Annotated in this window: 51 protein-coding genes (1 of these 51 only partly in view); 22 read left to right on the forward strand and 29 right to left on the reverse strand. The window is 73.0% G+C overall.

The genetic code is table 11. From position 1 onward, the window contains the following. Together alc and allB are read right to left on the reverse strand one after the other, a co-directional pair. Positions 1-825, reverse strand: the 5' portion of a protein-coding gene (gene alc, locus RV983_RS09085; RefSeq protein ID WP_475985278.1) for an allantoicase. The gene continues 285 nt to the left of window position 1, outside the view; the window shows 825 of its 1,110 coding nt (coding positions 1-825); the start codon lies at positions 823-825; its stop codon lies off the left edge, out of view. Next, on the reverse strand, positions 822-2,183 hold the full coding sequence (allB, locus tag RV983_RS09090; protein WP_475985279.1) for an allantoinase AllB: 1,362 nt from the start codon (positions 2,181-2,183) through the stop codon (positions 822-824). Before allB ends, alc begins: the two co-directional genes overlap by 4 nt. 283 nt (positions 2,184-2,466) lie before the next feature. Here allB and RV983_RS09095 point away from each other — a divergent pair, with 283 nt between their 5' ends. Next, positions 2,467-3,237, forward strand: a complete 771-nt coding sequence (locus RV983_RS09095; protein WP_475985280.1) for an IclR family transcriptional regulator — start codon at positions 2,467-2,469, stop codon at positions 3,235-3,237. 109 nt (positions 3,238-3,346) lie between these two features. After that, positions 3,347-4,228, forward strand: coding sequence for an LLM class F420-dependent oxidoreductase (locus tag RV983_RS09100; protein WP_475985281.1), 882 nt, complete (start codon positions 3,347-3,349; stop codon positions 4,226-4,228). Positions 4,229-4,234: 6 nt separating this feature from the next. Here RV983_RS09100 and RV983_RS09105 read toward each other — a convergent pair whose 3' ends face one another. Next, positions 4,235-4,546, reverse strand: a complete 312-nt coding sequence (locus tag RV983_RS09105) for a DUF5955 family protein (RefSeq protein ID WP_475990260.1) — start codon at positions 4,544-4,546, stop codon at positions 4,235-4,237. 174 nt (positions 4,547-4,720) lie between these two features. After that, entirely contained in the window at positions 4,721-5,380 is a 660-nt protein-coding gene (locus RV983_RS09110; RefSeq protein ID WP_475985282.1) for a histidine phosphatase family protein, read from the reverse strand. Positions 5,381-5,424: 44 nt separating this feature from the next. Between RV983_RS09110 and RV983_RS09115 the strand changes: the two genes are divergently transcribed. The 3 genes from RV983_RS09115 to RV983_RS09125 all read left to right on the forward strand — a co-directional run bounded on the left by RV983_RS09115 (position 5,425) and on the right by RV983_RS09125 (position 8,719). Beyond that, complete coding sequence (locus RV983_RS09115) at positions 5,425-6,078, forward strand: nucleotidyltransferase family protein (protein ID WP_475985283.1); 654 nt, start codon at positions 5,425-5,427, stop codon at positions 6,076-6,078. Positions 6,079-6,266: 188 nt separating this feature from the next. Further along, a complete protein-coding gene (aceB, locus tag RV983_RS09120; RefSeq protein ID WP_475985284.1) occupies positions 6,267-7,895 on the forward strand; it encodes a malate synthase A in 1,629 nt (542 codons plus the stop codon). Between the two features lie 218 nt (positions 7,896-8,113). After that, positions 8,114-8,719, forward strand: a complete 606-nt coding sequence (locus RV983_RS09125; protein ID WP_475985285.1) for a class I SAM-dependent methyltransferase — start codon at positions 8,114-8,116, stop codon at positions 8,717-8,719. 11 nt (positions 8,720-8,730) lie between these two features. Here the strand turns inward: RV983_RS09125 and RV983_RS09130 are convergent, their stop codons facing one another. Continuing rightward, entirely contained in the window at positions 8,731-9,051 is a 321-nt protein-coding gene (locus RV983_RS09130) for a nuclear transport factor 2 family protein (RefSeq protein WP_475985286.1), read from the reverse strand. A gap of 174 nt (positions 9,052-9,225) precedes the next feature. Here RV983_RS09130 and RV983_RS09135 point away from each other — a divergent pair, with 174 nt between their 5' ends. Beyond that, complete coding sequence (locus RV983_RS09135; RefSeq protein WP_475985287.1) at positions 9,226-10,326, forward strand: PP2C family protein-serine/threonine phosphatase; 1,101 nt, start codon at positions 9,226-9,228, stop codon at positions 10,324-10,326. On the opposite strand, the gene RV983_RS09140 is transcribed toward RV983_RS09135, so the two are convergent. The 9 genes from RV983_RS09140 to RV983_RS09180 all read right to left on the reverse strand — a co-directional run bounded on the left by RV983_RS09140 (position 10,304) and on the right by RV983_RS09180 (position 18,189). Continuing rightward, positions 10,304-11,422 (reverse strand): substrate-binding domain-containing protein, encoded by a 1,119-nt coding sequence (locus tag RV983_RS09140; protein WP_475985288.1) that lies wholly within the window; start codon positions 11,420-11,422, stop codon positions 10,304-10,306. The genes RV983_RS09135 and RV983_RS09140 overlap by 23 nt on opposite strands. A 92-nt stretch (positions 11,423-11,514) precedes the next feature. Beyond that, a complete protein-coding gene (locus RV983_RS09145; protein ID WP_475985289.1) occupies positions 11,515-12,672 on the reverse strand; it encodes an ARPP-2 domain-containing protein in 1,158 nt (385 codons plus the stop codon). Then, positions 12,669-14,117, reverse strand: coding sequence for a hypothetical protein (locus RV983_RS09150; protein WP_475985290.1), 1,449 nt, complete (start codon positions 14,115-14,117; stop codon positions 12,669-12,671). Before RV983_RS09150 ends, RV983_RS09145 begins: the two co-directional genes overlap by 4 nt. A gap of 194 nt (positions 14,118-14,311) precedes the next feature. Next, the gene (locus tag RV983_RS09155; protein WP_475985291.1) at positions 14,312-15,697 is read right to left on the reverse strand and encodes an 8-oxoguanine deaminase; all 1,386 of its coding nucleotides are present in this window, start codon (positions 15,695-15,697) and stop codon (positions 14,312-14,314) included. Between the two features lie 10 nt (positions 15,698-15,707). Beyond that, entirely contained in the window at positions 15,708-16,595 is an 888-nt protein-coding gene (pucL, locus tag RV983_RS09160) for a factor-independent urate hydroxylase (RefSeq protein WP_475985292.1), read from the reverse strand. 7 nt (positions 16,596-16,602) lie between these two features. After that, complete coding sequence (gene uraH / locus RV983_RS09165) at positions 16,603-16,950, reverse strand: hydroxyisourate hydrolase (protein ID WP_475985293.1); 348 nt, start codon at positions 16,948-16,950, stop codon at positions 16,603-16,605. Beyond that, positions 16,947-17,459 (reverse strand): 2-oxo-4-hydroxy-4-carboxy-5-ureidoimidazoline decarboxylase, encoded by a 513-nt coding sequence (gene uraD, locus RV983_RS09170; RefSeq protein WP_475985294.1) that lies wholly within the window; start codon positions 17,457-17,459, stop codon positions 16,947-16,949. The genes uraH and uraD overlap by 4 nt, the downstream gene beginning before the upstream one ends. A 101-nt stretch (positions 17,460-17,560) precedes the next feature. After that, positions 17,561-17,941, reverse strand: a complete 381-nt coding sequence (locus RV983_RS09175; RefSeq protein WP_475985295.1) for a helix-turn-helix domain-containing protein — start codon at positions 17,939-17,941, stop codon at positions 17,561-17,563. After that, positions 17,938-18,189, reverse strand: a complete 252-nt coding sequence (locus tag RV983_RS09180) for a hypothetical protein (RefSeq protein ID WP_475985296.1) — start codon at positions 18,187-18,189, stop codon at positions 17,938-17,940. The genes RV983_RS09175 and RV983_RS09180 overlap by 4 nt, the downstream gene beginning before the upstream one ends. Before the next feature lie 181 nt (positions 18,190-18,370). On the opposite strand from RV983_RS09180, the gene RV983_RS09185 reads away from it, so the two are divergent. From RV983_RS09185 to RV983_RS09200, 4 genes are all read left to right on the forward strand, one after another. Continuing rightward, positions 18,371-19,219 carry a TIM barrel protein gene (locus RV983_RS09185; protein ID WP_475990261.1) on the forward strand — a complete coding sequence of 283 codons (849 nt, stop codon included), beginning with the start codon at positions 18,371-18,373 and terminating at the stop codon, positions 19,217-19,219. Continuing rightward, entirely contained in the window at positions 19,216-20,157 is a 942-nt protein-coding gene (locus RV983_RS09190) for a 2-hydroxy-3-oxopropionate reductase (protein ID WP_475985297.1), read from the forward strand. The genes RV983_RS09185 and RV983_RS09190 overlap by 4 nt, the downstream gene beginning before the upstream one ends. Positions 20,158-20,423: 266 nt before the next feature. Next, positions 20,424-21,152: a hypothetical protein gene (locus RV983_RS09195; RefSeq protein ID WP_475985298.1), complete on the forward strand. Its 729-nt coding sequence runs from the start codon at positions 20,424-20,426 to the stop codon at positions 21,150-21,152. Positions 21,153-21,297: 145 nt separating this feature from the next. After that, entirely contained in the window at positions 21,298-21,843 is a 546-nt protein-coding gene (locus RV983_RS09200) for an EF-hand domain-containing protein (RefSeq protein WP_475985299.1), read from the forward strand. Positions 21,844-21,923: 80 nt separating this feature from the next. On the opposite strand, the gene gcl is transcribed toward RV983_RS09200, so the two are convergent. Continuing rightward, positions 21,924-23,711 carry a glyoxylate carboligase gene (gene gcl / locus RV983_RS09205; RefSeq protein ID WP_475985300.1) on the reverse strand — a complete coding sequence of 596 codons (1,788 nt, stop codon included), beginning with the start codon at positions 23,709-23,711 and terminating at the stop codon, positions 21,924-21,926. Positions 23,712-23,966: 255 nt separating this feature from the next. Here gcl and RV983_RS09210 point away from each other — a divergent pair, with 255 nt between their 5' ends. The 3 genes from RV983_RS09210 to RV983_RS09220 are packed head-to-tail and all read left to right on the forward strand — an operon-like array spanning position 23,967 to position 25,810. After that, positions 23,967-24,743, forward strand: coding sequence for an LppU/SCO3897 family protein (locus tag RV983_RS09210; protein WP_475985301.1), 777 nt, complete (start codon positions 23,967-23,969; stop codon positions 24,741-24,743). Positions 24,744-24,762: 19 nt separating this feature from the next. Beyond that, a complete protein-coding gene (locus RV983_RS09215) occupies positions 24,763-25,209 on the forward strand; it encodes a hypothetical protein (RefSeq protein ID WP_475985302.1) in 447 nt (148 codons plus the stop codon). A 40-nt stretch (positions 25,210-25,249) separates the two neighbouring features. Then, positions 25,250-25,810, forward strand: coding sequence for an AAA family ATPase (locus tag RV983_RS09220; protein ID WP_475985303.1), 561 nt, complete (start codon positions 25,250-25,252; stop codon positions 25,808-25,810). Here RV983_RS09220 and RV983_RS09225 read toward each other — a convergent pair. After that, positions 25,797-27,440 (reverse strand): AMP-binding protein, encoded by a 1,644-nt coding sequence (locus RV983_RS09225; RefSeq protein WP_475985304.1) that lies wholly within the window; start codon positions 27,438-27,440, stop codon positions 25,797-25,799. The two genes, RV983_RS09220 and RV983_RS09225, sit on opposite strands and share 14 nt — an antisense overlap. Then, positions 27,437-29,113, reverse strand: a complete 1,677-nt coding sequence (locus RV983_RS09230) for an AMP-binding protein (RefSeq protein ID WP_475985305.1) — start codon at positions 29,111-29,113, stop codon at positions 27,437-27,439. The genes RV983_RS09225 and RV983_RS09230 overlap by 4 nt, the downstream gene beginning before the upstream one ends. Before the next feature lie 93 nt (positions 29,114-29,206). Here RV983_RS09230 and RV983_RS09235 point away from each other — a divergent pair, with 93 nt between their 5' ends. The 3 genes from RV983_RS09235 to RV983_RS09245 all read left to right on the forward strand — a co-directional run bounded on the left by RV983_RS09235 (position 29,207) and on the right by RV983_RS09245 (position 33,746). After that, positions 29,207-30,064 carry a helix-turn-helix transcriptional regulator gene (locus RV983_RS09235; RefSeq protein ID WP_475985306.1) on the forward strand — a complete coding sequence of 286 codons (858 nt, stop codon included), beginning with the start codon at positions 29,207-29,209 and terminating at the stop codon, positions 30,062-30,064. A gap of 386 nt (positions 30,065-30,450) precedes the next feature. Next, complete coding sequence (locus tag RV983_RS09240; protein ID WP_475985307.1) at positions 30,451-33,303, forward strand: ATP-binding protein; 2,853 nt, start codon at positions 30,451-30,453, stop codon at positions 33,301-33,303. Between the two features lie 311 nt (positions 33,304-33,614). Beyond that, on the forward strand, positions 33,615-33,746 hold the full coding sequence (locus tag RV983_RS09245) for a hypothetical protein (RefSeq protein ID WP_475985308.1): 132 nt from the start codon (positions 33,615-33,617) through the stop codon (positions 33,744-33,746). A gap of 91 nt (positions 33,747-33,837) precedes the next feature. Here RV983_RS09245 and RV983_RS09250 read toward each other — a convergent pair whose 3' ends face one another. Continuing rightward, positions 33,838-34,344, reverse strand: coding sequence for a MarR family winged helix-turn-helix transcriptional regulator (locus RV983_RS09250; protein ID WP_475985309.1), 507 nt, complete (start codon positions 34,342-34,344; stop codon positions 33,838-33,840). A gap of 115 nt (positions 34,345-34,459) precedes the next feature. Between RV983_RS09250 and RV983_RS09255 the strand changes: the two genes are divergently transcribed. Next, on the forward strand, positions 34,460-35,020 hold the full coding sequence (locus RV983_RS09255) for an NADPH-dependent FMN reductase (RefSeq protein ID WP_475985310.1): 561 nt from the start codon (positions 34,460-34,462) through the stop codon (positions 35,018-35,020). Between the two features lie 183 nt (positions 35,021-35,203). Here RV983_RS09255 and RV983_RS09260 read toward each other — a convergent pair whose 3' ends face one another. Continuing rightward, on the reverse strand, positions 35,204-36,586 hold the full coding sequence (locus RV983_RS09260) for an NADP-dependent succinic semialdehyde dehydrogenase (protein ID WP_475985311.1): 1,383 nt from the start codon (positions 36,584-36,586) through the stop codon (positions 35,204-35,206). A gap of 226 nt (positions 36,587-36,812) precedes the next feature. Here RV983_RS09260 and RV983_RS09265 point away from each other — a divergent pair, with 226 nt between their 5' ends. Then, a complete protein-coding gene (locus RV983_RS09265) occupies positions 36,813-39,545 on the forward strand; it encodes a SpoIIE family protein phosphatase (RefSeq protein ID WP_475985312.1) in 2,733 nt (910 codons plus the stop codon). Here RV983_RS09265 and RV983_RS09270 read toward each other — a convergent pair. From RV983_RS09270 to RV983_RS09285, 4 genes are read right to left on the reverse strand one after another with little or no spacing between them, the layout of a single operon-like run. Next, a complete protein-coding gene (locus tag RV983_RS09270; RefSeq protein ID WP_475985313.1) occupies positions 39,526-40,695 on the reverse strand; it encodes an XdhC family protein in 1,170 nt (389 codons plus the stop codon). The two genes, RV983_RS09265 and RV983_RS09270, sit on opposite strands and share 20 nt — an antisense overlap. 24 nt (positions 40,696-40,719) lie before the next feature. Then, positions 40,720-43,110: a xanthine dehydrogenase subunit D gene (pucD, locus tag RV983_RS09275; protein ID WP_475985314.1), complete on the reverse strand. Its 2,391-nt coding sequence runs from the start codon at positions 43,108-43,110 to the stop codon at positions 40,720-40,722. Next, positions 43,107-43,667 carry a (2Fe-2S)-binding protein gene (locus RV983_RS09280; RefSeq protein ID WP_475985315.1) on the reverse strand — a complete coding sequence of 187 codons (561 nt, stop codon included), beginning with the start codon at positions 43,665-43,667 and terminating at the stop codon, positions 43,107-43,109. The genes pucD and RV983_RS09280 overlap by 4 nt, the downstream gene beginning before the upstream one ends. Further along, positions 43,658-44,566 carry an FAD binding domain-containing protein gene (locus tag RV983_RS09285; RefSeq protein WP_475985316.1) on the reverse strand — a complete coding sequence of 303 codons (909 nt, stop codon included), beginning with the start codon at positions 44,564-44,566 and terminating at the stop codon, positions 43,658-43,660. Before RV983_RS09285 ends, RV983_RS09280 begins: the two co-directional genes overlap by 10 nt. Before the next feature lie 264 nt (positions 44,567-44,830). Between RV983_RS09285 and RV983_RS09290 the strand changes: the two genes are divergently transcribed. Further along, positions 44,831-46,477, forward strand: a complete 1,647-nt coding sequence (locus RV983_RS09290; protein ID WP_475985317.1) for a PucR family transcriptional regulator — start codon at positions 44,831-44,833, stop codon at positions 46,475-46,477. A gap of 21 nt (positions 46,478-46,498) precedes the next feature. On the opposite strand, the gene RV983_RS09295 is transcribed toward RV983_RS09290, so the two are convergent. After that, positions 46,499-47,044: a TetR/AcrR family transcriptional regulator gene (locus RV983_RS09295; RefSeq protein WP_475985318.1), complete on the reverse strand. Its 546-nt coding sequence runs from the start codon at positions 47,042-47,044 to the stop codon at positions 46,499-46,501. A gap of 266 nt (positions 47,045-47,310) precedes the next feature. Between RV983_RS09295 and RV983_RS09300 the strand changes: the two genes are divergently transcribed. Both RV983_RS09300 and RV983_RS09305 read left to right on the forward strand, forming a co-directional pair. Beyond that, on the forward strand, positions 47,311-48,762 hold the full coding sequence (locus tag RV983_RS09300; protein ID WP_475985319.1) for an aldehyde dehydrogenase: 1,452 nt from the start codon (positions 47,311-47,313) through the stop codon (positions 48,760-48,762). A gap of 267 nt (positions 48,763-49,029) precedes the next feature. Then, positions 49,030-49,800 carry a hypothetical protein gene (locus RV983_RS09305; RefSeq protein WP_475990262.1) on the forward strand — a complete coding sequence of 257 codons (771 nt, stop codon included), beginning with the start codon at positions 49,030-49,032 and terminating at the stop codon, positions 49,798-49,800. A 31-nt stretch (positions 49,801-49,831) separates the two neighbouring features. Here the strand turns inward: RV983_RS09305 and RV983_RS09310 are convergent, their stop codons facing one another. From RV983_RS09310 to RV983_RS09330, 5 genes are all read right to left on the reverse strand, one after another. Next, a complete protein-coding gene (locus tag RV983_RS09310) occupies positions 49,832-50,584 on the reverse strand; it encodes an anti-sigma factor (RefSeq protein WP_475985320.1) in 753 nt (250 codons plus the stop codon). Further along, positions 50,581-51,168: a sigma-70 family RNA polymerase sigma factor gene (locus tag RV983_RS09315; protein ID WP_475985321.1), complete on the reverse strand. Its 588-nt coding sequence runs from the start codon at positions 51,166-51,168 to the stop codon at positions 50,581-50,583. Before RV983_RS09315 ends, RV983_RS09310 begins: the two co-directional genes overlap by 4 nt. A gap of 139 nt (positions 51,169-51,307) precedes the next feature. Continuing rightward, the gene (locus RV983_RS09320; RefSeq protein ID WP_475985322.1) at positions 51,308-51,964 is read right to left on the reverse strand and encodes a fasciclin domain-containing protein; all 657 of its coding nucleotides are present in this window, start codon (positions 51,962-51,964) and stop codon (positions 51,308-51,310) included. Positions 51,965-52,498: 534 nt separating this feature from the next. Then, positions 52,499-53,428, reverse strand: a complete 930-nt coding sequence (locus RV983_RS09325) for a polysaccharide deacetylase family protein (RefSeq protein WP_475985323.1) — start codon at positions 53,426-53,428, stop codon at positions 52,499-52,501. A gap of 292 nt (positions 53,429-53,720) precedes the next feature. Then, positions 53,721-54,539 carry a GntR family transcriptional regulator gene (locus RV983_RS09330; protein ID WP_475985324.1) on the reverse strand — a complete coding sequence of 273 codons (819 nt, stop codon included), beginning with the start codon at positions 54,537-54,539 and terminating at the stop codon, positions 53,721-53,723. Positions 54,540-54,961: 422 nt separating this feature from the next. Between RV983_RS09330 and RV983_RS09335 the strand changes: the two genes are divergently transcribed. Then, positions 54,962-55,999 (forward strand): DUF2637 domain-containing protein, encoded by a 1,038-nt coding sequence (locus RV983_RS09335; RefSeq protein WP_475985325.1) that lies wholly within the window; start codon positions 54,962-54,964, stop codon positions 55,997-55,999. Positions 56,000-56,018: the final 19 nt, after the last annotated feature.

The following is a 56,018-nucleotide window of genomic DNA, read 5'->3' on the forward strand; positions in this document are numbered from 1 at the left end:
GCCCTGTTCCGCGAGCCGGTAGCGGGCCCAGTCGTGGCCCGTGTCACGGCGGCGCCTGGTCTCCCAGCCGTCGCCCATGCGACGGGACCTCCCCGGCAGGATCGGGTTGACCGGCGAGGAGTAGAAGCGGTCGGAGACGTCCTCGGCGGAGCCGCCGTTCTCCAGGGCGACCAGGTCGAACGTGCCCAGCGCCGCCAGCCACCCCGGGTCGGCGACGAACTCGCCGTGGACGCGCAGCCGCGCGATGCCCCCGTCGGGGAACTGCCGGAGCCTCAGATGGGTGAAACGGCGTTCCACGGACACCTCGAAGCCGTTGGCGGCGTGACCGCCGACGGCCGTGCGCGGCACGAGTCCGGTCCACTGCACGCCGTCCGCGAGCAGGTCCTCCGGGGCGGCGGACAGCGACGCTGAGGTGGCCTCGACCGCGATGTGCCGGGGGTGGTTGCCGCGGAAGTGCGCCGTGTCGACGACCAGGCCGCGGACGACGCCGGGGGCGGCGAGGCGGATCAGCGCCCAGTCGTGGTCGGCGTCGTCGGGGTGGGGGCTGCCGGCGCCGGTGCCGCGCCGGCGGCGGGTCTCCCAGCCGTCCATGACCTGCCCCTTGTGGCCGAAGTGCCCGGGCCGGAACTCGGGGCGCTCGGGGACGAGCAGGTTCTCCCGTTCGGCGAAGAACTCGTCGTTGGCGGCGATCACGCCGGCTCCCAGGCGCCGGTCCGCGAGGTCGGCCAGCTCCGTGAACGGCAGGTCGGCGCCGCGGTAGTCGGCCCAGGGGTCACCTCCGGGGTACGGCTGGGCGTCGCCGGTGTACCGGGGCACGGCGGTCACGCGTCCTGCCTTTCGATGAGGCGGCCGGAGGGCCCGGCCGGGATGCCGTGGTCGGCGACGCGTTCGCCGCGCAGCCAGGTGCCGCGGACGACCCCCTGGAGGGTGCGGCCCGCGTAGGCGGTGACCTGGTTGCGGTGATGGAGCGCGGCGGGGTCCACGGTGAAGCTCTCGTCGGGCGCCAGGACGGCGAAGTCGGCGTCGTACCCGGGCGCGATCGCGCCCTTCGTACTCAGACCCGCAAGGCGCGCCGGGCCCTGTGCCATCCAGCGCACCACGTCGCCGAGCGAGGCGCCACGCCGGCGGGCCTCGGTCCAGATCGCGGGCAGGCCGAGCTGGAGGGAGGAGATGCCGCCCCAGGCCGCGCCGAAGTCGCCGGTGCCGAAGTGCTTGAGGTCGGCCGTGGACGGCGAGTGGTCGGAGACGACGCAGTCGATGACGCCGTCGAGCAGGCCCTGCCAGAGGGCGTCCCGGTTGGCGGCCTCGCGGATCGGCGGGCAGCACTTGAACTGCGTGGCGCCGTCGGGCACCTCCTCGGCGGTCAGCGTCAGATAGTGCGGGCAGCTCTCGGCCGTCAGGCGGACGCCCTCGTCGCGGGCCGCGGCGATCATGGGCAGCGCCTCCGCGGAGGACAGATGGAGCACGTGCACCCGGCAGTCGAGGCGGCGGGCGAGTGCGATCAGTCCCTCGATCGCGGTGTTCTCGGCGGCGCGCGGCCGGGAGGCGAGGAAGTCCGCGTACTTCCGGCCCGAGGGCGGCGGCGCGCCGTCGATGAGCGCGGGGTCCTCGGCGTGCACGATCAGCAGCCCGTCGAAGCGGGCGATCTCGCCCATCGCCTCGGCCAGTTGCCCGGGATCCAGCTGCGGGAACTCCTCGACGCCGGAGGGCAGCAGGAAGCACTTGAAGCCGAAGACGCCGGCCTCGTGGAGCGGGCGCAGATCCTTGACGTTGCCGGGGACGGCACCGCCCCAGAAGCCGACGTCGGTGTGGACCCTGCCGCGCGCGGTGTCGCGCTTGAGGTCCAGATGCGCGGTCGTGGTGGTCGGCGGGACGCTGTTGAGCGGCATGTCGATCAGCGTGGTCACGCCTCCCGCGGCGGCTGCCCGCGTCGCGGTCCCGAAGCCCTCCCACTGGGTGCGGCCGGGGTCGTTGATGTGGACGTGGGTGTCGACCAGGCCGGGCAGCAGCGCGTCCTGCCCCAGGTCGACCAGGCGGGCGCCGGCCGGGGGCGGGCTCCCGTACGGCAGGACGGCGGCGATCCGGCCGCCGGCGACGGCCACGTCGGCGGGGACTTCGCCGGCGGGGGTGACGACCCGCGTCGAGCGCAGCACCAGCCCGGTCGCGGCAGCGGCCTCGGACACCACCCGTTCCCCTTCCACCGGCGTCGCCAGGAATTCAACGTTCTGTTGAACAGATCCTCCGCCGAGCCGTACGACCCGTCAAGACCCGGCCGGGCGCGCGGGGCACGCGGTGGACGGGACGCGCGCCGGAGGCTTCCGGAGTAGGGTTGGTGGATTCCGCCAAACGGAATCCGGCTTCCGCCACAGCCGTTCGTGGCTCCGCACAAGGGCGCGGTCGACGACGATCGGCACCCTGCGGCCGCCGGTAGGCTGCACCGCAAGATCGTCCGCCTGGGGAGGAACCGTGGCGTCAGACCGCGCCGGGGGCGTCCAGTCCCTCGAACGCGCCTTCGACCTGCTCGAGCGGATGGCCGACGCGGGGGGCGAGGTCGGCCTCAGCGAGCTGTCCACGAGCAGCGGACTGCCGCTGCCGACCATCCACCGCCTCATGCGGACCCTCGTCGACTGCGGCTACGTACGCCAGCAGCCCAACCGGCGCTACGCCCTCGGCCCCCGGCTGATCCGCCTCGGCGAGACCGCCTCCCGGCTGCTGGGCACCTGGGCCCGCCCCTACCTCGCAGAACTCGTGGACGCGACAGGCGAGACCGCCAACATGGCCCTCCTCGACGGCGACGAGGTCGTCTACGTCGCCCAGGTCCCCTCGCGCCACTCCATGCGGATGTTCACCGAGGTCGGACGCCGGGTCCTGCCCCACTCCACCGGCGTCGGCAAGGCGCTGCTCGCCCACGTCCCGCCCGAGGAGGTGCGCGCCCTGCTGGCCCGCACCGGCATGCCGGCCGCGACGGAGCGGACCATCACCGACCCGGACGCGTTCCTCGCCGAACTCGCGCACATCCGCGCACAGGGCTACGCCGTGGACGACAACGAGCAGGAGATGGGGGTCCGCTGCCTCGCCGTCACCGTTCCCGGCTCCCCCTCCGCCGCCGCCATCTCGATCTCCGGCCCGGCGGGCCGCGTCACCGACGCCGCCACCGAGAAGATCGTCCCCGTCCTCCAGGCCGCGGCCCGCCACCTGTCCGCGGCCCTCGCCGGCGCGGCCGGCACCGGGGCCTGACCCCTCGACGGAGCGGTCCCGCGGTCCCGCGCGGGGGCTTGACCTGGAGGGCACTCCAAGGCCTAGCGTCGTACGGGTCCGCGACAACGACCCGAGGCGGGGAGTGACCGTGCAACTGGGCCTGCATCTCACGAAGTTCGACCATCCGGAAGGGCCCGCGGCACTGGGCCCCGCGCTGGCGGAGGCCGGTGCCGCCGCGGAGGCGGCCGGGGTGGGATGGCTGTCGGTGATGGACCACTATTTCCAGATGGAGCACAACGGCGGCGCCGAGGCGGCGATGCTGGAGAGCTACACGACACTGGGCTTTCTCGCTGCCCGCACCTCCTCCGTGCGCCTCGGGGTGCTGGTCACGGGGACGACGTACCGCCACCCCGGACTCCTGGCCAAGATCGCCACGACGCTCGACGTGCTGTCCGGTGGCCGGGCCACCCTGGGGCTGGGCGCCGCGTGGTACGAGCGCGAGCACCTGGGCCTGGGCGTGCCGTTCCCGCCGCTCGCGGAGCGCTTCGAGCGGCTGGAGGAGACGCTGCGCGTCTGCCTGCAGATGTGGGACCAGGAGGACAACGGGCCGTTCGAGGGCAGGCACTACCGGCTCGCGGAGACCCGCTGCACCCCGGCACCCGTCAGCGCACCGCACCCCGAGGTCATGATCGGCGGCGGCGGGGAGCGCAAGACCCTGAGGCTGGTGGCCCGTTACGCCGACGCGTGCAATCTGTTCGGCTCCTCGCACACCGAGGTCGCGCACAAGCTGGACGTGCTGCGCCGGCACTGCGACGAGGCGGGCCGGGACTACGACTCCATCCGCAAGACGATGCTGTACGTGGGGAGCGCGCTGCGCGACGGCGATCTGGACACCTTCGGCAAGGAGATGGACGGGTATGCCGCGCTCGGCGTCGAGAGCGTGATCGTGATGCCTCCGGAGGCCGCTTCCGCCGGGTGGATCGAGAACCGCTGCGCCGCCGCGGTACGCCGGCTGGCCGAACTCGGCTGATCGGCATCAATCGGCGGCGGGCGGCGCCCCGAAGAGCTCGATCGCGCGCCGGACCTCCGCGAGCGCGGCGGACAGGGCGCTGACGGACCCCAGGGCGCCCGTGAGGACCAGGAGGCCGCGGCGCAGCCGCGGGACGTCGGGAACACCGGCGGCGGCCGCGGACGCCAGCGCGGCGAGCTCGTCCTCCGCGATGTGACGGTCCGGTAAGTTCGAGCGGTACCCGGCGAGCGCGCGGCGGCAGTGGGAGACCGCCGCGCGCAGCGCGGCCACCCTCGGGTCCTCGGCGCCGTCCCCGTCCAGCGCCGCACGGGCCGCCATGTCCTTGACCACTGATATGTCCCCCATTGTTCGACCCCCGTGAACTCACCCGCGCGGGACCGGCCCCACCCGGGCCGCATCGGGGAGGACATTAAACGCGACGGAGCGCTTCCCTCGCTATACGGAGAGCGAAATCTGCCGTAAGTTCCTCTCGCGCGAAGCGACTTGCCGACGTCAACGAACGACGGGCGGCGTTCGGTTCCAGTCGACCGGCCGCCATCCCGAGGCGTCGCGCCTCCAGCGCGCGAACGAGCCGTTGGCGACGTACGCCCCCTCCGGCAGCGGCGGTCCCAGCAGATGACGGATCATCAGGACGACGGCGTCGTGGGTGACCAGCAGCAGCGGCGCGCCGCCCCCGTCGTCGAGCCCGCCGAGCCCGTCGAGTACCGACCGCACGCGCCGGGCGACGTCGTCCATCGACTCGCCTCCGCCGGGCGGCCGGTACGTGTGCTCGCCCTCGCGTTCGCGGCGGGCCGCCTCCTGCGGGAAGCGCTCCCGGACCGCCTGCGGCGTGAGCAGTTCCAGGGCGCCGGTGCCGCGGTCGCGCAGCCGGGGCTCGTACGACGCGGACGGCAGCGGGCGGCCGGCGGCGGTGTGCACGTCCGCGAGGACGTCGAGGGTCTGCCGGGCGCGCCGGTAGGGGGAGCAGAGCACCGTGCCGGGGGTGTCCCCGCCGAGCGTCAGCAGCGCGCCGGCGAGCCGTGCCGCCTGGCCGCGGCCGCGGTCGGTGAGGCCCACGTCGGCGTCCCGGACGCCCTCGGGCGAGACACCGCGCGCGAAGGCCGCGTTCGCGGTGCTCTCGCCGTGCCGCACGGCAATGAGCCAGCTCGCCATGGCCGGTCCTTTCCCTCGCCCGCCATCCACGGTATCCAGGGAACGTGGAACGGGACGGTTCGAGCGGAACGGGCACCGCCGTCGCCGGGCTGCTGCTGGCCGCCGGGGGCGGCCGCCGGCTCGGCGGGCGGCCGAAGGCGCTGCTGGAGTACGGCGGCCGCCCGCTGGTGGAGCACGCCGCGCGGGCGCTGCGCGAGGGCGGCTGCGGGCCAGTGCACATCGTGCTGGGCGCGGCGGCCGGCGAGGTCCGGGCAAGGGCGGTGCTCGACGGCTGCACGGTGGTCGAGAACGCGGACTGGGAGCAGGGCATGGGAACCTCGCTGCGGGCCGGCCTGGAGTCGCTGGCCGGCACGGGGACGCGGGCGGCGGTGGTCGCGCTCGTGGACCAGCCCGGCGTGGGCCCGGAGGCCGTGGCGCGGGTGGCGGCGGCATACGCCTCGCCGGCGACGCTGGCCGCCGCCGCGTACGACGGGAGGCGCGGGCATCCGATCCTGCTGGGCGCGGTCCACTGGCCCGCGATCGCGGCGAGTGCGGTCGGCGACCAGGGGGCACGCTCGTACCTGAGGCGGCACGAGGCGGCGATCGTGCTTGTGGAGTGCGGGGACATCGCGCTCCCGGAGGACATCGACACCCCGGACGACCTGTGGCGGCTCGGCAGCGGGCCGCGGCCGCCCGCGCCCGGTGCCACAAAATGTTGAAGTTCCGCAATGCAAAAACTATGCTCCACGCAGCAGAAGCGCCCGTCGGCCAGGGCGCCCCACGGCCGCCCCCGGCACCCCGTGCCACGCCGCGCCCCGGCGGCCGCCCGGTCCCCCGGGCCGCCCGCACCTCCGCCGTGCCGCGTCCACCCGCGGCGAGAGCAGCCGCAGCCAGAGGAGTCAGCTTCATGTCCGCAGCAGGAGCAGGGCCTTCCCCGTACGCCGTCGTCGCCGACACCGCGCCCGCCGTCGAGCGCGCGGAGGAGGTGCTGACCGACGCGGCGCTCGCCTTCCTCGGCGAACTGCACCGCCGGTTCGCGCCACGCCGCGCCGAACTCCTCGCGCGCCGCAAGGAGCGCCGGGAGGAGATCGCCCGCACCGGCACCCTGGACTTCCTCGCGGACACCGCGCACATCCGGGAGGGCGACTGGCGGGTCGCGGACGCCCCGGCAGCGCTCGACGACCGCCGGGTGGAGATCACCGGCCCCACCGACCGCAAGATGACCATCAACGCGCTCAACTCCGGCGCGCGGATCTGGCTCGCGGACTTCGAGGACGCCTCCGCCCCGACCTGGGAGAACGTCGTCGGCGGTCAGATCAACCTGATCGACGCCTATGAGCGCCGCATCGACTTCACCTCCCCCGAGGGCAAGTCGTACGCGCTGAAGGACGAGGCCGAACTCGCCACCGTCGTCACACGCCCCCGCGGCTGGCACCTGGACGAGCGCCACCTCACCGTCGACGGCGAGCCCGTCCCAGGCGCCCTGGTCGACTTCGGGCTGTACTTCTTCCACAACGCCCACCGGCTGCTCGCCAAGGGCAAGGGACCGTACTTCTACCTCCCCAAGACCGAGTCGCACCTCGAGGCCCGGCTGTGGAACGACGTGTTCGTCTTCGCGCAGGACCACGTCGGCGTGGCGCAGGGCACGATCCGCGCCACCGTCCTCATCGAGACGATCACCGCGGCCTTCGAGATGGAGGAGATCCTCCACGAACTGCGCGACCACGCCAGTGGCCTGAACGCCGGCCGCTGGGACTACCTGTTCTCCCTCGTCAAGAACTTCCGCGACGCGGGCGAGCGCTTCGTGCTGCCCGACCGCAACGCCGTGACGATGACCGCGCCCTTCATGCGCGCGTACACCGAACTGCTGGTGCGCACCTGCCACAAGCGCGGCGCCCACGCCATCGGCGGCATGGCCGCCTTCATCCCCTCCCGGCGCGACGCCGCGGTCAACGCGGTGGCCTTCGAGAAGGTCAAGGCCGACAAGGACCGCGAAGCCGGCGACGGCTTCGACGGCTCCTGGGTCGCCCACCCCGACCTGGTGCCGATCGCGCGCGCCTCCTTCGACGCGGTCCTCGGCGACCGGCCGAACCAGAAGGACCGGCTGCGCGAGGACGTGCACGTCACGGCCGCCGACCTGCTGGCCGTCGACTCGCTCGAGGCGAAGCCCACGTACGAGGGGCTGCGCAACGCCGTCCAGGTCGGCACCCGTTACATCGAGGCATGGCTGCGGGGCCTCGGCGCGGTCGCCATCTTCAACCTCATGGAGGATGCCGCCACCGCCGAGATCTCCCGCTCGCAGATCTGGCAGTGGGTCAACGCGGGCGTGGTCTTCGCCGACAACGGCGAGAAGGCCACCACCGAACTGGTGCGCGCCGTGGCGAACCGGGAACTGGCCGCGATCCGTGCCGAGGTGGGCGATGAGGCCTTCGCGGCGGGCCGCTGGCAGGAGGCCCACGACCTGCTGCTGAGGACCGCGCTCGACGAGACCTACGTCGACTTCCTGACGCTGCCCGCCTACGAGTTGCTCGGCTGACCCGCCGTGGGCCCCCGCTCCCGGCGACGGGAGCAGGGGCCCGTCCGCCCGCGGAGAACGGCGCGACCCGGTCCCGGTGCGACCGGCATGGTCGTCGCCGTGCCGGTCGCAGTGGCACGCGCTCTCCCGCGAACCACGTGCCCTGGCGGACGACGTGACCGGACCGCGGCCCGCTGATCCGCCGTTCGCCTGCCCCATGGCGGGGGAAGGGTCCCGGCATGCCTTTCGACCACAACGACCACTACCACCGGCTGCTGCTGCGCCACGTGCCGCCCGGCGCACTGACCGCGCTGGACGTGGGCTGCGGTACCGGCCGTTTCGCGCGCGAGCTGGCGGATCGGGGACTGCGGGTGGAGGCGCTCGACGCCTCGCAAGAGGCTGTCGCGGCGGCCGGCTCCGCGCCCGGTGTGGTCTTCCGGGTGGCCGACGTGACGGCCGTCCGCCTGCCCGAGGGCCGCTACGACGTGATCACCTGCCTGGCGAGCCTGCACCACGTCCCGTTCTCCACCGTCGCCGAGCTGCGGGCCGCCCTCGCCCCGGACGGTGTGCTCCTCGTCCTCGGCTGCTACCGCGAACACACCGTCGCCGACCGGGCGGTGAGCCTGCTCGCCGTCCCGGTCAACGCCGCCGCCCGGCTCTCCGTCGCCGTCCGGGAGCGGCTGCGCGGCCGGCCGCGCCCCGCCGTGAGGGCACCAGTGCGGCCTCCCACCATGCACCTGCGGGAGATCCTCGCCGAGGCGGACCGCCTCCTGCCGGGCAGCCGGGTGCGCCGGCTGCTGTTCTGGCGCTACCTCCTGGTCTTCCACGAGGACGCCGCGCGCTGAGGCTGTCCCGGTCAGGCCTGGCCGGTGTCGAAGCGGCTGATCTTCCCGTCGTCGACGGTGAAGTGCCACTTGGTGCGCATCTCGCCCCAGGTGTCGTTGCAGTAGTCGGCGATCAGCGTGCGCCCCGCGGCGTCCTGCGACTGGACGCCCATGTGGCCGTGGGAGTCGAAGATCTCCTGGTCGGCCCATTCGTCGAGCATGCGGTCGGAGCCGTCGTCCGACATGGTCGCGTTCTCGGTGAGCGCCTGATGGAAGGCGTCGCGGTCACCGGCGTTGACCGCCGAGACGAAGGCGCGGACGGCGGGCTCGTTGAGAGCGTCGGTGCGGATCATCGTCGGACTCCCTGTGCCGGCGTACTGGCCACCAGCCTGGTGGGCCGCCGCGTCCTGCGCCACCCGGGGGACGGCGGTTCACCCGGGGGGCGCCCACCGCTGGCCGGGCGCCGCGGACGCGGGGAGTCTGGGACGACAGCCCGGCGGGCCGGGACGGACGGCAGGAGCGCGCGCGTGGGAAGTGTCGACGAGGGCGGCACCGACGACCGCAGGGACGTGTCGCGCTACGTCCGGCTGCTGCCCGTCGTACTGCTCGTCGGCGGCTTCCTCGTGGACTACCTGACTCCCGCCGAGTTCAGCGGAACGGCCTTCTACTCCGTCGCCCCGATGATTGCCGCGCCACTGATGTCACTGGGCGGCACGTGCCTGATCGGCATCGGGGCCATCGCGGCGGACGCGGGCATCCTCAACCACTTCGGCTACCTCAACGGCGCGGGCGGCGTCAGCGAACTGCTGTCGATCACGGCAGTGGCGGCGGTCGCGGTCTTCATCAACCGGGTGCTGCACGTCCGCGAGATGCGGCTGCGATCCGCCCGGGGCATCGCGGCGGCCGTGCAGCGGGCGGTACTGCCCGAGCCGCCGGAACGCGCCGGGCCGTTCCGCATCGCCGCCCGCTACGAGGCCGCGGAGCAGGACGCGGACATCGGCGGCGACCTCTACGCCGTGCAGGAGACCCCCTTCGGACTGCGTTGCGTCATCGGCGACGTCCGCGGCAAGGGGATGGACGCGGTCGAGGCGGCCACGGTGGTGCTGGGCGCCTTCCGCATGGCGGCCGACGAGGAGCCGACACTCGCCGGGCTGGCCGCGCGCATGGACCGCGCGCTGTGGCGGGAGTCCGAACGGCGCGAGGGCCTGGACCGGCTGGAGGGCTTCACCACCGCCGTGCTGGTGGAGATCGCCCCGGACGGCGGCGAGTTCCGCCTCGTCAACCGCGGCCATCCCCCGCCACTCCTCCTCCACGAAGGCCGGGTCCACTCCGCCGAGCCCTCCCAGCACGCCCTGCCCCTCGGGATGGGCCTGGAGACCGCGGTGGCCGCCGTGGACACCCTGACCTTCCCGCCCGGCGCCTCCTTGCTGATGCACACCGACGGCGTCACCGAGGCGCGCAATGCCGACGGCACCTTCTACGACCCGGTCGTCCGGCTCGCCGGCGTGCGCTACGAAGGGCCCGTCGAACTGCTCCAGACCCTGCTGGACGACGTCCACCGCCACACCGGCGGCCCCCGCAACGACGACATGGCCCTGCTGGCCGTCACGCACGACCCGCGCCCCTGAGCACCGCCCCGCACGAGGCCCGTACCCGCAAGGAGGGCAGCAGGTCGACGTGCTCGCGCGGCCGGGAGTCCCCGCGGCGGCGCTCGGCGATCCGATCCAGGAGCAGCGCCACCGCCGTCTCGCCGACCGCGCGCCGCCGCGGCGCGATCGCCGTGAGCGGGGGGTCGGCCAGGGCCGCCACCTGGTCGCCGTGGACGACGATCGCCAGGTCCTCCGGGACGAGCACCCCGAGCGCCCGCAGCCGGGGGACGAGCACGACCGCGAACGCGTCGTCGTGCAGGAGCACCGCGCGCACGCCGTGCTCCTCGGCCAGCGCGCGCAGGTGATCGGCCGTGCGCGCGATCCGCTCGGCCTCGGGCAGCCGCTCGGGCGCGCTGTACGGCGAGCCGGGCGCCGGGGTCAGCTCCAGCGCCTCGACGGCGGCGGCGTGGCCGGCCCTGAGGGTTCCGGCGTACGCGGCTTCTTTGAGCACCAGCGCGACCGAGTGGTGGCCGAGCGAGGCCAGGTGCCGCACGGCCATCGCGGCGCCGTGTGCGGCGTCCGAGCGGACGTGGTCCAGATCGGCCGCCGGGCTGCCCGGCGGGGCCGCCCGCTCCACGAGCACCACGGGCACCTCGCTCCCGGTGACCCGGCCCTCGTCGTCGCCGCCCGAGTCGGGGCCGGGGGTGAACAGCAGCCCGTCCGCGCCGGCGGCGACCAGCCGGCCTGCGTGCTCGGCGTCGCCCTCGGCCAGGCCGGACAGGCCGAGCACCAGCCGCCCGCCGCGGGCCTCCAGGGCGTCGTGGGCGCCCTGGACGATCTCGTCGAAGGGGTGGTCGAGCGTGGGGACGACCATGCCCGCGACCAGGCCCTCGGCGTCCCGGGCCCCGGCGGGAGCGGGAGCGGCACTGGGTGCGGCCCCGGTCTCCGCGCACGGCCAGGCGACCGAGCCGTGGACGCGCCGCAGCCGCCCCTGCGTCGCGAGCGTCTCGACGTCCCGGCGCAGGGTGACAGCGGAGACGCCCAGTTCGTCGGCGAGGTCCGAGACCCGCAGCCTGCCCCGTTCGCGGACCAGTGCGAGGACCCGTTCGTGGCGCTGGCCGACATGGAACCGCACGGTCTTCTCCCTGCTCAGGACCGTCGGGGCGGGGATCCGCACTCCCTTGTCACTGTACGCCGCCGCGCATCCCGAGGGCGGGGCTGCGCTCGTCAGTTCCGTTGCCGGCGTGGCGCAGCCCGCTTGCGGTAGCCGTCCAGCACGTCCTGCCGGAGCAGGAACCCGAAACCGGCCGACTCCAGGCGCAGGCCGAGTGCCGCTTCGTCGATGCCGAGAGCGGCCGCGGTGTCCGCCAGATGCCAGTCATGGGCGGCCAGGCGGCTGAGGAGGTAGCCGCGGCGGACCTGGCTCTCCGAGAGCCGGAACGTCTTGAGGTAGACGGTCCGTCCGCCGCCGTCCGTGATGGCCTCGCCGATGTGGTTCTCCTGCCCGGGCCGGAACTCCGGCAGGAAGCGGGCGAGGGTGAAGGGCCCCATCCGGTGCACCGTCCGCCAGGTCCCGTCCTGTTCCGCGGCCCGCGCGGCCATCGTCGTGTCGTGGAAGTCGGCCCAGGCGCGCTCCTGTTCCCCGGCCGCCGCGCGCAGCCGGGCCAGGGAGTCGACGCCCTCGTCGGCCACGTGGGCCAGGAAGTCCGGCACCGGTGGCATCAGGAGGGCGTAGTGGTGGACGAGTTCGCCGTACAGGTCCTGCAGGAGGGTGGGGTGGAGCACGCGGTAGTCGTCGGGGTGCGGCACGACGAACACGGCGGCCAGGGCGTCGGCAACGTAGAGCAGCACTCCGCACTGCCCGGGGTGGATCTCGAAGACGCGCAGCGCGTCCGCGAGTCCGGCCACCTCGGCACCGGTGTACGCCTGCTCGACGCGCGGCGACAGACCCCGGCGCAGCGCCCGCTGCGACCACTCCTCCCAGGCGAGCGAGGGGCCGCCGAAGTGCAGCGCCAGATAGCCCTCCAGGGCCAGGTGCATCGGGAGGAAGCGCAGCCGGTGCTTGTCCTCGCGGCGGGCTATTCTGCGGTGGAAGCGCAGACCGGTGGTGGCGGGCGGCGCCGTGTCCGCGGCGGCGGCCAGGTGGGTGCCGTAGGCGGCCGCCGGGGTGCCGTCGTCGGTCCAGGCGGCCACGAAGGCGTGCGGGATGTAGGAGAAGTAGGCCTCACGCGGGCCGACGCTCACCACCGAAGGACCGTCGCCCAGGACGCGCGGATGCAGGCGCAGGTCCTCGACGGGTGCGGGACGCACCAGTGGCACCAGGCGCACCGCGCCCCACACCTGGGAGGGGCGGGTCTCCAGGCCGGTCAGGTCCATCGCGGTCACCGGGCACGCGCCGGGGGTTCCGTGGCCTCCCCGGCCGTCATCCGGCCGGCGCGGGCGTCCAAGTAGGCGGTGAGTTCGGCCAGGTCCGTGCGGCCCTCGGCGAACTGGGCGATCTCCACGAGCGCGGGCAGGTCCTCGGCGTCGCGGATACCGGCCGTGGCCACGGCCGCGGACAGCCGCCGCACGTCGAACGCGTCCGCGTCGTAGACGGGGTTGAGGTGCACGACGCTGGTGCGCCCGGCCGGATCGAGACGGGTGCGCCAGACACGCAGCACCTCGGCGGCAAGGCCCGGGGGCGCGTTGTCCCAGCCGTCGGAGACGATCACCAGACGGGACGGCGCCGTCTCCAGGGCGTCGAGGACGCGCAGACCCAGCGGGGTCGGACCGTACGGGTGGACCAGCAGCGCGTCGTCACGTCCCGAGGTCCAGAGCCCGGTGTAGTCGCCGGCCAGGGCCGCGAGCAGATGGTGGCAGGCCAGGGCGACGGCCAGCGGGCGGCGCCGCTTGGTGCCCGAGCCGGCGGCGGAGAAACTGTCGTCCAGGACGGCGGTCACCCTGCCCCAGCTTCCCCGGTGCCGGCCGGCCACCCGCGCCGCGGACACCTCCAGAGCACCGGTCAGCTCGGCGCGCCGGCGCCGGCGCTCGTCGAGGGGCAGCGCCAGTACGTAGGACGCGAGCCGGGTCAGCGGCATGCGGTCCAGCCCGCCCGGCACCGGCGCGGCCCCGTGCTCCCGGGCCGACTCCCGCAGGCGCAGGTTCTCCAGGCGCGTCATGCGGGGGGCGATGCGCTCCAGGAAGACGTCCCTGGGGACGCCGTGCTTGGCGGCGAAGCCCTCGGCGACGGTGTAGGGCAGGTCGTACAGGGCCGCCTGCTCGTAGTGCGCGCGGCGCCACGCCTCCAGCAGGGGCGTGGCGTAGCGGGCCCGGGTCAGCGGCCGGAAGACGAACGTGCCCAGTTCATCATCCGCGGGGGCGAGATGGGTGTGCCGCAGGGTCTGGCGGAGACCGCCGCGGTACTTGACGGCGTCGAACGCGAGATCCGGGCGCGCGGCCAGCCAGTCGCGGACGATGGCACGGGTGCGCCGGTTGTTCACCCCGGAGCGGCGCAGCGCGCCGAAGAGCCCGTACGCCCGCTGCGGCGGCAGCAGCGCCAGCCGGGCGGCGATGAGCCGGCCCTCCGAGCGCCGCTGTTCGGGGGTGGCCTCGGCTGCGGTCTCCAGCAGCCGGCGGATGATCAGGCACGCGTTGTGGTCGTTGATGTCCAGCGCGAGCACCCCGGCGTACAGGTCGCGGTAGTTCCCCAGCATGTACGCGTGGAGGAAGTCCAGGGACAGCCGTTGCTGCCCGGCGCTGTCGCGGAACTCGCGCTGACCGGTCGCGGTGATCGCCGCGTTGACGAACAGCAGCACGTCCTCGGCCGCGACGGCCGCACCCCGCTCACCCATGTCGCCTGCTCCCCCGGTCGTGGACGCCGGCCGGGGAATGGGGGCACGAGCAGCGAATCATTGCTTCAGAGGCAGGTTCCGGAAGTCGCGCCGAAGTCCCGCGGCCGGCCTCCGGACCGTAACAGAGCGGGCACGGGCGGCTCCACCGCATTCCCGCCGTGCCCGTCCCGCGTGGTGACCTCGGGCCCTCCCTGTCAGCCGGTCAGGCCCGCGATGCGGGCGAGGCGCCGGGCCTCGGTGCGGGTGGCCCGGGCGATGGCGTCCTCGTCGGCGGTGACCAGGTGGTTGTCCTCCACCACCGGCCGCCCGTTCACCAGCGAGAGGGTGACAGGGGCCGCGGCCCCGAGGACCAGGGCGGTGACCGGGTCGGCGATCGAGGCGTGGGCGAGGGTGTCCATCCGCCACAGCACGAGGTCGGCGAGCTTGCCCTGCTCCAGGGAGCCGATCTCCCCCGCCCGGCCCAGGACTTGGGCCCCGCCGTAGGTGCCCAGCCGTAGCGCCTGACGGGCGTTCAGCGCGGCCTCACGGTGCGGCCCGAGGCGGTTGACGAGCAGCGCGTTGCGCAACTCGGTGTGCAGTTCGCCCGATTCGTTGGAGGCGGTGCCGTCCACGCCGAGGCCGACCGGGACGCCGGCCGCGAGCATGTCGGGGACGCGGGCGATGCCCGCGGCGAGGCGGGCGTTGGAGGAGGGGCAGTGGGCGACGCCGGTCCGGGTGCGGGCGAAGGCGGCGATGTCGGCGTCGTTCATGTGCACGCAGTGCGCCATCCACACGTCGGCGCCGAGCCAGCCGGTGGACTCGAAGTAGTCCGTCGGCCCCATGCCGAACAGTTCCTTGCAGAACTGCTCCTCCTCCACGGTCTCGCTGCCGTGGGTGTGCAGGCGCACGCCTTTGCGCCGGGCGAGTTCGGCGCCCTGGCGCAGCAGTTCGGTGGAGACCGAGAACGGGGAGCACGGGGCGACGGCGATCCGCGTCATGGCGTCGAAGGAGGCGTCGTGGTGCTCGTCGATCGTCTCCTCGGTCGCGGCGAGCGCGCCGTCCAGGGTCTCGACGGCGAAGTCCGGCGGCAGGCCGCCGTCGGACGCGCCGCGGTCCATGGAGCCGCGGGCGAGGGTGAAGCGCACGCCCATGCCTGCGGCGGCCCGGATGATGGAGCCGGACAGGTCGCCGGTGCCGCGCGGGAAGACGTAGTGGTGGTCCATGGCGGTGGTGACGCCGCCGCGGGCCATCATCGCAAGGGAGCCCTGGGCGGCCGCGTGGGTCATCCGCTCGTCGATCCGCGCCCAGGTGGGGTAGAGGGCGACGAGCCAGTCGAAGAGGTTGTGGTCGGTGGCCAGGCCCCGGGTGATCCACTGGTAGAAGTGGTGGTGGGTGTTGACCAGGCCCGGGGTGAGCAGATGCCCGGTGCCGTCCACCCTGCGTACGACACCTGGCAGTCCGGCGGGGGCGGGGCCCGCGCCGACGGACTCGATGCGATTGCCGGCGACGACCACATGGCCGTCGGCGTACTCGGTGTCGTGCGCGTCGACGGTGGCGACGGCGCAGTTCTCGATGACGATGCGCTCCGCTGCGGCGGTCATGGCCGGCCTCTCAGTCCGTCACCGGGATGCGGGACTCGGCGCCCTCGCGCAGGACCGTGCCCTCGATGAGGCCGTAGGGGCGGTCGGCCGCGAAGTACACCGCGCTGTCGGGGGTGTCGTTCTCGAGGCCGAAGGGTTCGAGGTCGGCCAGGAAGTGGTGCTTGTTGGGGAGGGAGAGCCGCACCTCGTCGATCTCCGGTCGGTGCTCGACGACCCGGTCCCCCATCGCGTACAGCGTCTGCTGGAGGGAGAGCGAGTAGGTGCCGGCGAAGGCTTCCAGAAGGTGGCGGCGCACCTCGGTGTACGACTCCTCCCAGTGGGGGGCGGGGTCCTCGTCGCGGGTCCAGCAAAACCGCCAGCGGGCGGCGACCTCGGTGGCGAGGACGCGGTCGCGGGTCTCCCGCAGCGTCGTGTACCGGTCCTTGGCGAAGCCCCAGAACTCCGAATCGGTGGAGTTCATGACGACGAGGTCCTTCAGGCCGGAGAGGACCTGCCAGTGCGTGCCGTCGAAGGTGACCTCCGCGGTGCGGGTCTCCTGACCCTTGCGGACGAACGAGTGCTCCCCGGTGACGCGTTCCCAGGCGTACTCCTCGATGCGGATCCTGGCCCGCCCGATCGCGTCCTGGCTCGTGACGAAGTGCCGGGCGAGGTGGATGCCGAACTGCTCGGCGGACTCGATCCCGTACTGCTTGGCGAACGCGAACACCGTGTTCTTGGTGGTGTCGGTGGGCAGGACGTTGGCGTTGCTGCCCGAGTAGTGGACCTCGTCCATGGCGCCGGAGAGCGCGACGGAGACATTGAGGTCCCTGACGTGGTGCGTGCGGCCCTCGCGGGAGACGCGGACGACGCGGGTCTCCGCTTTGCCGTACTGGTTCTGGCCGAGACGGGTGGGCGACATGTCGGTGCTAGCTCCCTCGGTATACGGAGTAGCCGAACGGGTTGAGCAGCAGCGGTACGTGGTGGTGCTCGCCCGGCTCGACGGCGAAGACGACCGCCACTTCCGGGAAGAAGGCTGCGCCGTCCCCGGCTCGTGCGCGGGTCAGGTACGGCCCGGTTCCGAACTCCAGCCGCACGTGGGTCGTGGCACCGGGCAGCGCGGGCAGGTCCTTGCAGCGGCCGTCGGCGTCCGTCGCGGAGGCGCCGTGCGGCACCCAGGGGGCGTCGCCGCCGGCGCGGACCTCCAGCAGGACGGCGACGTCCGCGGCGGGGCGGCCGGCGCTGGTGTCCAGGACGTGGGTGGACACGGACGTCATGAGGGGTCCTCCTCGGGGGGCGCGACGAGCCGGGCGAGCCGGATGCGGTTGATCTTCCCCAGCTCGGTGCGGACGATTCCGCGTTCGGTGGCGGTGTCGTTGCCGATCCGCTCGTCGAGAGCGGCCAGCATCTCCTCGCCGGTCCGGCCGGTGGCGCAGATGAGGAAGACGTGGCCGTGCCGCTCCTGGTACGCGAGGTTCCGCTCCAGCAGCCGCGCGCGCAGGACGTCCTGCACGCCGCTCTGCTCGCGGGCGGAAGCGGGGTCGCCGGGCTTCGGCCGGCCGATCGGCGGGTGCCCGGCCATCGCCTCGGCCAGTTCGTCCGCGCCGAGGCCAGCCATCGCCGTGTCGCTCGCGGCGAGCAGCTCCTCGACGCCTGCGTAGGGACGGCCGGCGGCCACCTCCGCGCCCCAGGAACGGCTCGCGCACACCTCTCGCAGCAGGGCGGCCACCTCCGCCGCACCGGCGGTGTTGAACCGGGCCAGGCCCGGGGAGGGACGGGACGTCACACCAGCACGCTAGGAGCGCCCGCCGCACGACGTCAACACTTTGTTGAAAAATACCCACCCCGCGACGGACGCACCGCGGCCGGACGGGCGACGGCAAGCGGCTATTCGCGCTCCTTCGCCGCGTTCTCCCGGTTCAGGTAGTTGTAGACGGTGAAGCGGCTCACCCCGAGGGCCGAGGCCACCGTCTCCACCCCGTGCCGGACGGAGAACGCGCCGCGCTCCTCCAGGATGCGCACGACCGTCTGCTTCTCCTTGCGGCCGAGTTCGGCCAGCGCCCTGCCGTGCCGGCGCTCCATGTCCGCCAGCAGGTGATCGAGGGAGTCGGCCAGGTGCGGCAGGCGCACGGCCACGACCGCCCGGCCCTCCCAGCTCAGCACGACGTCGTCGCCGCGCGCCTCGCCGGGCGGCACCATCTGCGCGCCCATCGCGGCGACGAGCGGCGAGATGGCCGCGCTGAACGGGTGCTCGCCGGCCGCGGTCATCGTTCCGCCTCCCCGATGACACTGATCTGCAGCGACACCCGCGTGGCCCCGGCGCCCAGGGTGCGCCGCAGCAGATCACCGACCGCGTCCACCACCTGGCCGGCAGCGCCCTCGGCCGTGTTGCCGAACGGCCCGACGTCGACCTTCTCCAGTGCGGCCGAACCGACGACCTCCCGGGCCACCACGGCGTGCTCCGGGAGCGCGTCGAGATCGAAGGGCTCGGTGGTGAATTCCAGTCTCAGGCGCACGCCTTCAACCTAGCTGGTCAGCGGCTTTCGGGGACATCCCTCTTGACAGTCCCCGGCCAGGTGATCCAGTCTTCCGTTAGATAGAAAACTATTTCCGCATTACGGAATACTAAGAGTCCTGAGAAGGTGCCACGGCCGGCATGTCAACGAGCTGATGCACCAGACGGAAGGGGCGCCCGGGATGGGCTTCGACTCCACGCGCTGCGATGTGAACCTCTCGATCCTCTTCACCGAACTCCCGCTCCTGGAGCGTCCGGCCGCCGCCGCGGCCGCGGGCTTCGACGCGGTGGAGCTGTGGTGGCCCTGGCCGGACACACCCACCCCGCCGAAGGCACGGCTCGACGAACTGCGCTCCGCCCTGGAGGACGCGGGCACCCGCCTGGTGGGGCTGAACTTCTACGCGGGGCAACTGCCGGGGCCCGACCGCGGCGCGCTGTCCGTTCCCGGCGAGGAGTCCGCACGCTTCCGGGCCAACATCGACATCGCCGCGGACTTCGCGCGCTCGGCCGGCTGCACGGCCCTCAACGCCCTCTACGGCAACCGGGTCGACGGCTCGGGCGCCGAGGCACAGGACGAACTCGCCCTGGAGAACCTGGTCCGGGCCGCGCACGCCGCCCACCGGGTCGGCGCCACGTTGCTCGTCGAGGCCCTCAACGCCCCGGAATCGCCTCGCTATCCACTGGTCAGCGCGCCCGCCGCCGTCGAGGTCGTCGACAAGGTCAACGCGGAGACCGGCCTCGGCAACGCCAGGTTCCTGCTCGACCTCTACCACCTGTCGATGAACGGCGAGGACCTGCCGGCCGTGATCGACGCCTACGCCGACCGCACCGGCCACGTCCAGATCGCCGACAACCCCGGCCGCGGCGCCCCGGGAACGGGCTCGCTGCCGCTGGCCGGCCTCGTCGACCGCCTGCGCACGGCGGGTTACGACGGCTGGATCGGCCTGGAGTACAAGCCGGGACCCGAGGGGAGCGCCGCCTCCTTCGGCTGGCTCGCCGACGCCGCGCAGCAACCCGAGAGGACATCATGACCACCACGCCCCCGGCCGCCTCCAGCCCCGCGCGGCCCTCCCGCACGGCCCTCCCCCAGGTGGCCTGGATCGGCCTCGGCATCATGGGTTCCCCGATGGCGGAGAACCTGATCAAGGCCGGCTACGCCGTCACCGGCTACACCCTCGAGCAGGACAAGCTGGACCGCCTCGCGGCCGCCGGCGGCACCGCCGCGGGTTCGGTAGCCGAGGCCGTCGAGGACGCCGACGTCATCGTCACGATGGTCCCGGCCTCCCCGCAGGTCGAGGCGATCGCCTACGGCGAGGACGGCGTCCTGGCCCATGCGAAGTCGGGTGCCCTGCTTGTCGACATGTCGTCGATCACGCCGCAGACCTCCATCGACCTGGCCAACGCCGCGGCGGCCAAGGGCATCCGGGTCCTGGACGCCCCGGTCTCCGGTGGCGAGGCGGGGGCGGTCGAAGCCGTGCTGTCCATCATGGTGGGCGGCGCGCAGGCCGACTTCGACGAGGCGCGTCCCCTGTTCGAGGCCCTCGGCAGGACCATCGTCCGGTGCGGTCCGCACGGCGCCGGCCAGACGGTGAAGGCCGCCAACCAGCTGATCGTGGCCGTCAACATCCAGGCCTGCGCCGAGGCCGTGGTCTTCCTGGAGAAGTCGGGCGTCGATCTGGGCGCGGCCCTGGAGGTGCTGGGCGGCGGCCTCGCCGGCTCCACGGTGCTGAACCGCAAGAAGCAGAACTTCCTCCACCGCGAGTTCGCCCCCGGCTTCCGCATCGACCTCCACCACAAGGACATGGGCATCGTCACCGACGCCGCGCGCACCGTCGGCGCCGCCCTGCCGGTCGGCTCCGTCGTCGCCGGCCTCGTGGCCGCACTGCGCACCCAGGGCGACGGCGGCCTCGACCACTCCGCCCTGCTGCGCGGCGTGGAGCGCCTGTCCGGCCTGCCGGTCACCGGCTGACCCGGATTTCCGGGCGGTGGCGTCCGCTTCTGTCCTGTCGCGCCCGACGGACGCCGCCGCCCGGAATCCCTCCCCCGGCCCGGGAGGGGCACGCACCGTCCGCGCCGCCATGAACTTCTGAGGGGTTGCTCTGGCGGCGCGGACACCTGCCCGCGCGTCAACCGGCGCGCGCAGGAGGGCGGGAGAGCTGCGGAAACGGCGTACGGTAGGAGAACATGGAGGGTACGTCCGCCGCCCGGTAAGCACCCGCCCTGGAGTCTCGAACCATGGCAGAGAGCGTGCCCGTGCGCTGCCCGGCCTGCCGCCGGGAGCACACGTACACCGCCCCCGTGTTCCCCTGTGCCTGTGGCACACCCCTGGCGCTGCCGCTGCTGCGCGGCGGTGTTCCGGTGCTGATCCGGCACCGCTCCTGGTCCGACTCCTGGGTGGCCATGCGCTGCCCCGACTGCCACCGCGAGGACCAGTGGCCGCGGCCCGAGCTGGGCTGCGAGTGCGGGGCGACGATCCGGCTGCCGGTGGACACACGGGCACTGCGCACACCGCCTGCCGGGCCCGCCGCCGTCGAGCACCCCGCCGCGCCGGCACCGGAAGCGCCGGGGCAGCGGATCCCCTTCCGGCCGGTGACGATCCGCACCGCGCGGGACGCGCTGACCGCCGCCGCGCAGTATCTGAAGTGGCTCGGCTTCGGCGGTGTGCGGATCGCCTCGGAGCGCGCCGCGAACGGCATCGACCTGCGCGGGGACGGTGTCGTCGCCCAAGTGGACCCCACGACCCGGCCGAGCGTGCTGCGGGATGTGGAGACCCTCTGGCTGAACTGTCTCAACGAGGACGCCTCCGGCGCGTTCTTCTCGCTGGCCGGCTACGCGCACGACGCCCGGCTGCGGGCCGACCAGCTCGGGGTGCCGCTCTTCGTCATGGACCTCACCGGCACCCCGCAGCCCGTGAACGACGCCGCGGACTCCCTCATCCGCACCGGTCCGCGCGCCCGGCCCTGAGGGCAGGGCGCGGCCCGCCCTCACTCTGCCCCCGGCATCACCCTGCGTGGTCACTCGGGTCGCGCGAGCGGCGCTCCCGGGGGAATATCGATAAGTTCCCCTCTCCCGACTTCAGGAGACCCCAGGACTACGTCAGGACGCAGCGATGTCTACCGCCCTCTTGAAGCGCAAGCTCGACATATCCTTCCGCCGCCTGGACACGGACGGCAACGGGTATGCCGAGCGCGCCGACTTGCAGGACGTCGGCGCGCGGCTGATTCACGGCTTCGGCCAGTCCCCCACCTCGCCGAAGGGCAGGTCGGTCGCGGTACGCCTCGACGCCGTCTGGGCGGAACTCGCGGCCTATGCCGACGGCGACCGCGACGGGCGGCTGTCCTCCGAGGAGTACCGCCACGGCATGACCCGGGCCTTCATCGAGGGCCCGGCCTTCGACCCCGTCTTCCATCCCGCCGCCGAGGCGGTCGTCCATCTCTGCGACACCGACGGCGACGGGCAGGTCCAACGCGGGGAGTTCGAGATCCTGCAACGCGCGTTCAGTACCCCGGCCTCCGCGGTCGTCACCGCCTTCGACCGTCTCGACACCGACGGCGACGGCATGGTGAGCACGGCCGAGCTCGTGACGGCGATCCGGGCGTACTACACCGGCACCGATCCCGCGGCCCCCGGCAACTGGCTCTTCGGCCCGCTGTGAGCAGGCAAGCCCGCGCGGAGTGAGGCCGGCCGCCGCACCCGCGCGGACGGGACGCGGCGGCCGGGAACCACGCCGGCGGGTCAGGCGCCGGCGAGCGGGAGGATCTCGGTGGGCGCGTGGCCGGGCTCGGTGGCCGGTTCCTCGAACTCCACCACGTTGCCGATGTCGTTGGTGACGCTCATCGCGATGTTGGTGACGCGCTCCAGGATCGCCTCCACCACCACCGGCACCCGGTGCTCGGCGGCGAGCTTCTTCGCCAGTTCGAAGGCGGCGCCCAGCTCCGCCGGGTCGCTGACCCGCAGAGCCTTGCAGCCCAGGCCCTCCGCGACCTTGACATGATCGACGCCGTAGACGCCCAGTTCGGGCGAGTTGACGTTCTCGAACTCCAGGTTGACCTCGAAGTCGATGTCGAAGGCGCGCTGTGCCTGGCGGATCAGGCCCAGGTAGGCGTTGTTGACCAGGACGTGCACGTACGGGATGCGGTGCTGCGCGCCGACCGCGAGTTCCTCGATCATGAACTGGAAGTCGTAGTCGCCGGAAAGGGCGACCACGGACGCCTCCGGGTCGGCCCTCGCCACGCCGAGGGCCGCGGGGACGGTCCAGCCGAGCGGCCCGGCCTGGCCGCAGTTGATCCAGTGCCGCGGCCGGTAGACGTGCAGCATCTGGGCACCGGCGATCTGGGAGAGCCCGATGGTGGAGACGTACCGGGTCTCGGGGCCGAAAGCCTTGTTCATCTCCTCGTACACCCGCTGCGGCTTCATCGGGATGTCGTCGAAGTGCGTGCGGCGGTGCAGCGTGGCCTTGCGCTCGCGCGCGGACGCGGCCCAGGCGCCGCGGTCCGGCAGCCGCCCCGCGTCCTTCAGCTCGCCGGCGATCCCGACGAAGAGTTCCAGCGCGGCCGCGGCGTCGGAGGTGATGCCGTAGTCGGGGGCGAAGATCCTGCCGATCTGGGTGGGCTCGATGTCGACGTGCACGAAGGTGCGGCCCGCGGTGTACACGTCGATGCGGCCGGTGTGCCGGTTGGCCCAGCGGTTGCCGATGCCCAGCACGAAGTCGGATTCCAGGAACGTCGCGTTGCCGTAGCGGTGCGAGGTCTGCAGGCCCACCATCCCCGCGTTCAGCGGGTGGTCGTCCGCGATGGCGCCCCAACCCATCAGGGTCGGCACGACCGGGGTGCCGGTCAGCTCGGCGAACTCCACGAGCAGGGCGGAGGCGTCGGCGTTGATGACGCCGCCGCCCGCGACGATCAGCGGGCGCTCGGCGGCGTTCAGCATCGCCAGCGCCTTCTCGATCTGCCGCCGGGTGGCGGCCGGCTTCCAGACCGGCAGCGGCTCGTACGTCTCGGGGTCGAACTCGATCTCGGTGAGCTGGACGTCCACCGGCAGGTCGATGAGGACCGGGCCGGGGCGCCCCGAGCGCATCAGGTGGAACGCCTGCTGGAAGACGCCGGGAACCTGCGCGGCCTCCAGCACGGTGGTCGCGGCCTTGGTGACGGGCGCGGCGATGGAGGCGATGTCGACGGCCTGGAAGTCCTCCTTGTGGATCACCGCGGTGGGCGCCTGGCCGGTGATGCACAGGATCGGTATCGAGTCGCCGATGGCCGAGTAGAGGCCGGTGATCATGTCGGTGCCCGCGGGGCCGGAGGTGCCGATGCAGACGCCGATGTTCCCCGGGGCGGTGCGCGTGTAGCCCTCCGCCATGTGGGAGGCCCCCTCGACGTGGCGGGCGAGCGTGTGGGCGATGCCGCCGGAGGCCCTGAGGGCCGCGTAGAAGGGGTTGATCGCGGCGCCGGGCACGCCGAACGCGGCGTCGACGCCCTCCCGCTTGAGGATCTCCACTGCCGCTCGGGCGGCGGTCATTCGAGGCATTCGCTCACTCCTGCGTCGTCCTGCGGTCCAGGTGTCGCGTCCTAGCCATGTTCATTTTTCCGTCATGCGGAAAGATATTTTTGCTATGTGGAACTATATTGAACATAGGGCGTGCCGCGCGCACCGGTCAAGGAGAGGGAGCGCGGATGCAGCCGATATCCGTGGTGGAACACACGTACGGGCCAGTAGGGTGCGGGGGTTCCACATGCGCATCAGCACCGCACCTCAGCACCACAGATCCCGGGGGGGACCTCCGTGACCACACCGATGCCGCCCGCGCCACAGCCCGAGCCGCAGACCCAGCCGCAGTCCGACGCGCAGCGGCCGCCGTCGCTCTACCCGCCGCAATGGCCGTACCTGCCGCAGAAGTCGCTGAGCGTGGACGTACCGGGCTACGGCCCCTCCTGCGGCTTCTGCGGCTCGGTGCCGGCGGCGGCCGCCACCTTCCGGGGGCACCAGGGCATGGTCGTCCTCATGCGGCGGCTGAAGATCAGGGGCACGTTCTGCCGGTCCTGCGGCCTCGCCGCGCACCGCAAGATGACCGGCGACAGCCTGGTGCAGGGCTGGTGGGGCGCTCCCTCGATGGTGATCAACCCCATCACCATGCTGCTCAATCTGCCGCAGTGGGCGAAGGTCAAGCGGCTCGGCGAGCCCGTCCCCGGCGCCCCGCGCAGGCCCGCCGATCCCGGCAGACCGCTCTTCCTGCGTCCGGTCGCCCTCGGCCTGCTCATCCCGTTCGCGATCGTGGCGGGGCTCTGGTACTTCCTCCACGACGACCCCGAGTTCGCCGCGGTCGGCGACTGCGTGCACGCCGACGGCGACGCGCTCTTCCCCGACGTCTCGGTCGTCGACTGCGGTTCCGCCAAGGCCCAGTTCAAGGTCGTCGGACGCTTCGAGGACACCGGCGACACCAGCCTCTGCGGCGCCTACCCCAGCAGCGTGGCCGCCTACTACGAGAAGCACGGGTCCACCCGGTACGTCCTGTGCCTGGTCAGGAACAACGGCGATGGCTCCCCGAGCAGCGACGTCTGAAGCACGCCGGAGGTCACAGGTGCGCGGGACGAGGCGGGCTGCGGTCGCGGCGATGGCGGCGGCCGCGGTGTGGGGTACGGCCGGCGACGCGGCGATCGCGGAGAAACCGATGACCAGAGCGGCGGTCACGGCGGAGCTGTCCGCAGTCGTGGACGAGGCGGACGCCGCGCCCGACAGGCAGATCGCCATGGCCATGCTGGTCGCCGGGACCGGCAGGAACGGCCGGCCGCTGCGACAGGACTGCCTGATCACGCATGCCGCGGGACCGGTGGAGCCACCCGGTGCCGCCGCCCGCGTCCGAGCGGCGCTGCGCCGGCACGGCTGGCGGCGACTCGAGCGCGCACGGGACCGGTCGGCGACCTCCGTCACCTTCGCCAAGCGGGGCTGGACACTCACGGTCAGCGCGGGGAGCTGGCCCGGGGAACAGGACGCGTACGACGTCATCGCCGTCCTCGATCGCTGCTGACGCACGGCCAGGCCCTTGCGGGCACTGCCATGATGTCCGCATGGGCGGGATCATCTGGCTGAACGGGACCTTCGGCGCGGGCAAGACCACGACCTCCGCGGAGCTGTGCCGCGTACTGCCGGGGGCGCACGTCTTCGACACCGAACACGTCGGGTTCATGCTCCGGCACGTACTCGCAGAGGCCGCGCCCGTGCGCGACTTCCAGGAGTGGCCGCCGTGGCGCACGCTGGCCGTGGAGTCGATCGCGCAGGTGCAGCGCTTCCTCGGCGGTCCGCTGATCGTGCCGCAGACCGTGATCGTGGAGGCCTACTGGGCCGAGGTCCAGGGCGGCCTGGCCCGACGCGGCCTGCCCGTGCGGCACTTCGTGCTGCACGCCGACAGCGCGGTCCTGACCCGGCGCATCGAGCAGGACACCGTCGAGACCGGCGCCCGGCAGTGGCGGCTGGACCACCTCGCGGAATACGAGGCGGCCCTGCCGTGGCTGCGCGGGGCGGGCACCGTGGTGGACACCACCGGCGTACCGCCGCGCGAAGTGGCGCGCCGGATCGCGGAGGCGGCGGCAGACACGACGGACGTTGCCGCGGACATCACCGCGGGCTGAAGGACTCCCGCAGTTCGATCTTGCGCACCTTGCCGCTCACGGTCATCGGGAAGGACTCCATGATCCGCAGATGGCGGGGCACCTTGTAGTGCGCCAGCCGGCCGCGGCAGTAGTCGGCGAGATCCTGGACGGTGAGCGCGTCGGCCTGGTCCTTGAGGATGACGCAGGCGAGGATCTCCTCGCCGTAGCGCTCGTCGGGGACGCCGACCACCTGCACGTCGGCGATCTTGGGGTGCCCGTACAGGAACTCCTCGATCTCGCGCGGATAGACGTTCTCGCCGCCGCGGATGATCATGTCCTTGATGCGGCCGACGATCTGCAGGTAGCCGTCCTCGCGCATCACCGCGAGGTCGCCGGTGTGCATCCAGCGGCCCGCGTCGATCGCTTCTGCGGTCTTCCCGGGCTCGTCCCAGTAACCGAGCATCACCGAGTACCCGCGGGTGCACAGTTCGCCCGCCACGCCGCGCGGGACGGTCACACCGCCCGGATCGACGACCTTGACCTCGGTGTGCGGCAGGACCCTGCCGACCGTGCCCGTCCGGCGTTCCAGGTCGTCGTCGCGGCGGGTCTGGCAGGAGACCGGCGACGTCTCGGTCATGCCGTAGCAGATGGCGACCTCGGCCATGTGCATCTCGGCGACGACCCGCTTCATGACCTCGACCGGGCACGGCGAGCCGGCCATGATGCCGGTGCGCAGCGAGGACAGGTCGTAGGTCGCGAAGCCGGGCAGGTTGAGCTCGGCGATGAACATCGTCGGCACCCCGTACAGCGAGGTGCAGCGCTCCTGCTCCACCGCCCGCAGCGTGGCCGCCGGGTCGAAGGTGGGCGCCGGTATGACGATGCAGGCGCCGTGCGAGGTGATGCCGAGGTTTCCCATCACCATGCCGAAGCAGTGGTAGAACGGCACCGGCAGGCAGACCCGGTCCTGTTCGGTGTAGGCGACCAGTTCCCCCACGAAGAAGCCGTTGTTGAGGATGTTGTGGTGCGAGAGCGTGGCGCCCTTGGGGAAGCCGGTCGTGCCGGAGGTGTACTGGATGTTGACCGGGTCGTCGCAGGACAGTTCGGCGGCGCGCTCGGCCAGTTGCCCGTACGGCACATGGGCACCGGCCGCCACGAGCGCGTCCCAGGTGGGGTCGCCGATGTACACGACCTCGCTCAGCGACCGGCACTCCGGGCGGACCCGGTCGACCATGGCCCGGTAGTCGCTGTCCTTGTACGCCATCGAGGAGACCAGGACCTCGATGCCGGCCTGATTGAGGACGTAGGCCAGTTCGTGCACCCGGTACGCCGGGTTGATGTTGACCATGATCGCGCCGATGCGGGCGGTGGCGTACTGGACCAGCACCCACTCCGGGCAGTTGACCGCCCAGATCCCGACCCGGTCGCCCTTGCCCACGCCCTTGGCGAGCAGGCCGCGCGCCACGTCGTCCACGGCGGCCGAGAACCGCGCGTACGTCCAGCGGCGGCCGCTGACCACATCGACCAGCGCCTCGCGGTCCGGCCAGGCGGCCACGGCGCGGTCGAGGTTGCGGCCGATGGTGTCGCCGAGCAACGGGGTGGTGCCGGTACCGGAGGCGTAGGAGGGTTCCACGGGCCGCTCGGCCTCCAGCGGTGCCACGGGTGGGGTCATGTGTGGTCCTCCTCGCGGTACTCGGTGCCGGTGGTGCCCTCGGCGGTGTGCTGTCGCAGCTCGATGCGGCGGATCTTGCCGGAGACGGTCTTGGGCAGGTCGGCGAACTCCAGGACGCGCACCCGCTTGTACGGGGCCAGCACCTCCCGCGAGTGCGCGAAGAGCGCGGCCGCGGTCTGCGCGCCCGGCTCCCAGCCCTCGGCGAGGACGACGTACGCCTTCGGCACGGCCAGCCGCAGCGGATCGGGCGACGGGACGACGGCCGCCTCGGCGACGGCGTCGTGCTCCAGCAGGGCGCTCTCCAGCTCGAACGGGCTGATCTTGTAGTCGGATGCCTTGAAGACGTCGTCCGAGCGCCCCACGTACGTGATGTAGCCGTCGGCGTCGCGCGAGCCGATGTCGCCGGTGCGGTAGTAACCGCCGGCCATCGCCTCGGCGGTCCGCTCCGGGTCCCCGGCGTAGCCGGTCATCAGGCCGACCGGGCGCGCGGACAGGTCCAGGCAGATCTCGCCCTCGTCGCCGGGCTTTGCGGTGACGGGGTCCACCAGCTCCACCACGTACCCCGGGCTCGGGCGGCCCATCGACCCCGGCTTGAGCGGCTGGCCGGGCGGGTTGGCGACCTGGACGGCGGTCTCGGTCTGGCCGAAGCCGTCCCGGATGGTGAGCCCCCAGGCGCGCCGCACGTGCTCGATGACCTCGGGGTTCAGCGGCTCACCCGCGGCGACGACCTCCCGCGGCGGGGTGCGCAGCTCGGTCAGGTCGGCCTGGATCAGCATGCGCCAGACGGTCGGCGGGGCGCAGAAGCTGGTGACGCCGGCCCGGTCCATCTCGGCCATGAGGCGGCCCGCGTCGAAGCGCGTGTAGTTGTGGATGAAGACGGTCGCCTCGGCGCTCCACGGCGCGAACAGGTTGGACCAGGCGTGCTTGGCCCAGCCCGGCGAGGAGATGTTGAGGTGGACGTCGCCGGGGCGCAGGCCGATCCAGTACATGGTGGCCAGGTGGCCCACGGGGTAGGACAGGTGGGTGTGCTCGACGAGTTTGGGCCTGGCGGTGGTGCCCGAGGTGAAGTAGAGCATCAGGGGCTCGTCGGCACGGGTCTCGCCGTCCGGCGTGAAGTCCGCGGGGGCGCCGGCCGCGTCCTCGTAGGCGAGCCAGCCGTCGGGCGCGCCGCCGACCGCGATCCGGGTGTACTCGCCCGGCACGGTGTCGAACTTGGCGGTGTCCGCGGAGCGGACGATCACATGGCGGGCCTGCCCGCGCTCCACGCGGTCGGTCAGGTCGGCCGGCCCGAGCAGGGGTGTGGCCGGGATGACCACGGCGCGCAGCTTCATGGCGGCCAGCGCGGTCTCCCACAACTCGGCCTGGTTGCCGAGCATGACGACGATCCGGTCGCCGGCCCGCACGCCCCACTCGCGCAGCCGGCCGGCCACCCGGTTCGAGCGTTCGGACATGGCGGCGAACGAGACCACGGTCTCGGAGCCGTCCTCCTCGACGATGTGCAGTGCCGGGCGGTCGTTGCCCTCGGCGATCACGTCGAACCACTCGAGCGCCCAGTTGAAGTGCTCGGGCCGCGGCCAGCGGAAGCCCTCGTATGCCGTCTTGTAGTCCTCCCGGTGGCGCAGCAGGAAGTCCCGGGCCGACCGGAACTCGTCTGTCCGGCTGGTTGCCGCCATGTGTCCTCCTTATTGCCTGCCCCCTCAGTAGCATCCTGTGGTGAGCGACAGAGCTCTCACTACCCCCGATCGGGGGTGAAGGAGCGCGGGGAGATGCCGGGAAGCGGGACGGGAACGGGCGAGGCGGCCGAGCTGCGGGCGGCGCTGCTGCGGATGCGGCACGCCAGCGGGCTGCCGGTGGCCTTCGGCGGGCTGCTCCCCGATCCCCGTGAACTGCGGATATCCGAGCTGTCCGGCACCGCCACCGCTTCCCTGCAGGGGCTCGCCGTCACCCTTGGCAACGGCCTGGGCGGAAAGACCATCGCGCTCGGCCGGCCGCTGGCGGTCACCGACTACGGCGCCTCCCGGGTGATCAGCCACGAGTACGACGGCGCCGTGGCCGCCGAGGGGCTGCGCTCGGTGCTCGCGGTGCCGGTGGTGGTACGCCGCCGGGTGCGCGGTGTGCTGTACGGCGCGCTGCGCCACCCGACCGCGCTCGGCGACCGCCCGGTCAGTGCCGCCGTCGAGGCGGCCCGTGAACTGGAGCACCGGCTCGTGGTGCGCGACGAGGCCGAGCGCCTGCTGTCCACGTGCCGCCAGCCGACGGCGGGCGACCCGGCGGCGTGGGAGGAGGTCCGCGAGGCGCATGGGGAGCTGCGCGCCCTCGCCCACCGCGTCACCGATCCCCTGCTGCGCCAGGAACTGCTCGCCGCCTGCGGCCGGCTGGCCACCGCGTCGCTCGCGTCGGCCGCCCCGCCCGACCTCGGCGCCCGGCCCATGCCGCTGTCCGCCCGCGAGATCGACGTCCTGGCCTGCGTCGCCGGCGGCGCCACCAACATTGCGGCGGCCGAGCGGCTGGGGGTGCGCCCGGAGACCGTCAAGAGCTATTTGCGCTCCGCCATGCGCAAGCTCGGCGCGCACAGTCGTCTGGAGGCGGTGGTCACGGCCCGCCGGGCGGGGCTGCTGCCGTAGCCTCCGCGCCGTGGAGCGGTGGCAGATCCGTGGCCGCCGCTGGAGGCGTGGCGGCGGCCACGGCATGGGCGGGGCTGACGCTCCGTCACCATTCCCTCTGCGACGATCGGCCACGGGACACCGCCGGGGCGCCGCGACACGTCGCCGTGCGTCAAGCCCGCCCGTATGGCGCAGTGCGCGGGCCGCCGGGAAGCGGTGACGTCGGCGTAGTGCGTCGAGGACATCCGCCGGGCGCCGGGGGATACGGAAAGGGTGTCAGGACGGAGCGGTTCTCGGCTTTTTCCTGACTTGGTCCCTCATCACCGGATATAAATCCTGCGCCACAGGGATATTCCGCATAGCGGACAATCACTAAACTCTGCCAGCCACGGACCTGTCGGGATTCAATGGCCCTTTGCTTAATATTGTCCCGAACACAACCGAGGGGAGCGGCGACCGTGGAGCAGGCCTTCGACGTGCCGGCCCGACCCCGACCTGACCAGGTGATTGGGCGAGGCGATGTCCTCGCGCGCGCCCGCGGTCATGTGGCCGACGGGGGCAGCCTCCTGCTGTACGGCCCGGCCGGAATCGGGAAGTCCACCGTCCTGCGGACCCTCGCGGCCGAATGCGCCGACGGGGCCACCGCCGTGCTGCGGTGTTCCGCGACGGAATCGGAGTCCCATCTCCCCTTCCTCGCCCTGGTCGATCTGCTGGGGCTCGTCGCCGGCGAGGTGTCCGAGGGCCTGCCGGCCCCGCAGCGCGCGGCGCTGGAGTCGGCACTGACCGGTCGCGGTGAGTCCTCGCTGCAACGGGACGGCCTGGCCCTGCGGCTGGCGGTGCTGTCGGTGCTGCGCGCGCTCGCCGCGCGGGGACCGGTGCTGATCGTCGTGGACGACCTGCAGTGGATGGACCCGGCGAGCGCCGAACTGCTGGCGTTCGCGGCCCGCCGCGTGGCGGGACTGCCGGTGCGGGTGCTCGGCGCCGTGCGCACCGACGCCGATCCGCAGGACCAGCAGGAACGCTATCTGTGGGCATTCCCGCAGGACGCGCTGACGCTGCGCGTGACGCCGCTGTCCCGCCCCCAGGTGTCCGAACTCCTCGAAGCGCGCGGGCACACCGGGATGCCGCGCGCGGTCGTCCGGGACATCCACGTCACCAGCGGCGGCAATCCGCTGTTCGCGCTGGAACTGGGCCGCGCACTGGCGGAGAGCCGGACGCCGCCGCAGCCCGGCGAGCCGCTGCCGGTGCCGACCTCGCTGCGCGCGCTCGTGCTCAACCGGCTGGAGATGCTGTCCGCCGAGACCCGGCGCACCCTGCTGATCGCCAGCGCGGGGGCACGCCCCACCCTCGCGACCCTGCGCAGCGCCGGGCGGGCCAACGCCGAGAGCGAGACAGGGGTCGCGGCCTCGCTCGGCCTGGTCGAGATGGACCACGACCACAGCGGGCTGATCCGCTTCGCCCACCCGCTGATATCCGCGGCGCTGTACGCGGAGGCCGCCCCCGAGGACCGGCGCAGCGCCCACGCCGCGCTCGCCGCGGCGGCCGGCGACCCGATCGAACGCGCCCGGCACCTCGCGCTGGCGACGACCGGCAAGGACCGGCGGGTCGCGGCGAGCCTCGCCGAGGCCGCGGACGAGGCGCGGCTGCGCGGGGCACCCTCGATGGCCGCGCAACTCGGACTGCTGGCGGCCCGGCACACCCCGGCCGGCGCGGTCCCGACCGTCCACCAGCAACGGTTGCGGGCCGCCGAGGACGCGTTGACCGCCGCGGAGCCCGAGCTGGCCCGCGCCACGGCCCGCGAGGTGCTCGCGGTCGCGATGGAACCGGCCGACCGTGTGCGGGCGTGGATCGTGGTGATCGACTCTGTCGGCCAGGCACTGTCCGAGGTCGACGACGTGTATCCGCAGGCTCTGGCGGACGCCGGCGACGACCCGCGCCTGCAGGGCCTGGTGCGTTACCAGCTGGCCTGGCGGGCGCTGATGGACGGCCAGATGATCCGGGCCCGCGCCGAGGCCACCCGGTCGGCGGCGCTCGCCGCGGAGGCGGGCGACCGGCGGACCGAAATTCTCGCGCTGTCCTTCAAGGCCCTCAACGAGACGACGATGGGCCACCCGGACGCCGCCGCGACACTGGCGCTGGCCTCCGCGGAACCGCAGGACCCCGGGGTCGCCATGAACCACAACGGCCCGGTCTACATCCGTTCCCGCTACCTGCTGATGAGCGATCAGCTGGACGAGGCGCGCACCGCGCTGACCTGGCTGGTCGGTGAGGCGCGACAGCGCGGCGCGGTGGAGAGCGAGGTCTACTCGGTACGCAGTCTCGCCGAGATCGAGCTGCGCTCCGGCCGCTGCGGAACGGCCCTCGAACTGGCCAGGGAGAGCCTGCGGCTGGCCGAGGACATCGGCATCGGCGAGGGCTTCGCGCTCCAGATCGCCGCCCTGGCCGAGGCGGGGGGCGGCACGGTGGAGCGCGCCCTGTCGCTGGCCGGGGACGCGGTGCGGCGGGCCGAGGCCGACAGCGACATGCCGTACATGACGCGGGCGCTGTACGCGCTCGGGCACGCGCGGCTGGTCGGCGCGGACCCGCAGGGCGCGGTGGAGGCGCTGCGCCGGGTGCGGGAACTGGAACGCGAGATGGGCGTGACCGAACCCGCCCGCGGCCGCTGGCAGGGCGACCTGGCCGAGGCCCTCGTCCTCACCGGCGCGCTCGGCGAGGCACGCGAGGTCATCGACGAGACCCGCGTGCACGCCGTCCGGCTGCGGCGGCACAGCGTCCTCGCCGTGCTGGAGCGCGCCGAGGGCACGCTACTGGCAGCCCGCGGCAACGCCGAGAGCGCGGTGGCCGTCCTCACCGACGCACGGCAGCGGCTCTCCGGGCTGGGCTACGGCCTGGAGGAGGCGCGGGCGGTCCTCGCCCTCGCCCATGTCGAGGCCGACCGCCGCAACGGTTCCGCCGCCCACGCCGCGCTGGACGAGGCGGCCCGTCTCTTCCGCCGCGCCAAGGCCCTGCCGTGGCTCGGCCACGTCGGTCCCGCGGCGCAGTCGCCCACGGCCGCTCCCCCGGAACTGGAGGGACTGGCCACGATGGAGCGCCAAGTCGCGGCCCTGGTACTGGAGGGCTCCACCAACCGGGAGATCGCGGCGACGCTTTTCATCAGCGTCAAGACCGTCGAGGCGACGCTCACCCGCGTCTACCGCAAGCTCGGCATCCGTTCGCGGGTCGACATCGTCCGCCTCGCCGCCGGCCGCCGCGCGGGCTGACCCCGGCGGCCCGGGCGCGCTCCGGCGAACGGGGCGGCGGCGGGATCCGGCCGGATCCGGTGCCTGTGAGTGACTTAGGGATTTCCCTACGCAACCATGCGAGGGGCATCCCTCGTTGAGGGGCCGCCGCGTCGCCCCTAGCGTAAGTCACGCACGCAGCACAGCAGTTCAGCACCGCGAGGCGCCGTGTGCACCTCGTCGCTTCATTCCACGGTCGCAGACGACACCGGCTCGGACCGTGCCGTTCGCGCGGGTTCCCCTGCCGCCCCACCGGCAGCCGCGCGTCCCCCCACCGGCACCTGAGGAGCCGCATGTCCCGGCGCATCCGTGCAAGGAAGGCCGCCGCCGCGGTCATGGCGACCGCGGCGACCGCGGCAGGCCCGCCGCTGCCGCTCCCGCCGCACGGCGGGCGCATGGCCGGCCGCCGCCCCACGAACTCCTGACGAACCGTCAGGGAGCGCCGGGGGCGCCGCGGGTCGGCCACGAGCCACCCGCGGCGCCCCTCTCCATGTCGCTCGACGTCAGCACTCGACGTCAGCACTCGCGGTCGGCCGCGTCGACGGCGGCGAAAATGCGGTCGAAGGCGGACCTGAGGGACTCGGCCTCGCCGGGCTCCAGGGTGTCGAAGACCAGGCTGCGGACCGCCTCGACGTGCGCGGGCGCCGACGCCGCCAGCTTCCCGTAGCCCTCGGAGGTGAGCGTGGCATTGGTGTACCGGCCGTCGCACGGATCGGTCTCGCGACGGACGAAGCCCTGCCCCTCCAGACGCTTGACCACATGGGACAGGCGCGACAGGGACGAGCTCGCGAGGTCGGCCAGCCCACTCATCCGCATCGTGTGGCCGTCCTGCTCGGACAGCTTCGCCAGGACGTGGTATTCCATCCAGTTCAGGTCGGCGTCGCGCTCCAGTCGTCGCTCCAGCGCCGGCAGGAGCAGGGTCAGCACCCGGGCCATCGACATCCAGGTCGCCAGCTCGTCGCCGCGCAGCCAGCGCGGCTCCGCCGCCACCTCGTCCTGCGACTCGTCCGGGTTCTTCGTCATGGGGACCAGGCTAGCCGACGACATTGAAGCTTCAAGTCCGTCTGTTACAGTTCAGGAGATGCTTCACTTGAAGCTTCAAGATCATTCCCCCATGCACAGAGCAGGATTTCCCGATATGACCAAGATCGGCATCATCCTCGGCAGCACCCGCCCCGGCCGCAACGGCGAGAAGGTGGCCCACTGGGTCCTCGAGCAGGCCGGCAAGCACGACGGCGGCGCGACCTTCGAGCTGGTGGACCTCGCTGACTACCCGCTCCCCCACCTCGACGAGCCCATGCCGCCGGCCATGGGCCAGTACCAGAACGCCCACACCAAGGAGTGGGCCGCGAAGATCGCGAGCTTCGACGGCTTCATCTTCGTCACCCCGGAGTACAACCACTCCACCTCGGGTGTGCTGAAGAACGCGATCGACTACCTGTTCGCCGAGTGGAACAACAAGGCCCTCGGCATCGTGTCCTACGGCTCCGTCGGCGGCGCCCGCGCCGCCGAGCACCTGCGGCTGATCGCCGGCGAGCTGAAGATGGCGGACGTGCGCACTCAGGTCGCGCTGTCGCTCTTCACCGACTTCGTCAACTTCTCCGAGTTCGCCCCCGGTGAGCACCAGGCGGCCGGCCTGTCGACCCTCATCGACGAGGTCGTCGCCTGGAGCAACGCCCTGGCGCCCCTGCGCGGCTGAACAAGCGGCATCGTGGCGGAGGCGCCCGCCTGGCGCCTCCGCCGCGCGTCGTCGCGCTGGACGATGTCGGGACAGTCGAGGAACGACGTCACGGTGGACGCGGCCCCCGAGATGCGGCGGTGGTCGCGCCGGCGGTGGGTTCCGGCCCCTGCGTCCGCCGACTGCCGCCCGGTGAAACGGAGTTCAGGCGTCCTGCCCGATCCAGACGGTCTTGGCGTTCATGAACTCCCGCATGCCGAGGCCGGACAGCTCGCGTCCGTAGCCGCTGCCTTTGACGCCGCCGAAGGGGATCTCCGGGTAGCTGGTCGTGTTGCCGTTGATGAAGGCCATGCCCGACTGCACGTCGCGGACGAACAGTTCGCGTTCGGCCGCGTCCTCGCTCCACAGGTTCGACCCGAGGCCGTAGGGGTGCCCGTTGGCCTCCCGCAGGGCCTCCTCCAAGGAGGGCACCGCCCACACCTGCGCCACGGGGCCGAAGACCTCCTCGTGGTACATACGCATGTCCGGCGTGGTACCGGTCAGCACGGTGGGCGGGTAGTACCACCCGGGCCGGTCCGGCCGTTCGCCGCCGAGCAGCACCGTCGCGCCCTTGGCGACGGCGTCGTCGACGTAGGACTCCACGTCCCGCCTGCCGGACTCCGTGGCCAGCGGACCGACGTCGGTGGCCGCGTCCATCGGGTCGCCCACCACCAGCGCGCTCATCTTCGTCACGAACATGTCGGTGAACGCGTCCCCGATGTCCTGGTGCACGAAGAAGCGCTTGCCGTTGATGCAGGACTGCCCGTTGTTCAGGCACCGCGCCCTGACCGCGACATCGGTGGCTCGCTCCAGGTTCGTGGAGGGCATGACGATGAACGGGTCGGAGCCGCCCAGTTCGAGGACCACCTTCTTGATCTCGTCGCCGGCGATGGCCGCCACGGACCGCCCCGCGGGCTCGCTGCCCGTCAGCGTCGCGGCCGCCACCCGCGGGTCGCGCAGCACCTGCTCGACCCTGCCCGCGGAGATCAGCAGCGTCTGGAACACACCGTCAGGGAAGCCCGCGTCATGGAAGAGCTCTTCCAGGTACAGGGCGCACTGCGGCACGTTCGAGGCGTGCTTGAGCAGACCCACGTTCCCCGCCATCAGGGCGGGCGCGGCGAACCGCATGGCCTGCCACAACGGCAGGTTCCACGGCATCACCGCGAGCACCACGCCGATCGGCTGGTACGTCACGAACGCCCGCTTCGCGCCCACGCGCCCGGCGTCGGCCTCCAGGTCCCGCAGGAACGCGGGCCCCTCGGCGGCGTAGAAACGCAGTCCGTGCACGCACTTGACCACCTCTTCCTCCGCCGCGCGGAAGGTCTTGCCCATCTCCGAGGTGATCATCGCGCTGACGCTCTCGACCTCCTTCTCCAGGCGGTCGGCCGCGTGGTGCAGCCATTCCGCCCGCTCCTCGACGCTCGTCAGCCGGTACGCGGCGGCCGCCGCCGCCGCCCGGGCGAGCTTGTCCTCGAGTCCCTCAGGAGTCAGCTCATCGAACCTCCTGAGGACCTCACCTGTCACAGGACTCGTGGTGGCGATAGCCATGAATCCACGCTATGACTGCCCGAAAACTTCGGCAATTCACCTGTTCGCACCACCATCGGACCCGTGAGGAGCCACATAGCTTCCCGGCCGCGGGGAGAGCCGGGCCGGCCGTACCGTGCCTGCCGTCGGGAGCTCCTCACCGGCGGCGAACGCTCCCGCCGCGGCCCAGGACCGTACTGCGGCGTACCAGTCGCCTCATTGGTTCCGTGCGTGTAGACATAGCCCTATGGCGGGCCCCATCGACCAGCAGGCATCGCGAAAACCGCCGGCTCGGGGCCTGCGTGTTCTGCTGGCCGGACGCAGCGTCGCCGGCCAGGTCTTCCTGCTGCAGGTCGTGGTGGTGCTCCTGCTGGTCGCCGCCGCGGTGGTCGAACTGCTCGTGCAGGCGAAGCACGACAGCCGGCAGGAGGTGGGCAACCGCTCGGTGGCCGTGGCCGGCGCCTTCGCCAGCGCCCCGGGGGTCGCCCAGGCACTGACGTCGTCCGACCCCTCGGCGGTACTCCAGCCGAGGGCGGAGGAGGCCCGCAAACGCTCCGGCGTCGACTTCATCGTCGTGACCGACACCGAGGGCACCCGCTACACCTACCCCGAGCCGGACCGCATCGGGGAGAAGTTCGTCGGCGACATCGGTCCCGCGCTGCGCGGCGAGGTGGTGACGGAGACCATCACGGGCACCCTCGGACCGCTCGTCCAGGCGAACGTTCCGGTGTTCGACGCCCAGGGCAAGGTCGTCGGCATCGTGTCGGCGGGCATCACCATCGCCAAGGTCGGCGGTGTGGTCAACAAGATGCTGCCCATCCTTCTGAGCACCGCGGCCGTGGCGATGGCGCTCGCCATGGGCGGCACCTGGCTGATCGGCAGACGGCTGCTGCGCCAGACCGGCGGCCTCGGGCCGCTGGAGATGACGCGCATGTACGAGCACCACGACGCGGTGCTGCACGCGGTGCGCGAGGGCGTCCTCATCTTCGACGGGGAGGGGCGGCTCCAGCTCGCCAACGACGAGGCGCGGCGGCTGCTCCGTCTGCCCGCGGACGCCGAGGGCCGGCCCGTCGGCGACCTCGGTCTGGAGGAACGGGCCCGGGAACTGCTCTCCTCGGGCCGGACGGTGACGGACGAGGTGCTGCCGGCCGGCGACCGCCTCCTGGTGCTCAACAACCGTCCCACCGACCGCAACGGCGGCCCTCCCGGCTTCGTTGCCACCCTGCGGGACGCCACCGAGCTGCGCGCCCTGTCCGGCCGCGCCGAGACGGCCAGGACCCGGCTGCGGCTGCTGTACGACGCGAGCGTGGCGATCGGCACCACCTTGGACGTCACCCGCACCGCCGAGGAGCTCGCCGGGGTCGCCGTCCCGCGTTTCGCCGACTACGTCACCGTGGACCTGGCCGAACCGGTGCTGCACGGCGAGGAGCCGCTGCGGCCCGGCCCGGCCGTGACGATGCGCCGGGTCGCGGTGAACGGGGTGCGCCCGGCACCACCGCTGGCCCCGGAGGGGCACCCGGTGGTGGTCGAGCCGTCGAGTCCCCAGGCCGCCGGGCTGGCGAGCGGCCGCGCGGTCCTGGAACCGTGCCTCGCGGACTCCCCGCGCTGGCGGCGGCAGGACCCGGAGCGCAACGCCAAGGTGCTGTCCTTCGGCATCCACTCCCTGATCTGCGCGCCGCTGAGCGCGCGCGGCGTGCTGCTCGGCATCGTCAACTTCTGGCGTTCGCAGGAGAGCCCGCCGTTCGAGGAGGACGACCTGTCGCTGGCCGAGGAGCTGGCGGCACGCGCGGCGGTGTGCATCGACAACGCCCGCCGGTTCACCCGCGAGCACACCATGGCGGAGACCCTCCAGCGCAGTCTGCTGCCCCAGAAGCTCCCCCGGCTCAACGCGATCGACGCGGCCTACCGCTACCTGCCCGCGCAGGCGGGGGTGGGCGGCGACTGGTTCGACGTGCTCCCGCTGCCGGGGGCCCGGGTCGCCCTGGTGGTGGGGGACGTGGTGGGGCACGGGCTGCACGCGGCGGCCACGATGGGGCGGCTGCGCACGGCGGTGCACAACTTCTCCGCCCTGGACCTGCCGCCGGACGAGCTGCTGAGCCACCTGGACGAGCTGGTCGGCCGGATGGACCAGCCCGACGAGCTCCCCGATGCCGATGCGGGCGCGGCGGACGGCCCCGGCGGCGCCGTGGTCTCCGGCGCCACCTGCCTCTACGCGGTCTACGACCCGGTCTCCGGGGCGTGCACCCTGGCCCGCGCGGGGCATCTGCTGCCCGCCGTGGTGCGCCCCGACGGCGCGGTGGAATTCCTCGAACTGCCCGAGGCACCCCCGCTCGGCCTGGGCGGGATGCCCTTCGCGGCGGTGGAACTGGTGCTGCCGGAGGGCAGCACCCTGGTCCTGTACACCGACGGCCTCGTCGAGGACCGCGAGCGCGACATCGACGAGGGACTGGAACGACTGCGCGCCGCACTGGCGGACCCCCCGGGCCGGGACCCCGAGGCGATCTGCCGGGACGTGCTCGACGCGATGCTGCCGTCCGACCCCGCCGACGACATCGCACTGCTCGTGGCCCGCACCCGGGTGCTGGACGGCGACCGGGTCGCCGAGTGGGATGTGCCGGGCGACCCGGCGGCGGTCTCCGGGGTCAGGGCGGCGGTGGCACGCCGACTGGCGGGCTGGGGCCTGGAGGAGCTGTCCTTCACCACCGAGCTGCTGCTCAGCGAGCTGATCACCAACGCCATCCGCTACGGGGCCGAGCCCATCCACGTCCGGCTGATCCTGGACAGGACACTCATCTGCGAGGTCTCCGACGCCGGAAGCACCGCCCCGCACCTGCGCTACGCGGCCACCATGGACGAGGGCGGCCGGGGTCTCTTCCTCGTCGCCCAGTTCGCCGAGCGCTGGGGTACCCGCCACACCGCCAAGGGCAAGGTCATCTGGGCGGAGCAGGCGCTCGCGCCGGTCACGCCGCCGGAGTGGTGACGCCGACCGCCGGTGCGGCGGATGCGGCGGGTACCGCGGGTCCGGCGTCGTCGCGGTGGATGGGGGCGCGCCCGCCGGTGAGCGGCACGCCGGAGCCCCCGCGCCGGTGGGCGACGATCTCGGCGGCGATGGACAGCGCGGTCTCCTGCGGGGTGCGGGCACCGAGGTCGAGTCCGATGGGGCTGTGCAGCCGGGCGAGCTCCCGTTCCTCCAGGCCCGTCGCGCGCAGCCGCTCCAGGCGCTGCTCGTGGGTGCGGCGGGAGCCCATGGCGCCGACGTACCCGACCGGCATGCGCAGGGCGCGCTCCAGCAGCGGCACGTCGAACTTGGCGTCGTGGGTGAGCACGCACACCACGGTGCGGCCGTCGACCGGGGTCCGTTCGAGGTAGCGGTGCGGCCAGTCGACGACCACCTCGTCGGCGTCGGGGAAGCGGCGCGCGGTCGCGAAGACCGGGCGGGCGTCGCAGACCGTCACGGTGTACCCCAGGAACCGGCCGGCCCGCACGAGGGCGGCGGCGAAGTCCACGGCACCGAACACCAGCATGCGCGGCGGGGGGACGCCGGCCTCGACGAGCAGGGTCACCGGTTCGCCGCAGCGGCTGCCGTCCGTGCCGATGTGCACGGTCGTGGTGCGTCCGGCCTCCAGCAGCGCGCGGGCCTCGGCGGCCGCCGTACGGTCCAGCCGCGGGTCGCCGAAGGTGCCCTCGTACGCCCCGCCGGGGCGTACGAGCAGGCCTCTGCCCAGCAGCGCGTCCGGTCCCCGGACGACCCTGGCCACCGCGACCGCGTCCCCGGCGACCGCGGCGGCCAGTGCGGCGGCGTAGTGCGCTTCGGTGCCGGGGTCGATCCGCTGGACGAAGACGTCGATGACGCCGCCGCAGGTCAGGCCGACGGCGAAGGCGTCGTCGTCGGCGTGGCCGAAACGCCGGAGCACCGGGCCGCCGGACTCCAGCACCTCCCGGCACACCTCGTAGACGGCGCCCTCGACGCACCCGCCGGACACGCTGCCGACGGCGGTGCCCCCGGCGTCGACGGCCAGGGCCGCGCCGGGCTGCCGGGGGGCGCTGCCGCCGACCTCGACGACGGTCGCGACGGCGAACGGTCTGCCCTGCCCCGCCCAGCGGTGCAGCTCGTCGGCGATGTCCAGCATGGCGGAGGCCTCCTTGACCCTGCGTCAGGTACCGGTCAGGTGCTCGGGTCGTACCGGCACACGCCTGAGGGGCAGTCCGGTCGCCGCACGGATGGCGGCGACGACCGCCGGGGTGGAGGACAGCGTGGGCGCCTCGCCGGCGCCGCGCAGCCCGTACGGGGCGTGGTGGTCGGCGAGTTCGAGCACATCGACCGGGATGGGCGGCGTGTCGAGGATGGTGGGGATCAGGTAGTCGGTGAACGACGGGTTCCTGACCTCGGCCCCGTCGGAGACGATGATCTCCTCCATGACGGCCAGCCCCAGTCCCTGAGTGGTGCCGCCCTGGATCTGGCCGACGACCGACAGCGGGTTGAGCGCCTTGCCGACGTCCTGGGCGCAGGCCAGTTCGACGACCTTCACCAGACCGAGTTCGGTGTCGACCTCGACGACCGCGCGGTGCGCCGCGAAGGAGTACTGGACGTGGCCGGAGCCCTGGCCGGTACGCAGGTCGAACGGCTCGGTCGGGCGGTGCCGCCACTCCCGCTCGACGTCGATGACCTCGTCGCCGAGGACCTCGGCCAGCGAGGCCAGCACTTCGCCGCCGTCGGTGACCACCTTGCCGCTCTCCAGCAGCAGTTCGGCGGTGGCCCAGGCCGGATGGAAGGTGCCGAGCCTGGCCCGGCCCATCTCCAGGGCTTGTTCGCGCACGACCTCGCAGGCGTGCCGCACCGCGCCGCCGGTGACATAGGTCTGCCGGGAGGCGGAGGTGGAGCCGGCCGAACCGACCCGGGTGTCGGCCGGGTCGATGGTGACCTGGGTGACGCCGAGTTCGGTGCGGGCGATCTGCGCGTGCACGGTGATCCCGCCCTGGCCGACCTCGGCCATCGCCGTGTGCACGGTCGCGACGGGCTCGCCGCCGATCACCTCCAGGCGGACCCGGGCGGTGGAGTAGTCGTCGAAGCCCTCGGAGAAACCGACGTTCTTGATGCCGACCGCGTAGCCGACGCCGCGTACGACGCCTTCGCCGTGCGTGGTGTTGGACAGACCCCCCGGCAGGGCGCGGACGTCGACCGCGCCGCCGGCGCTCTCCCACTGCGCCTGCGGCGGCATCGGCATCGCCTTGACGCGGCGCAGGAGTTCGGCGACCGGCGCCGGGGAGTCCACGACCTGGCCGGTGGGCATGACCGCGCCCTGCGACATGGCGTTGAGCTGCCGGAATTCCACCGGGTCCATGTCGAGTGCGGCGGCCAGTCCGTCCATCTGCGCCTCGTAGGCGAAGCACGCCTGGACCGCGCCGAAGCCGCGCATGGCCCCGCAGGGCGGGTTGTTGGTGTAGAGCGCGATCGCCTCGATGTCCACGTCGCCGATGACGTACGGGCCGGCGCCGAGCGATGCGGCGTTGCCGACGACGGCCGGGGACGAGGAGGCGTAGGCGCCGCCGTCGAGCACGATCCGGCACTTCATGTGGGTGATCCTGCCGTCACGGGTGGCGCCGTGCTCGTAGTGGAGCTTCGCCGGGTGGCGGTGGACGTGGCCGAAGAAGGACTCGAAGCGGTTGTAGACCATCTTCACCGGTCTGCCGGTGCGCAGCGCCAGCAGACAGGCGTGGATCTGCATCGACAGGTCCTCGCGGCCGCCGAAGGCGCCGCCCACGCCGGACAGCGTCATGCGGACCTTGTCCTCCGGCAGCCCGAGGACGGGGGCGATCTGGCGCAGGTCGGCGTGCAGCCACTGGGTGGCGATGTAGAGGTCCACGCCGCCGTCCTCGGCCGGGACCGCGAGTCCCGACTCGGGGCCGAGGAAGGCCTGGTCCTGCATCCCGACCTCGTAGTCGCCGGTGACGACGACGTCGGCGCGCCGGGCCGCCTCCTCGGCGTCGCCGCGGACGATCGGCTGCCGGTGCACGATGTTGGGGTGCGGGACGTGGCCGATGTAGTGGTCGGTGCGGCCCTCGTGCAGGAGGGGCGCGTCCGGTGCGGTCGCGGTGGCCTCGTCCACCACGACGGGCAACGGCCGGTACTCGACCCGGATCTTCGCGGCGGCGCGGCGCGCCGTCTCCGGGTGGTCGGCGGCCACCAGCGCGACCGGCTCGCCGTGGTGGCGGACCCGGCCGTGGGCCAGGACGGGGGTGTCCCGGATCTCCAGCCCGTAGTGCCTCACCTCGGTCGGCAGGTCCTCGTGGGTGAGGACCGCGTGCACGCCGGGCTGGGCGAGGGCCGCGGAGACGTCCACGGCGACGATCTCGGCGTGCGCGTGCGGGCTGCGGAGCGTGTGCCCCCACAGCATGTCCTCGTGCCAGAGGTCGGATGCGTAGGCGAACTCACCGGTGGTCTTGAGGAGGCCGTCGGGGCGCAGCGTGGACTCGCCGATGCCGCCCTTGGTCTCGCTGCCCTGGGTGGTCGGCCTCGGGGTACGGGTCACGCCCATCGCGGTCATTCCTCCGCCCCGGTGCGGGCGGCCGCGAGGCGGACCGCGTCGAGGATCTTCTCGTAGCCGGTGCAGCGGCACAGGTTGCCGGACAGGGCTTCGCGGATGTCGGCGTCGGTGGGCCGGGGGTTGTGCTCCAGCAGTTCGTCGGCGGCGACCAGCAGGCCGGGGGTGCAGAAGCCGCACTGCACGGCGCCGGCGTCGAGGAAGGCCTGCTGGACGGGCGACAGGGCGGTGGCCGGGTCATCGGGGTGGGCCTGCCACTGCCGGGCGGCGCCCAGGCCGGTGCCGCCGCCGGGGGCGCCCGACGCGCGTTCCTCGGCGTACCGCGCCAGGCCCTCGACGGTGACGACGTCCCGGTCCTGCACCTGTCCGGCGGCGACCAGGCAGGCGCACACCGGGACGCCGTCCAGGCGGACCGTGCACGAGCCGCACTCGCCCTGCTCGCAGGCGTTCTTGGAGCCGGGCAGGCCCATCCGCTCGCGCAGGACGTACAGCAGGCTCTCGCCCTCCCAGACGTCGTCGGCCTCCTGCCGGCGGCCGTTGACGGTGAAGGTCACGCGCATCGGGGGCCCTCCTTCCCTCCGCGGGCGCCGCCGCGGTACTCGTCCCACGTCCAGCCGAGGGTGCGGCGGGCCATGACGGTCAGCGCGTGGCGGCGGTAGGCGGCACTGCCGCGTACGTCGTCGATGGGGCTGGCGCAGGCGGCGACCAGCTCGGCGAACTGCCGGGCCACGGCCGGGGGGACGATCCGGCCGTTGTCCCACAAGCCCCCCTCCTCCAGTGCCGCGTTCAAGAACTCCTCCGCGGTGGTGGCGCGGATCGGGGTGGGCGCCGCCGATCCGATGCCGGTGCGCACCGTGCGGGTGGCGGGATGCAGGGCGAGACCGAAGGCGCAGACCGCGATGACCATCGCGTTACGGGTGCCGACCTTGGAGAACTGCTGGGGGCCGTCGGCGTTCTCGATGTGGACGGCGCGGATCAGCTCGTCCGGGGCGAGCGCGTTGCGCTTGACGCCGGTGTAGAACTCCTCGACCGGGATCATCCGGGTGCCGCGCACCGAGACGGCCTCGACCTCGGCGCCCGCGGCCAGCAGCGCCGGGTGCGCGTCGCCGGCCGGGGAGGCGGCTCCGAGGTTGCCGCCGACGCTGCCGCGGTTGCGGATCTGGGGGGAGCCGACGGTGTGCGCGGCCAGGGCGAGGCCCGGCAGCTGCGGCCGCAGGTGCTCCATGATGCGGGTGTAGGGGACGCTCGCGCCCAGCCGCACGGTGCCCTTCCCCATGTCCCCCACCTCCCACTCCTGGAGCTCGGCCACGCGGTTCAGGTCGAGCAGGACATCGGGACGACGCTGGTCGAAGTTGATCTCGACCATCACATCGGTACCACCCGCGATGGGCACGGCGAAGGGATGCTCCGCCTTCGCGGCGAGCGCCTCCTCCCAGCTCGCGGGACGCAGGAAGTCCATGCGGTGCTCTCTTCTCGTCGGGAATCGGAATGGCTCGTTCATGTCCTGTTCACGCGATGTGACTCAGTACACTTCCATGCACCCGTCCGGGTGCAGTCACCGAACACATGAAGCACTTGGCTGGTCGGTAGGCTTGCTTTGTAGATTCCTCCGAAAATCGCGGACCGGAAACCTGTCGGCATCGTGGCGGCAACACCGACGCATGCATCAGGCGCCACCCTGATACCGCCCTTGACCGGAGGCGTACGAGACAAGGCGACGACGATGCGGCTGCGCGCACTCCTGGACACCGATGCCCTCGGCCTGCGGCTGCTCGGCGGCGAGGAGGAACTCGACCGCACCGTCCGCGGGGTGATGACCACCGACCTGAAGGACCCCAGCCGCTACCTCACCGGCGGTGAGCTCGTCCTGACCGGTCTGGCCTGGCGCCGGGAACCCGCCGACTCCGAACGGTTCGTGCGCATCCTGACCGCGGCCGGGGTCGCGGGGCTCGCGGCGGGCGAGGCCGAGCTCGGCTCCGTCCCGGACGACCTGATACTGGCCTGCGCCCGGCACCGGCTGCCGCTGTTCGCGGTGGACGAGGACGTCGCGTTCGCCTCCATCACCGAGCACGTCGTACGGCAGGTCTCCAGCGGGCGCGCCGGTGACCTGGCCGCCGTCGTGGAGCGGCATCGCCGGCTGATGGCCTCGGGCCCCGCGGGCGGTGGCCCGGACGCCGTTCTCGACCTGCTCGGCAGCGACCTGGACCTGCGCGCGTGGGTGCTGTCCACGACCGGGCGCCGCATCGCCGGGTCCGAGCATCCCCTGCCCGCGCAGGTCCGCGCCGAACTGGCCGGCGAGCACCTCGCCGCGTCCCGGACCGGGCGGCCCGCCCCGCACCGCGCGTACGCGGCGGGCCGCCCCTACTCCCTCTTCCCGATCCGCAGCGGCGATCCGGCGGCCGACGTCCGGGCCACCCTGCTGTCCGACTGGTTCCTGGCCGTCGACGCCGACGCGGGCGAGTGGCCCGCCGAGCGCCTCGACCTGCTCCAAGGGGTCACCCAGCTCATCTCCGTCGAACGCGAGCGCCGCGACGCCTCGCGCACGGTGCGGCGGCGGCTCGCCGCGGAGGTCATGGACCTGGTCCAGGCCGGCGCGGCCCCGGCCGAGATCGCCGCGCGGCTGCGGGTCGCCGCACCCGTCCTCGCGCCGGGGCTCGGCGCGGCGCCCCACTGGCAGGTCGTCGTCGCCCGTGTCGACTGGACGGACGGCGACGTGCCGTCGGGGCCGGTGGCCCAGGCACTGCTGGAGGAGGCCCTGGTCGATCCCGCCGCCGTCGGCTCCGACCCCGCCGACCGCATCGCCGTCGCCCACGCGGGCGACGAGGCCCTGGCACTCGTCCCGCTCTCCTCCGTGGACACCGAGGGCCCCGCGCCCGAACTCTCCGCCCAGCGGCTGCTCGGCATGCTCCGCGCCCCCCTCACCCGCGGGCTCGACGGCGACGGCCGGCTCACCCTGGGCGTCAGCGCCGCCGTCCACTCCGCGGACGGCCTGCGCGGTGCTCTGGAGGAGGCCCGCCACGCCCGCCGCGTCGCCGCCGCCCGCCCCGGCCGCGTGTGCGCCGCGGGCCACGAGGAACTCGCCTCCCACGTCCTCCTGCTGCCCTTCGTCCCCGACGACGTCCGCCGCGCTTTCACCGCCCGCCTGCTGGACCCCCTGCGGGACTACGACCAGCGGCACCGCGCGGAGCTCATCCCCACCCTGGGGGCCTTCCTCGAATGCGACGGCTCCTGGACGCGCTGCGCGAACCGGCTGCACCTGCACGTCAACACCCTGCGCTACCGCATCGGGCGCATCGAGCAGCTGACGGGCCGTGACCTGTCCCGGCTGGAGGACAAGGTCGACTTCTTCCTGGCCCTGCGGATGAGCTGACCGCCGCCTGCGGGCCGGGCGTCAGTTCGCGCCGAGGCCGCTCAGGAGCGTCGCGGCGACGAGGTCGGCGGCCTGCGGGGGGTCCACCTCGGGGAACCGGTGGGCGATGCCGTCGACGAGTCCGTCGAGGACCGTCCGCGCCCAGGCCGGGTCGGCGTCCGCCCGCAGGAACCCCTCGTCGATGGCGCGTCGGACGAAGGCGTCGAGTCGCGCGCTCTGCTCCTGGCGGCGGACGCGGGCCCCGGGGTCCTTCTCCATCATGCGCCGGGTGTCGACGGGCCATTGGCGGCTGACGGGGATGATCCCCTCGAGGTAGCGGTGCAGGGCCACCTGGACGGGGGCCTCGGTCAGACGGGCTTCGTCCAGGACGCGTTCCGCGGAGTCGAGCTTGGCCTGGAAGACCGCACCGAGCAGGGCCTCACGGTTCACGAAGCGGCGGTGGACCGTCGTGCGGTCCACGCCCGCGGCCGCGGCAATGGCCGCCATGGAGGTGCCCGGGTCCTCGGCCAGGAGGCGGGCCCCGGCCTCGAGGACCGCGGTCAGATTGCGTGCGGCATCAGCTCTCATGATCCCGCGATTCTACCGGCCGGCATCACTTACTCCACCAAAAGTACACTGTGAGATGCGACTCCTACAAGAAGCGCAACATGTGTGTTGCATTTTCTGGAGAACCGTCTACGTTGGAGTTGCCGTCAGGGGAGGCGGCACGAGAACACACTCCGGGTCTCCGGCGCCGCAGGCCCCCGGTCGCCCCGGAGGGCCCCACCCCCTTCCGGGCCCCTCTCCCCCCGCCACGTCCCGCACGAAGTCCCGCACGAAGGAACCGAAACGACATGACTGTTCACGACAGGCTCTACATCGGTGGCTCCTGGGTCGCCCCCAGCAACCCTGACCTGCTGCTCGACATCCTCTCCCCGCACGACCAGTCCCTGCTGGGCAGCGTGGCGCAGGCCGCGCCCGCCGATGTGGACGCGGCCGTCGCCGCGGCCCGCGACGCCTTCGACCACGGTCCCTGGCCGCACACCGCGCCCGAGGAGCGGCAGGCGATCGTCCGGCGCTACGACGCCCTGCGCACGGCGCGTGCCGACGAGGTCGCCGCGGCGATCTCCGCCGAGAACGGTTCCGCGGGCTGGTTCACCCGGGCCGGGCAGCCGTTCCTGACCCGCCAGGTCGGCGCCTACCTCAAGGCGGCCGAGGACTTCGGCTGGGAGGAGGTCGTCGAGCCGTCCGATCCGTCGGTGGCCTTCGACACCGTCGTGCGACGCGAGGCGATCGGCGTGGTCGCCGCCGTCATCCCGTGGAACTCGCCGTTCTCCGCCGCCACCGCCAAGCTGGTGCCGGCCCTGCTGGCCGGCAACACCGTGGTGCTGAAGGTCTCCCCGGAGAACTCGCTGAGCATGACGCTGCTGGCCGAACTCTGGCATGAGTCGGGGCTTCCCGAGGGCGTGCTCAGCGTCCTGCCGGCGGACCGCGGGACCAGCGAGCACCTCGTCTCGCACCCCGGCGTGGACAAGATCTCCTTCACAGGTTCGACCCGCGCCGGCCGGCGTATCGCCTCGATCGCCGGCGCGCACCTCAAGCGGGTCGGCCTGGAGCTGGGCGGCAAGTCCGCCGCGCTCGTCCTGGAGGACGCGGACCTGCCGGCCACCGTGCAGGGCCTGCGGTTCGGTTCGCTGGCCAACAACGGCGAGGCCTGCATCCTGCAGACCCGCATCCTCGCCCCGCGCAGCCGCTACGAGGAGGTCGTCGCGGCGGTGAAGGAGATGGTGGAGTCGCTGAAGGTCGGCGACCCGGCCGCCCCCGACACGTTCATCGGCCCGATGATCCGCCGCGACCAGCAGCAGCGGGTCATCGACTACATCACCCTCGGCATCGAGGAGGGCGCCCGCCTGGTCACCGGCGGCCCACAGGTCCCCGAGGGCCTGGAGAAGGGCAACTACGTCACACCCACGGTGTTCGCGGACGTCGACAACTCCATGCGCATCGCCCAGGAGGAGATCTTCGGACCGGTTCTGGCCGTGATCGCCTACGACGACGAGGACGACGCCGTCCGTATCGCCAACGACTGCGACTACGGCCTCTCCGGCGGCGTCTGGTCGGCGGATCCGGAGCGGGCTCTGGCCGTCGCCCGGCGGCTGCGCACCGGCACGGTCACCCTGAACGGCTCCCCGATGAGCTTCGACGGCCCGTTCGGCGGCTACAAGGCGAGCGGAGTGGGCCGCGAGTACGGCAAGGTCGGCCTGACCGGCTATGTCGAGCACAAGTCGATCACCCGCAACCGGTAAGTCATCGCCCTCACCGCACGGGCCGGGGAGCCGGCGCATGAGGTGATGAAGTCGGCTCCGCCGCTGGTCGGTTGAGGTTCGGGGAGCATTTCGGCCGCGGTTGGCGGGGGCTTGCGCCCGGTCCTTTCGGGGCGCGGGGAGCGCGCGCGGCGGGGAGCGCCGCGATCACAGCGTGTCCGCCCTCTTGGCGCGGCACCCCGTGCCGTGCTGGACTTCGCCCAACGGGCTCGATGACGCGCTTCGGGAGGGCAAGTGGCGGACACCGCCATGTCGGACGCAGGGGTGGCACCGACGGTCGAAGGCGGCGCTGAGCCACCCGACGTGGCGCGGCTGCGCGGCCGGGGCTGCTGGACGGAGGCCGCGGCGCTGCTGGCGCCGTACGCGGCCGAACGGCCGGAGGTCGCCACGCGGCGGGCGGCGCTGCTGATCGAGCGGTGCATGTTCACCCTGGACGGCTGGGCGGAGGCTGAGGACGCGCTGCGCACGGCGGAGGCCCTGGCCCGTACGGACAACGAGCGCGGCGAGGCCTCCTGCGAACGGGGGAACCTGGCGTACCTCGTGACGCTCTTCGGACCGCGGGACCGCGCGGACGAGGCACGGGCGGCCCTGATGCGCAGTGCCGCACTGCTGGAGCCCGGCGCGCCCGGCCGGCCGCTGCTGGACTTCCGGCGGGGGCTGGTGGCCGAGAAGCTGGGCGACGACGCGACGGCGGCCCGGGCCTCCTACCTGCGGGCGCACGCCGGTGCCGAAGCGCACGGCGACGCGCTGCTGACCTCCTTCACCTGGGGCCACCTGGCGGGACTCGCGGCCCGTGACGGCGACCTCGCCGCGGCCCGGCACGGTTTCGCGGAGTCGCTGCGGCTGCGCGTGGAGACGGGGTACGTCATCGGCGCCGCCCCGGCCCTGGCCGCACTGGCGACCGTGGAGCCCGACCCGGAGGCGGCCCGGCTGCGCGCCGAGGCCGCGCGGTTGTTCCGGCTGCTCGGCGGCGTACCCGTGTGGCTCGCGGAGACCCTGGACGGCGAGGAGCCCGCGTAGGAGCGGGCCGCTCGGGCCCCTCCGCAGGCGGTCACAGCGCGAGCAGGGCCAGCGGCGCACTCGTCGGCGCGGGCGAGCCCTCGCGCGGTTCCGCGGTGATGCCGACCGCTCCTGCCGACCGCGGGTCACCGGTCAGCAGGACGGTTCCGGCGCGCTGTCCGGGACCGAGCAGTCCGGCCGGCCGCATGGCACCGTCCCGGCTGTACCAGATTTGGTAGACCCGCTGGTCCGCGAGCGCGGGCAGCGCGTCGAAGAGGACCACGGCCCGGCGCTGCCGGGCGGAGACCACCAGGGTGGCGGTGCCGCCCCCGCTGAGCCCGGCATTGCGGAACCGCGCCCGCGGGTCGGCCATCACCGCGGCCAGCGCCTGGACCCCCTGCTCGGCCCTGGCGGCGCGCACCCGCTCCACGTCGACGGCCTGACGGGTGTGGACGACCCAGCTGCCGAGCACCGCGGCCGAGGCGAGGCAGGCGGCGGCGACCAGCGACGGCAGGCGCCCGCGCCACCGCCGGCCGCCCAGGGGCACCAGGCCGGCGGTTCCGGCCGGCAGCGGCGGGAGTTGCCTGACCCCGGGGAGCGCCGCCACGACCCGGGCGTGAAGCGAGGCCGGGGGGGTCACCGCGGCGGCCAGGGCCAGACGTGCCGCGGTCTCGTGGAACTCCCGCACCTCGGCGGTGCACGTCCGGCACCGCGCCAAGTGCCCCCTGAAATCGCGGACTTCTCGCTCCGACAAGGCGTCCAGGACGTAGGCGCCGGTCAGGGTGTGCGCATCGGTGGACGTCATGCCGTTACCCCCAGGCAGTCGCGAAGCCGGATGAGACCGTCCCTGAGCCGTGTCTTGACCGTGCCCAAGGGCGCGTTCAGCAGGTCGGCGGTCTCTTGGTGGGTGTATCCGCGGTAGTAGGCCATCGTCACCGACTCGCGTTGCAGGTCGGTGAGCCGGCTCAGGCAGCGGCGCACCTGCTCGCGTTCCAGGCGCCGCTCGACCTGGTCGCTGACGACGTCGAACGCCGTCTCGTGGTCGCGGACGGCCGCCTTGTGCTCCCGGTCGGCGGCCCGCTGGACGGAGCGGACGCGGTCCACCGCCCGCCGGTGGGCGACCGTCATGATCCACGCCGTGGCGCTGCCCTTGTCCGGGTCGAAGCGGGCCGCGGAGCGCCACACCTCGATGAGGACCTCCTGCGCGACCTCCTCGGACTGCGCCACATCCCGCAGCAGCTTGCGCACGAGGCCGAGGACGGAGCCGGCCATGGCGGTGTAGAGCGTCTCGAACGCCTCCTGGTCGCCGCGGGCGATGCGGCCGATCAGCGCCTCCAGGAACCCGTGGTGCGGTGTCGCGCAGGGGTCGCCGGGGGCCGCGACGTCCATGGGGGTCTCCAAAGGGGGTGAGGCCGTACGGGTTTCGGGACCGGGTCCCGCGGAGGGGGAGGGCGGCCCGGGGGGAGGTGTGCGCGGCGCTCGTCGCGCACAGCCGTTCCCCTCCCCCGGGCCGCCCGGTCTCGGCCGCCTACTGGGGCATGAGGACGGTGTCGACGATGTAGACGGTGGCGTTGGAGGTGGTGACATTGCCGCACACGACGTGGGAGGCGTCGTTGACCGTGTAGGTCTCACCGGAGCCTGCCGTGGTCAGCTTGCCCTTCTCCAGCGTGGTGAACGAGCCGCCCGCCAGCTGCGCGGGCGTCAGCCGCTGCCCCACCACGTGATAGGTGAGGATCTTGGTCAGCATGGCCTTGTCGTTCAGCACCTTGTCCAGGTCGGCCTTCGGGATCTTCGCGAACGCGTCGTTCGTGGGCGCGAACACGGTGATGTTCTGCGCGCTGTTGAGGGTGTCGACCAGACCGGCCTTCTTCACCGCGGCCACCAGCGTGGACAGCACCGGATTGTTCGAGGCGGCTGTGGCCACCGGGTCCTGGGACATCCCGTCGAAGCTGCCGGCACCGTCCTTGGGCACCGCCGAACAAGCCGCGCCGAAGGGCCTGTCCAACGCCATCACGTCCCCCGGGCCCTCGCTCGCGGAGTCGCCGGCCGGGGTGGAGGGCGCCGTGGAGGCGGCGTTGGAGGAACTGTCCTTGGTGTCGTCGCCGCCGCACGCGGTCAGAGCGAGCGGCAGGACGGCGGCGGCGGCCACGGCGATCGCGGCACGGCGCAGGCGCAGGGTGTTCATCGGGGGCTCTCCTTGATCGTTCATCTTCAGGGGGGGGAGGCTGGCCCATGGAGCCGGCCGTCACGCCCCGGGGTCATGGCAGTTCGGGGATCCGGAGCGCGGTCGGCGGCCGAGCGCCGCTGCTCCGGGCCGAATCCGACTCGGATTCGGCACCGGGCGCGGCGGCCCGCACGGACAGCGCCTGTCGCGCTGTCCGCCGGTTGCCACGAGTGCCGCGGGCTCAAGATCCTCATGCCAGTGATTCGTCACGGCCCCGGGCGGAGATTGGTGACTCACCCCATCGAGTGATGGGCGCCCGCATCGACGCAGGCCGCAGCGTCGGCGCGGCGGGAGAGAACGCCCGCGCCTCCCTCACGCGGGGACCGCGGGGTTCGGGCGGCAGCCGGGTTCGCCGGCCGCGACCGCCCTTCGTACGCCGAGGAGTTGCCGGACGCCGGGATCAGCGGACCGCCGTCATCGGCGGTGTCGGCGCAGCGGCCGGCCCCAACCCTCGTGAGAGAACGCATCAATTCACCCCTGCGACAGGGCGGGCGCTCACTGCGCGGCGGGCGGCGCCTGGATGTAGTCCTCCAAGCGGGCCACGGTGAACCCCTGTTCCCGGATATGGCGGAGCATGTTGGCGAACATGTGGGTCATCGTGACGCCCTTGAGTTCCGCGGGACCGCGGAAGTGCGCGAGGATGATGTCTCCGGGGCGCAGTTTCCTGTCCGCGGTCTGGTACTGGATCTGCTTGATCTGCATGGATTCGCGCCACAGCACTATCGCCCGCGGACCGCACTGCCGTACCGCCGCGTTGAGGGAGTCCGCGTACGCCCCGGCGCCGTACGGCGGACGGAACAAGAGGGGGGCCGTGCCGTACCGCTGGGTGAGGACCTCCTGGTCGCCGCATATCTCCGCGCGCTGCCCGGCGGCCGACAGCCCGGTCATGTCCGGGTGGTGCAGCGTGTGGTTCTGGACATGGTTTCCCAGGCCCTGGAGACGTGCGAAATAACCGTAGTCACTCTTGATCGCGTCATTCATCAGGAACATGGTGACGGGGACCTTCAGGTCCTCGAGCATCCTGATGAACTCGGGGCTCTTCTCCTGGCCGTCGTCGATCGTAATGAAGACGATCTTCTCCTTGGTCGGCACATTCGATATCACCGGGACCGGACCGTGAGCGGTGAGTTCGACCGGCTTGACGGCCGGCGGCTCCGGGGCCGGTGCCAGCGGTTTCAGCCCCCATTTCGTCCATGGGTCCACCGCACTCACCGAGGGGGTCGGGGAGAGGGGCGCACCGAGCGGCGAGGCGATCGCGCCGGGCCCCGAGGAAGGCGTTCCCACGCCCTTGGCGGCAGCCGCACCGCCACTCGTGCATCCGGTCACAGCCGTGGTGAGCGCGAGCGCGCCCACTGCCGCACCGAGCAGCGAATTCCGCCGCCGCCGCACACGGCCGACCAAGGGCCGAAGATATCCATGAGTCATGCACGAACGGTATACGCGCGCCCTTTGCGCGAAGAGGCGGGGTGGGCCGCCCACGGCAAGGCCGCAGTGAGTGGCGAACGGGGCCCGAATGCGGGCCCGCCGGGCGGGCGTCACAAGGTTATCGCGTCCCTTTCGGGCCGGGGAGAATTCCGTGCGTCAGCACGCGGGACCACGGGAACGGCAATGGTTCCCGACAGGTTTCCCACAATTCACCGGCCGAATGGGAAGGCACAGCCCTTTCCGTCCCCCCTGGGCAGCCGGAAAGGCACCGCCGGATCGCGCGGGACGGGCTTCAGCCGCCGTAGTGACCGCGGGCCAGTGCCTCGACCACGGGGAGGTCCCCGCTGACGAGGGCCTCCAGGAGCGCGGCGTGCTCGCCTGCGTCGGCGACGAGTTCGGCGCGGCTGCCGCGCGGCGCGCCGCCTGCGCGTGCGTGGTCCTCGGCCACGGGCCACTGGGCGCGGCGATGCAGTTCCTCCGCGACGGCGACGAGTTGCCGGTTGCCGGAGACCTCCAGGAGTGCGCGATGGAAGACCCGGTCGGCCTCGGCGTAGGCGACGCGGTCGCCGAGCGCGGCAGCGGCGACGGTGGCCTCCGCCAGGGGCCGCAACTGCTCCCAGCGGGAGGGTGGCACGGTGCGGGCGAGCCGCAGGACGATGGGCACCTCGATGAGCGCGCGCACCTCGGCGAGTTCCGCGCGGTCCCGGCGGCTGCGCTCGGCGACCCGGAAGCCCTTGTTCGGCAGGGCTTCGACGGCGCCTTCGCGGGCGAGCAGCTGCATGGCCTCGCGGACGGGCGTGGCCGAGACCCCGAAGCGATCGGCGAGCGCCGGAGCCGAGTACACGGCGCCGGGCCGCAGCTCGCCGGTCACCAGGGCGCCGCGCAGCGCGCGCAGGACCTGGTCGCGCACGGAGTGCCGCTCGGGCATCCGGCGCGGCCGGGGCAGTGCCTCCGCCTGGCCCGCGACGGCGTCCCGGCGGGGTTCGGCCTCCTGGCGCGGCTCGGCATGCGGATGGGCACCCCGGACGAGCTCGTCATGGCCGGGCGGCAGCCCGGGGGCCGCGGCGGCGGCCGCCTCGGCCCGCAGCGCGGCTCGGGGGGCGTACTCCACGGGGGCTCCTTCGGACGGGTCGGTATGCGCCTGGCGCACTCCTACAGTCGGTGTGCGCCGCCCTCTATTGCAACACTCTCCACGACCTGCTTCGAGAACTTACCTCCCGTCGTGCCCCCGGAAGCGAAACAAGGCGAGGCTCACCTCATTTGGATCTTTTGTCCGACCCGCCCGGCAGCCCACTCGGCGCCTCGCCCGCCAAGCGGCCGGCCCCAGGTCAGGCCAGAGGCTTGAACTAGGTCAACTGCGCTAAAAACGCTCCCCAGTTCGAGCATTCTGTCGGTCTCTCCCCACGCCACCACCCCGTTGGCGTTCTCTTGTCCCGAAACCGCTTCACGCGCCCGAGGCGTTCGCCAGGATGTCGCGCGAACGCCGTCTCGCGGCCCGAGCGCGACGGTACTGCGACGCAAGGAATCGCACGTATGAGATTTACGGACATAACGCTTGACTGGACACTGTCGGGCGCCGTGTGCGTGGCGGTCCTCGCCGCCGCGGCGGTGTTCCTCCGCAACCGCAAGGCCCGCAAGGACGAGACCGCCCAGGGCGACTCCTGGGAGCGCTCGGAAGATCGGCGCCGCAAGAAGGAGGCCATGTACGGCACGGCCTCCTACGTCCTGCTCTTCGGCTGCGCCTCGGTCGCGGCAGCCCTGTCCTTCCACGGCCTGGTCGGCTTCGGCCAGCAGAATCTGGGCCTGTCCGGGGGCTGGGAGTACCTGGTGCCCTTCGGTCTCGACGGCGCCGCCATGTTCTGCTCCGTGCTCGCGGTCCGCGAGGCCAGCCACGGCGACGCGGCCCTCGGCTCGCGCATCCTGGTCTGGCTGTTCGCGGGCGCCGCGGCCTGGTTCAACTGGGTGCACGCCCCGCGCGGCGGCGACCACGCGGGCGCCCCGGAGTTCTTCGCCGGCATGTCGCTCTCCGCGGCCGTCCTCTTCGACCGGGCCCTGAAGCAGACCCGCCGCGCGGCCCTGCGCGAGCAGGGACTCATCCCGCGCCCGCTGCCGCAGATCCGCATGGTCCGCTGGCTGCGCGCCCCGCGCGAGACCTACGGCGCCTGGTCGCTCATGCTGCTCGAGAACGTGCGCACCCTGGACGAGGCGGTCGAGGAGGTCCGCGACGACCGGGTCCGCAAGGACCGGGAGGCGATGCGCCGCCGCGAGCACGAGCGGCTGGAGCGCGCGCGCATCAAGGCCATCAACCGGCAGCACCGCATCTGGAACCGCGGCGGCAGCAAGTACGAGCTGCCCGGTGCCAACCCCGCCGCCACCCAGGCCTCCGCGGAGCCTGCCATAGAGCCGGAGAAGGCCGAACTGCCCTCGCGCTCCCGTCCCGCACTGTCGCCCGCCCGTGAAGAGGCGCTGCGCACCACCATCGACCTCACCGCCGAGGACGACACCATGGCGCTGCCCAAGCTGGACTCCCTGGAGCGCAAGCTGGCAGACCTGGAGCGCCAGTACGGCTGATCCGCCCGCGTTTTCTCAC

The organism is Streptomyces sp. RLA123, assembly GCF_056270165.1.

Excerpts from the sequence above, each read along its gene's own strand:
- RV983_RS09105 (WP_475990260.1), bottom strand. The coding sequence starts at position 4,546 with ATGGCGGCCCGTGCGGCGCTGGACGGGGACGGCGCCGAGGACCCGAGG.
- RV983_RS09110 (WP_475985282.1), bottom strand. The coding sequence starts at position 5,380 with ATGGCGAGCTGGCTCATTGCCGTGCGGCACGGCGAGAGCACCGCGAAC.
- aceB (WP_475985284.1), top strand. The coding sequence starts at position 6,267 with ATGTCCGCAGCAGGAGCAGGGCCTTCCCCGTACGCCGTCGTCGCCGAC.
- RV983_RS09125 (WP_475985285.1), top strand. The coding sequence starts at position 8,114 with ATGCCTTTCGACCACAACGACCACTACCACCGGCTGCTGCTGCGCCAC.
- RV983_RS09130 (WP_475985286.1), bottom strand. The coding sequence starts at position 9,051 with ATGATCCGCACCGACGCTCTCAACGAGCCCGCCGTCCGCGCCTTCGTC.
- RV983_RS09150 (WP_475985290.1), bottom strand. The coding sequence starts at position 14,117 with ATGGGTGAGCGGGGTGCGGCCGTCGCGGCCGAGGACGTGCTGCTGTTC.
- RV983_RS09155 (WP_475985291.1), bottom strand. The coding sequence starts at position 15,697 with ATGACCGCCGCAGCGGAGCGCATCGTCATCGAGAACTGCGCCGTCGCC.
- pucL (WP_475985292.1), bottom strand. The coding sequence starts at position 16,595 with ATGTCGCCCACCCGTCTCGGCCAGAACCAGTACGGCAAAGCGGAGACC.
- uraH (WP_475985293.1), bottom strand. The coding sequence starts at position 16,950 with ATGACGTCCGTGTCCACCCACGTCCTGGACACCAGCGCCGGCCGCCCC.
- RV983_RS09175 (WP_475985295.1), bottom strand. The coding sequence starts at position 17,941 with ATGACCGCGGCCGGCGAGCACCCGTTCAGCGCGGCCATCTCGCCGCTC.
- RV983_RS09185 (WP_475990261.1), top strand. The coding sequence starts at position 18,371 with ATGGGCTTCGACTCCACGCGCTGCGATGTGAACCTCTCGATCCTCTTC.
- RV983_RS09190 (WP_475985297.1), top strand. The coding sequence starts at position 19,216 with ATGACCACCACGCCCCCGGCCGCCTCCAGCCCCGCGCGGCCCTCCCGC.
- RV983_RS09195 (WP_475985298.1), top strand. The coding sequence starts at position 20,424 with ATGGCAGAGAGCGTGCCCGTGCGCTGCCCGGCCTGCCGCCGGGAGCAC.
- RV983_RS09200 (WP_475985299.1), top strand. The coding sequence starts at position 21,298 with ATGTCTACCGCCCTCTTGAAGCGCAAGCTCGACATATCCTTCCGCCGC.
- gcl (WP_475985300.1), bottom strand. The coding sequence starts at position 23,711 with ATGCCTCGAATGACCGCCGCCCGAGCGGCAGTGGAGATCCTCAAGCGG.
- RV983_RS09220 (WP_475985303.1), top strand. The coding sequence starts at position 25,250 with ATGGGCGGGATCATCTGGCTGAACGGGACCTTCGGCGCGGGCAAGACC.
- RV983_RS09225 (WP_475985304.1), bottom strand. The coding sequence starts at position 27,440 with ATGACCCCACCCGTGGCACCGCTGGAGGCCGAGCGGCCCGTGGAACCC.
- RV983_RS09230 (WP_475985305.1), bottom strand. The coding sequence starts at position 29,113 with ATGGCGGCAACCAGCCGGACAGACGAGTTCCGGTCGGCCCGGGACTTC.
- RV983_RS09235 (WP_475985306.1), top strand. The coding sequence starts at position 29,207 with ATGCCGGGAAGCGGGACGGGAACGGGCGAGGCGGCCGAGCTGCGGGCG.
- RV983_RS09240 (WP_475985307.1), top strand. The coding sequence starts at position 30,451 with ATGGCCCTTTGCTTAATATTGTCCCGAACACAACCGAGGGGAGCGGCG.
- RV983_RS09245 (WP_475985308.1), top strand. The coding sequence starts at position 33,615 with ATGTCCCGGCGCATCCGTGCAAGGAAGGCCGCCGCCGCGGTCATGGCG.
- RV983_RS09250 (WP_475985309.1), bottom strand. The coding sequence starts at position 34,344 with ATGACGAAGAACCCGGACGAGTCGCAGGACGAGGTGGCGGCGGAGCCG.
- RV983_RS09255 (WP_475985310.1), top strand. The coding sequence starts at position 34,460 with ATGACCAAGATCGGCATCATCCTCGGCAGCACCCGCCCCGGCCGCAAC.
- RV983_RS09260 (WP_475985311.1), bottom strand. The coding sequence starts at position 36,586 with ATGGCTATCGCCACCACGAGTCCTGTGACAGGTGAGGTCCTCAGGAGG.
- RV983_RS09265 (WP_475985312.1), top strand. The coding sequence starts at position 36,813 with ATGGCGGGCCCCATCGACCAGCAGGCATCGCGAAAACCGCCGGCTCGG.
- RV983_RS09270 (WP_475985313.1), bottom strand. The coding sequence starts at position 40,695 with ATGCTGGACATCGCCGACGAGCTGCACCGCTGGGCGGGGCAGGGCAGA.
- pucD (WP_475985314.1), bottom strand. The coding sequence starts at position 43,110 with ATGACCGCGATGGGCGTGACCCGTACCCCGAGGCCGACCACCCAGGGC.
- RV983_RS09280 (WP_475985315.1), bottom strand. The coding sequence starts at position 43,667 with ATGCGCGTGACCTTCACCGTCAACGGCCGCCGGCAGGAGGCCGACGAC.
- RV983_RS09285 (WP_475985316.1), bottom strand. The coding sequence starts at position 44,566 with ATGGACTTCCTGCGTCCCGCGAGCTGGGAGGAGGCGCTCGCCGCGAAG.
- RV983_RS09290 (WP_475985317.1), top strand. The coding sequence starts at position 44,831 with ATGCGGCTGCGCGCACTCCTGGACACCGATGCCCTCGGCCTGCGGCTG.
- RV983_RS09295 (WP_475985318.1), bottom strand. The coding sequence starts at position 47,044 with ATGAGAGCTGATGCCGCACGCAATCTGACCGCGGTCCTCGAGGCCGGG.
- RV983_RS09300 (WP_475985319.1), top strand. The coding sequence starts at position 47,311 with ATGACTGTTCACGACAGGCTCTACATCGGTGGCTCCTGGGTCGCCCCC.
- RV983_RS09305 (WP_475990262.1), top strand. The coding sequence starts at position 49,030 with ATGTCGGACGCAGGGGTGGCACCGACGGTCGAAGGCGGCGCTGAGCCA.
- RV983_RS09310 (WP_475985320.1), bottom strand. The coding sequence starts at position 50,584 with ATGACGTCCACCGATGCGCACACCCTGACCGGCGCCTACGTCCTGGAC.
- RV983_RS09315 (WP_475985321.1), bottom strand. The coding sequence starts at position 51,168 with ATGGACGTCGCGGCCCCCGGCGACCCCTGCGCGACACCGCACCACGGG.
- RV983_RS09320 (WP_475985322.1), bottom strand. The coding sequence starts at position 51,964 with ATGAACACCCTGCGCCTGCGCCGTGCCGCGATCGCCGTGGCCGCCGCC.
- RV983_RS09325 (WP_475985323.1), bottom strand. The coding sequence starts at position 53,428 with ATGACTCATGGATATCTTCGGCCCTTGGTCGGCCGTGTGCGGCGGCGG.
- RV983_RS09335 (WP_475985325.1), top strand. The coding sequence starts at position 54,962 with ATGAGATTTACGGACATAACGCTTGACTGGACACTGTCGGGCGCCGTG.